Annotated in this window: 50 protein-coding genes and 2 pseudogenes (2 of these 52 only partly in view); 26 read left to right on the top strand and 26 right to left on the bottom strand. The window is 71.8% G+C overall.

Annotation, left to right across the window (positions count from 1 at the left end):
- The 5 genes and pseudogenes from ACFYYB_RS04315 to ACFYYB_RS04295 form a co-directional block, all read right to left on the bottom strand.
- A protein-coding gene (locus tag ACFYYB_RS04315) for a hypothetical protein (RefSeq protein ID WP_389433123.1) crosses the window boundary here: on the bottom strand, positions 1 to 158 show its 5' portion. Its footprint begins 55 nt before the window's first position; the window shows 158 of its 213 coding nt (coding positions 1-158); it begins with the start codon at positions 156 to 158; its stop codon lies off the left edge, out of view.
- 65 nt (positions 159 to 223) lie between these two features.
- Positions 224 to 983: pseudogene (locus ACFYYB_RS04310) on the bottom strand (helix-turn-helix domain-containing protein).
- The gene (locus tag ACFYYB_RS04305) at positions 980 to 1,501 is read right to left on the bottom strand and encodes a DUF6879 family protein (protein WP_389433122.1); all 522 of its coding nucleotides are present in this window, start codon (positions 1,499 to 1,501) and stop codon (positions 980 to 982) included. Before ACFYYB_RS04305 ends, ACFYYB_RS04310 begins: the two are co-directional and overlap by 4 nt.
- Complete coding sequence (locus ACFYYB_RS04300) at positions 1,488 to 1,679, bottom strand: hypothetical protein (RefSeq protein WP_389433121.1); 192 nt, start codon at positions 1,677 to 1,679, stop codon at positions 1,488 to 1,490. The genes ACFYYB_RS04305 and ACFYYB_RS04300 overlap by 14 nt, the downstream gene beginning before the upstream one ends.
- Positions 1,680 to 1,789: 110 nt before the next feature.
- Positions 1,790 to 2,890: an ATP-dependent DNA ligase gene (locus ACFYYB_RS04295; protein ID WP_389433120.1), complete on the bottom strand. Its 1,101-nt coding sequence runs from the start codon at positions 2,888 to 2,890 to the stop codon at positions 1,790 to 1,792.
- 75 nt (positions 2,891 to 2,965) lie between these two features.
- Between ACFYYB_RS04295 and ligD the strand changes: the two genes are divergently transcribed.
- A complete protein-coding gene (ligD, locus tag ACFYYB_RS04290; protein ID WP_389433119.1) occupies positions 2,966 to 3,985 on the top strand; it encodes a non-homologous end-joining DNA ligase in 1,020 nt (339 codons plus the stop codon).
- Between the two features lie 13 nt (positions 3,986 to 3,998).
- Here ligD and ACFYYB_RS04285 read toward each other — a convergent pair whose 3' ends face one another.
- A complete protein-coding gene (locus tag ACFYYB_RS04285) occupies positions 3,999 to 5,375 on the bottom strand; it encodes a S41 family peptidase (RefSeq protein WP_389433118.1) in 1,377 nt (458 codons plus the stop codon).
- A gap of 427 nt (positions 5,376 to 5,802) precedes the next feature.
- Here ACFYYB_RS04285 and ACFYYB_RS04280 point away from each other — a divergent pair, with 427 nt between their 5' ends.
- Both ACFYYB_RS04280 and ACFYYB_RS04275 read left to right on the top strand, forming a co-directional pair.
- Positions 5,803 to 6,729: an alpha/beta hydrolase gene (locus tag ACFYYB_RS04280; RefSeq protein WP_389433117.1), complete on the top strand. Its 927-nt coding sequence runs from the start codon at positions 5,803 to 5,805 to the stop codon at positions 6,727 to 6,729.
- Positions 6,726 to 8,204 (top strand): DHA2 family efflux MFS transporter permease subunit, encoded by a 1,479-nt coding sequence (locus ACFYYB_RS04275; protein ID WP_389433116.1) that lies wholly within the window; start codon positions 6,726 to 6,728, stop codon positions 8,202 to 8,204. Before ACFYYB_RS04280 ends, ACFYYB_RS04275 begins: the two co-directional genes overlap by 4 nt.
- On the opposite strand, the gene ACFYYB_RS04270 is transcribed toward ACFYYB_RS04275, so the two are convergent.
- Entirely contained in the window at positions 8,158 to 8,925 is a 768-nt protein-coding gene (locus ACFYYB_RS04270) for a TetR/AcrR family transcriptional regulator (RefSeq protein WP_389433115.1), read from the bottom strand. The two genes, ACFYYB_RS04275 and ACFYYB_RS04270, sit on opposite strands and share 47 nt — an antisense overlap.
- 100 nt (positions 8,926 to 9,025) lie before the next feature.
- Between ACFYYB_RS04270 and ACFYYB_RS04265 the strand changes: the two genes are divergently transcribed.
- Positions 9,026 to 9,274 carry a WhiB family transcriptional regulator gene (locus ACFYYB_RS04265; protein ID WP_389433114.1) on the top strand — a complete coding sequence of 83 codons (249 nt, stop codon included), beginning with the start codon at positions 9,026 to 9,028 and terminating at the stop codon, positions 9,272 to 9,274.
- Between the two features lie 19 nt (positions 9,275 to 9,293).
- On the opposite strand, the gene ACFYYB_RS04260 is transcribed toward ACFYYB_RS04265, so the two are convergent.
- The 6 genes from ACFYYB_RS04260 to ACFYYB_RS04235 all read right to left on the bottom strand — a co-directional run bounded on the left by ACFYYB_RS04260 (position 9,294) and on the right by ACFYYB_RS04235 (position 13,810).
- A complete protein-coding gene (locus tag ACFYYB_RS04260) occupies positions 9,294 to 9,977 on the bottom strand; it encodes a hypothetical protein (RefSeq protein ID WP_389433113.1) in 684 nt (227 codons plus the stop codon).
- Positions 9,974 to 11,125 carry a hypothetical protein gene (locus ACFYYB_RS04255; RefSeq protein WP_389433112.1) on the bottom strand — a complete coding sequence of 384 codons (1,152 nt, stop codon included), beginning with the start codon at positions 11,123 to 11,125 and terminating at the stop codon, positions 9,974 to 9,976. The genes ACFYYB_RS04260 and ACFYYB_RS04255 overlap by 4 nt, the downstream gene beginning before the upstream one ends.
- On the bottom strand, positions 11,118 to 11,429 hold the full coding sequence (locus ACFYYB_RS04250) for a hypothetical protein (protein ID WP_389433111.1): 312 nt from the start codon (positions 11,427 to 11,429) through the stop codon (positions 11,118 to 11,120). Before ACFYYB_RS04250 ends, ACFYYB_RS04255 begins: the two co-directional genes overlap by 8 nt.
- Positions 11,430 to 11,501: 72 nt before the next feature.
- Positions 11,502 to 12,473 (bottom strand): acyl-ACP desaturase, encoded by a 972-nt coding sequence (locus ACFYYB_RS04245; protein ID WP_250740814.1) that lies wholly within the window; start codon positions 12,471 to 12,473, stop codon positions 11,502 to 11,504.
- A 166-nt stretch (positions 12,474 to 12,639) separates the two neighbouring features.
- Positions 12,640 to 12,888, bottom strand: a complete 249-nt coding sequence (locus ACFYYB_RS04240; RefSeq protein ID WP_389433110.1) for a hypothetical protein — start codon at positions 12,886 to 12,888, stop codon at positions 12,640 to 12,642.
- 70 nt (positions 12,889 to 12,958) lie between these two features.
- The gene (locus tag ACFYYB_RS04235; protein WP_389433109.1) at positions 12,959 to 13,810 is read right to left on the bottom strand and encodes a helix-turn-helix domain-containing protein; all 852 of its coding nucleotides are present in this window, start codon (positions 13,808 to 13,810) and stop codon (positions 12,959 to 12,961) included.
- A 211-nt stretch (positions 13,811 to 14,021) separates the two neighbouring features.
- On the opposite strand from ACFYYB_RS04235, the gene ACFYYB_RS04230 reads away from it, so the two are divergent.
- Positions 14,022 to 14,489 carry an ATP-binding protein gene (locus ACFYYB_RS04230; RefSeq protein ID WP_274550398.1) on the top strand — a complete coding sequence of 156 codons (468 nt, stop codon included), beginning with the start codon at positions 14,022 to 14,024 and terminating at the stop codon, positions 14,487 to 14,489.
- A gap of 73 nt (positions 14,490 to 14,562) precedes the next feature.
- Here the strand turns inward: ACFYYB_RS04230 and ACFYYB_RS04225 are convergent, their stop codons facing one another.
- The 3 genes from ACFYYB_RS04225 to ACFYYB_RS04215 form a co-directional block, all read right to left on the bottom strand.
- Positions 14,563 to 16,203 carry an ABC-F family ATP-binding cassette domain-containing protein gene (locus ACFYYB_RS04225; RefSeq protein WP_389433108.1) on the bottom strand — a complete coding sequence of 547 codons (1,641 nt, stop codon included), beginning with the start codon at positions 16,201 to 16,203 and terminating at the stop codon, positions 14,563 to 14,565.
- Positions 16,204 to 16,397: 194 nt separating this feature from the next.
- Positions 16,398 to 16,814: an SsgA family sporulation/cell division regulator gene (locus ACFYYB_RS04220; protein WP_389433107.1), complete on the bottom strand. Its 417-nt coding sequence runs from the start codon at positions 16,812 to 16,814 to the stop codon at positions 16,398 to 16,400.
- 294 nt (positions 16,815 to 17,108) lie between these two features.
- Complete coding sequence (locus tag ACFYYB_RS04215; RefSeq protein ID WP_389433106.1) at positions 17,109 to 17,408, bottom strand: YciI family protein; 300 nt, start codon at positions 17,406 to 17,408, stop codon at positions 17,109 to 17,111.
- 26 nt (positions 17,409 to 17,434) lie between these two features.
- Between ACFYYB_RS04215 and ACFYYB_RS04210 the strand changes: the two genes are divergently transcribed.
- The gene (locus ACFYYB_RS04210; protein WP_389433105.1) at positions 17,435 to 18,115 is read left to right on the top strand and encodes an endonuclease V; all 681 of its coding nucleotides are present in this window, start codon (positions 17,435 to 17,437) and stop codon (positions 18,113 to 18,115) included.
- A gap of 31 nt (positions 18,116 to 18,146) precedes the next feature.
- Here the strand turns inward: ACFYYB_RS04210 and ACFYYB_RS04205 are convergent, their stop codons facing one another.
- Positions 18,147 to 19,352 (bottom strand): saccharopine dehydrogenase family protein, encoded by a 1,206-nt coding sequence (locus ACFYYB_RS04205; RefSeq protein ID WP_389433104.1) that lies wholly within the window; start codon positions 19,350 to 19,352, stop codon positions 18,147 to 18,149.
- Positions 19,353 to 19,502: 150 nt separating this feature from the next.
- Here ACFYYB_RS04205 and ACFYYB_RS04200 point away from each other — a divergent pair.
- The 6 genes and pseudogenes from ACFYYB_RS04200 to ACFYYB_RS04175 all read left to right on the top strand — a co-directional run.
- A pseudogene (locus tag ACFYYB_RS04200) lies at positions 19,503 to 19,886 on the top strand (MmcQ/YjbR family DNA-binding protein); the annotation flags it as partial.
- Positions 19,887 to 20,080: 194 nt separating this feature from the next.
- Entirely contained in the window at positions 20,081 to 21,241 is a 1,161-nt protein-coding gene (locus tag ACFYYB_RS04195; RefSeq protein ID WP_389433103.1) for a CaiB/BaiF CoA transferase family protein, read from the top strand.
- Entirely contained in the window at positions 21,241 to 22,266 is a 1,026-nt protein-coding gene (locus ACFYYB_RS04190; RefSeq protein ID WP_389433102.1) for an LLM class F420-dependent oxidoreductase, read from the top strand. The genes ACFYYB_RS04195 and ACFYYB_RS04190 overlap by 1 nt, the downstream gene beginning before the upstream one ends.
- A 12-nt stretch (positions 22,267 to 22,278) precedes the next feature.
- Positions 22,279 to 23,421 (top strand): acyl-CoA dehydrogenase family protein, encoded by a 1,143-nt coding sequence (locus ACFYYB_RS04185; RefSeq protein ID WP_389433101.1) that lies wholly within the window; start codon positions 22,279 to 22,281, stop codon positions 23,419 to 23,421.
- Positions 23,422 to 23,521: 100 nt separating this feature from the next.
- Positions 23,522 to 24,736, top strand: a complete 1,215-nt coding sequence (locus ACFYYB_RS04180; protein ID WP_389433100.1) for an acetyl-CoA C-acetyltransferase — start codon at positions 23,522 to 23,524, stop codon at positions 24,734 to 24,736.
- Positions 24,737 to 24,791: 55 nt separating this feature from the next.
- Entirely contained in the window at positions 24,792 to 26,963 is a 2,172-nt protein-coding gene (locus ACFYYB_RS04175) for a 3-hydroxyacyl-CoA dehydrogenase NAD-binding domain-containing protein (RefSeq protein ID WP_389433099.1), read from the top strand.
- Between the two features lie 27 nt (positions 26,964 to 26,990).
- Here the strand turns inward: ACFYYB_RS04175 and ACFYYB_RS04170 are convergent, their stop codons facing one another.
- Both ACFYYB_RS04170 and ACFYYB_RS04165 read right to left on the bottom strand, forming a co-directional pair.
- On the bottom strand, positions 26,991 to 27,662 hold the full coding sequence (locus tag ACFYYB_RS04170) for a 1,4-alpha-glucan branching protein (RefSeq protein WP_389433098.1): 672 nt from the start codon (positions 27,660 to 27,662) through the stop codon (positions 26,991 to 26,993).
- Positions 27,625 to 28,401, bottom strand: coding sequence for a MerR family transcriptional regulator (locus ACFYYB_RS04165; protein WP_389433097.1), 777 nt, complete (start codon positions 28,399 to 28,401; stop codon positions 27,625 to 27,627). The genes ACFYYB_RS04170 and ACFYYB_RS04165 overlap by 38 nt, the downstream gene beginning before the upstream one ends.
- 97 nt (positions 28,402 to 28,498) lie before the next feature.
- Between ACFYYB_RS04165 and ACFYYB_RS04160 the strand changes: the two genes are divergently transcribed.
- From ACFYYB_RS04160 to ACFYYB_RS04140, 5 genes are all read left to right on the top strand, one after another.
- Positions 28,499 to 30,358 carry an AMP-dependent synthetase/ligase gene (locus ACFYYB_RS04160; protein ID WP_389433096.1) on the top strand — a complete coding sequence of 620 codons (1,860 nt, stop codon included), beginning with the start codon at positions 28,499 to 28,501 and terminating at the stop codon, positions 30,356 to 30,358.
- 121 nt (positions 30,359 to 30,479) lie between these two features.
- Positions 30,480 to 32,162: an aspartate-alanine antiporter gene (gene aspT / locus ACFYYB_RS04155; protein WP_389433095.1), complete on the top strand. Its 1,683-nt coding sequence runs from the start codon at positions 30,480 to 30,482 to the stop codon at positions 32,160 to 32,162.
- A gap of 24 nt (positions 32,163 to 32,186) precedes the next feature.
- Entirely contained in the window at positions 32,187 to 33,890 is a 1,704-nt protein-coding gene (aspT, locus tag ACFYYB_RS04150) for an aspartate-alanine antiporter (protein WP_389433094.1), read from the top strand.
- 79 nt (positions 33,891 to 33,969) lie between these two features.
- Positions 33,970 to 35,628, top strand: coding sequence for a bifunctional aspartate transaminase/aspartate 4-decarboxylase (locus ACFYYB_RS04145; protein WP_389433093.1), 1,659 nt, complete (start codon positions 33,970 to 33,972; stop codon positions 35,626 to 35,628).
- 44 nt (positions 35,629 to 35,672) lie between these two features.
- Positions 35,673 to 37,439 (top strand): ankyrin repeat domain-containing protein, encoded by a 1,767-nt coding sequence (locus ACFYYB_RS04140; RefSeq protein ID WP_389433092.1) that lies wholly within the window; start codon positions 35,673 to 35,675, stop codon positions 37,437 to 37,439.
- Between the two features lie 69 nt (positions 37,440 to 37,508).
- Here the strand turns inward: ACFYYB_RS04140 and sph are convergent, their stop codons facing one another.
- Complete coding sequence (gene sph / locus ACFYYB_RS04135; RefSeq protein ID WP_389433091.1) at positions 37,509 to 38,498, bottom strand: sphingomyelin phosphodiesterase; 990 nt, start codon at positions 38,496 to 38,498, stop codon at positions 37,509 to 37,511.
- A gap of 153 nt (positions 38,499 to 38,651) precedes the next feature.
- Positions 38,652 to 38,900: a hypothetical protein gene (locus ACFYYB_RS04130; protein WP_389433090.1), complete on the bottom strand. Its 249-nt coding sequence runs from the start codon at positions 38,898 to 38,900 to the stop codon at positions 38,652 to 38,654.
- A gap of 94 nt (positions 38,901 to 38,994) precedes the next feature.
- Here ACFYYB_RS04130 and ACFYYB_RS04125 point away from each other — a divergent pair, with 94 nt between their 5' ends.
- Positions 38,995 to 39,861, top strand: coding sequence for an oxygenase MpaB family protein (locus ACFYYB_RS04125; protein WP_389433089.1), 867 nt, complete (start codon positions 38,995 to 38,997; stop codon positions 39,859 to 39,861).
- Positions 39,862 to 39,895: 34 nt separating this feature from the next.
- Here ACFYYB_RS04125 and ACFYYB_RS04120 read toward each other — a convergent pair whose 3' ends face one another.
- Complete coding sequence (locus tag ACFYYB_RS04120; protein WP_389433088.1) at positions 39,896 to 41,419, bottom strand: M1 family metallopeptidase; 1,524 nt, start codon at positions 41,417 to 41,419, stop codon at positions 39,896 to 39,898.
- 297 nt (positions 41,420 to 41,716) lie between these two features.
- On the opposite strand from ACFYYB_RS04120, the gene ACFYYB_RS04115 reads away from it, so the two are divergent.
- From ACFYYB_RS04115 to ACFYYB_RS04090, 6 genes are all read left to right on the top strand, one after another.
- Entirely contained in the window at positions 41,717 to 42,292 is a 576-nt protein-coding gene (locus ACFYYB_RS04115; protein ID WP_389433087.1) for an isochorismatase family protein, read from the top strand.
- Positions 42,293 to 42,344: 52 nt separating this feature from the next.
- Positions 42,345 to 43,208, top strand: coding sequence for a hypothetical protein (locus ACFYYB_RS04110; RefSeq protein ID WP_389433086.1), 864 nt, complete (start codon positions 42,345 to 42,347; stop codon positions 43,206 to 43,208).
- Positions 43,209 to 43,359: 151 nt separating this feature from the next.
- A complete protein-coding gene (locus tag ACFYYB_RS04105) occupies positions 43,360 to 45,867 on the top strand; it encodes a Tex family protein (protein ID WP_389433085.1) in 2,508 nt (835 codons plus the stop codon).
- A gap of 241 nt (positions 45,868 to 46,108) precedes the next feature.
- Positions 46,109 to 46,654, top strand: coding sequence for a hypothetical protein (locus ACFYYB_RS04100; RefSeq protein ID WP_389433084.1), 546 nt, complete (start codon positions 46,109 to 46,111; stop codon positions 46,652 to 46,654).
- Positions 46,644 to 47,825, top strand: coding sequence for an MAB_1171c family putative transporter (locus ACFYYB_RS04095; RefSeq protein ID WP_389433083.1), 1,182 nt, complete (start codon positions 46,644 to 46,646; stop codon positions 47,823 to 47,825). Before ACFYYB_RS04100 ends, ACFYYB_RS04095 begins: the two co-directional genes overlap by 11 nt.
- A 39-nt stretch (positions 47,826 to 47,864) precedes the next feature.
- The gene (locus tag ACFYYB_RS04090; RefSeq protein ID WP_389433082.1) at positions 47,865 to 48,653 is read left to right on the top strand and encodes an SDR family NAD(P)-dependent oxidoreductase; all 789 of its coding nucleotides are present in this window, start codon (positions 47,865 to 47,867) and stop codon (positions 48,651 to 48,653) included.
- A gap of 69 nt (positions 48,654 to 48,722) precedes the next feature.
- Here the strand turns inward: ACFYYB_RS04090 and ACFYYB_RS04085 are convergent, their stop codons facing one another.
- The 3 genes from ACFYYB_RS04085 to ACFYYB_RS04075 form a co-directional block, all read right to left on the bottom strand.
- Positions 48,723 to 48,959, bottom strand: a complete 237-nt coding sequence (locus tag ACFYYB_RS04085; RefSeq protein ID WP_327303263.1) for a hypothetical protein — start codon at positions 48,957 to 48,959, stop codon at positions 48,723 to 48,725.
- 251 nt (positions 48,960 to 49,210) lie between these two features.
- Positions 49,211 to 50,848, bottom strand: coding sequence for an ABC-F family ATP-binding cassette domain-containing protein (locus ACFYYB_RS04080; protein WP_389433081.1), 1,638 nt, complete (start codon positions 50,846 to 50,848; stop codon positions 49,211 to 49,213).
- Between the two features lie 73 nt (positions 50,849 to 50,921).
- Entirely contained in the window at positions 50,922 to 52,163 is a 1,242-nt protein-coding gene (locus ACFYYB_RS04075; protein WP_389433460.1) for an ArsB/NhaD family transporter, read from the bottom strand.
- A gap of 175 nt (positions 52,164 to 52,338) precedes the next feature.
- On the opposite strand from ACFYYB_RS04075, the gene ACFYYB_RS04070 reads away from it, so the two are divergent.
- Positions 52,339 to 53,301 carry a GlxA family transcriptional regulator gene (locus tag ACFYYB_RS04070; RefSeq protein WP_389433080.1) on the top strand — a complete coding sequence of 321 codons (963 nt, stop codon included), beginning with the start codon at positions 52,339 to 52,341 and terminating at the stop codon, positions 53,299 to 53,301.
- Positions 53,302 to 53,338: 37 nt separating this feature from the next.
- The gene (locus tag ACFYYB_RS04065; RefSeq protein ID WP_389433079.1) at positions 53,339 to 54,031 is read left to right on the top strand and encodes a DJ-1/PfpI family protein; all 693 of its coding nucleotides are present in this window, start codon (positions 53,339 to 53,341) and stop codon (positions 54,029 to 54,031) included.
- Here the strand turns inward: ACFYYB_RS04065 and ACFYYB_RS04060 are convergent.
- A protein-coding gene (locus tag ACFYYB_RS04060) for an enoyl-CoA hydratase/isomerase family protein (RefSeq protein WP_389433078.1) crosses the window boundary here: on the bottom strand, positions 54,006 to 54,457 show its 3' portion. 298 nt of this gene lie beyond the right edge of the window; 452 of the gene's 750 nt are visible here — the last part of the coding sequence; the start codon falls outside the window, past its right edge; its stop codon occupies positions 54,006 to 54,008. The genes ACFYYB_RS04065 and ACFYYB_RS04060 overlap by 26 nt on opposite strands.

The raw sequence follows: 54,457 nt of genomic DNA, 5'->3' as shown, positions 1-54,457 counted from the left end.
GGCGCACCGGACGCACGGTCAACGACAGCCCGGCGGACGGGTTCCAACGGCCCGACCTTGCGCTTGCAGGCCGAGCACTCGTGTCCGGGCGCAAAGGTCAGGTACTCCCACGCGCCCCGGTCGTACTCCGGAACCTCTGCCTTCTTGGTCCTCGCCATGTCGCACCCCTCGCGGTCGCCGTCGCTGCGTCGGCAGCAATAGTGACCAGGGCAGATCAGCGTTCCTAGCCTGTTTCCTGTTCCCTCAAGAATCCGTCTCGGATGCTCTCGACGAGGTTCCGCATTCCGTCGCCCGACAGGGCCGAGCTCTCGAATCCTTCGAACTTGCGGACGTACATTTCCACGTCTCGCGGATCGGTTACGACTATCTCGGCGTGGACGGTTTCGACGGTCACCATCCGGTTGTCACGCCAAGCGGGACACGGAGACGATCCGGTCGAGCTGAGCGGCCATCATCTGCGGGGAGACGATCCGCCACCGGAGCACGGGTTCGGTAATGACGAAGCGGAGCTTCTTCGTGCTGTCGAAGAGGACGGCTTGGCGCTCAAGCCGTCCTCTGATGGTGCGGGTGAGGGCGTCTTCGCTCAGGTCGTGGCGCTGGAGGATGGCCCGGATGTACTCGGGTGTCTGAAGCAGCCCGGGTACCAGGGCGGGCTGGAACAGCCGCAGTACAGCCATCTGAGCTTCCAGGGCCTTCGCTGCCTGCTGGCCCTTGTGGATGCCGGCTCGCTTGAGGAGCCGCCAGGCTGTGGCTTCCGTGGTCGCTGCGCGGGCCGCTTCCGTGTACTCGGCCTTGATGGCCTCGGACACCCCGAGGGCCGTGAGGATGCGTTCAACGTCCGTGGCGCTCGGGAGGAGGTTGGCGTTCTCAATCTTCGAGAGCTTGGACGGGGACATGAGGGCGCTACGGGCGACCGCTTTGGCTTCCTTGCCGGATGCCTCCCGCAGTGCCCGCAGCGCGGCCCCAAGCTGTGCTTTGTTCACTCGCCGTACTTGGCCCACCAGTCGGTGAACGGCTCCGCTTGGGCGAGTGCCGCTTCCCGGTAGGCGACGTAACCGGCGGCTTCGTCCTGCGTGAGAACGTCAGCGCCGAGGTACCCCCCGGCATCGTCGTACCGCATGACCGCCGTGTCCTTGGAGTCGAAGAGCCAGAAGTCTGGTGCAGCTTCGAGAGGGTTCGGGGCGTCCGTCACATCGAGGATGAAGAACTCTTCCCCACCGGTCATGTTCGTCCGGTAACCCCAGCCCAGCTCGAAGCGGAGGTACTCCGTGAGAGGCCGCTTGAGGACGTGCACGCGGTACACCCGCTTGCCCTCGTGGGCGAGGCCCCGGAGTTCTTCGATCCATCCGTCGTTGTAGCCCTCCGGCTGCTCCTGACCAGCCTGGAAGGCTCGGTACGCATCGACGTTCCCCGAGCCGCTGTAGTCGTCCAGGGTCTCCAGGCGGAACGCCTCGTGCTGGAACCGCTCGAAGAGTTCGGCGAGGGTGCTAGATGAGGCCATCGGCAATGGCCTTCTTGATCAGCTCGACGGGGATCTCCACGAGGGTTTCGTGAGCGGGAATCTTGAGCCCGTGGTCGGTGGGCGTCTCACCCTGGACGAGGAGCGTGCCCCTGTCGGTCGCGTAGATCGTCGGGCAGTCCTTGAGGTCGCAGGTGCTGATCAGCTTGGTCACCTTCATGGCTTCCGGTTCCCCTCTCCCGTGCGGATGGAGTGCCGCGTTCGATGCTCCCGAGCCAGAGTCACCAGGGTCAAGGGATCACGGTTGAGAGAGCGGGAAACCGGGTGTGTCTATGTGTCCTTCAAGCCGAGGACTTCGTCCAGGTCGTAGCCCACTACTTCCTCAAGCTGATCGTAGGTGCAGCTCTCGGGGGTGCGGTCGGGCCGCCAGCGGCGCCACCGGGCCGTATGCCGGAACCTTCCGGGACCGCTCGCTTCTTCTCCCTCTATCCGGTTGGTAAGGGTGTCGTACGCGACCTCGCAGACCCACTCGGGGCGTAGCGGGACCCAGGACAGGTCCTTCTTTCCGGTCCAGCGGCTCTGTGCGCCGGGCAGCCGGGCGCTCTGGTGGGCGGACTCCTCGGCCCAGGCGGCCCACGGGTGGCCCTGGGGGTCGGGCATCCGGAGGGGCTCGAGTTCGTCGATCAGCTCGGCGCGGCGCTTCATCGGGAAGGCGGCGCAGACGCCCACGTGCTGGAGCGTTCCGTGGGCGTCGTACAGCCCCAGGAGCAGTGATCCGACAATCGGACCGCTCTTGTGGAAACGGAAACCCGCGATGACGGCGTCGGCCGTACGCTCGTGCTTGATCTTGAACATGAGGCGGGCATCGGGCCGGTAGGGGAGATCGAGGGGTTTGGCGACGACCCCGTCGAGCCCGGCGCCCTCGAATCGTTCGAACCACTGCCGTGCGAGCGCGGGGTCGGTGGTCGCGGGCGCGAGGTGGACGGGGGGCCGAGCGGTGGAGAGCATGTGGGTCAGGGCGGCGCGGCGGTCCGCGAGCGGTGTGTCGAGGAGCGCCTCGTCGCCCAGCGCGAGCAGATCGAAGGCCACGAACGAGGCCGGGGTCGTCTCGGCGAGCAGTTTCACCCGGGAGGCGGCGGGATGGATCCGCTCGCTCAGCCGGTCGAAATCGAGCCGCCCGCCCTGGATGACGACGATCTCGCCGTCGACCACGCAGCGGTCCGGGAGGTTGGCCTTCAGGGCCGTCACCAGCTCGGGAAAGTACCTGGTCAGGCTCTTGCCGGTGCGGCTGCCGAGCTCGATCTCGTCACCGTCCCGGTGGACGATCGCGCGGAATCCGTCCCACTTGGCCTCGTACTGCATGCCCGGTGGGATCGCGGACACGGATTTGGCGAGCATCGGCTTCACGGGTGGCATGACCGGCAGATCCATGTCTCCGATTCTGGGGCGCCGCACCCGGGCCCGCTCGGTGTGCGGGTCCGCGCGGGTCCGCCTACCGTGGCGCACATGGGTGCAGCGGGCAAGGCGATCGAGCTGGAGGTGGGCGGCCGGACCGTCCGCCTGTCCAGTCCGGGCAAGGTGTACTTCCCCGAGCGCGGTCTCACCAAGGGGGACGTGGCCGCCTACTACCTCGCGGTGGCGGACGGGATCACCCGCGCCCTGCGGGACCGCCCCACCACCCTGGAGCGCTTCCCGGACGGGGTGGAGGGGGAGTCCTTCTTCCAGAAGCGGGCTCCGAAGAACCTGCCCGACTGGATCCCCACCGCCCACATCGCCTTCCCGAGCGGACGCACCGCCGACGAGATCTGCCCGACCGAGCCGGCCGCGGTCCTGTGGGCCGCCAACCTGGGCTGCCTCACCTTCCATCCCTGGCCGGTCCGGCGGGAGGACACCGACTGCCCCGACGAGCTGCGCATCGACCTGGACCCGCAGCCGGGCACCGACTATCACCACGCGGTCGCCGTCGCCCACGAACTGCGCGTGCTCCTGGAGGAGTTGGGCCTGCGCGGCTGGCCCAAGACCTCGGGTGGCCGCGGCCTGCACGTGTTCGTGCCGATCGCGCCGCGCTGGACCTTCACCGAGGTCCGCAGGTGCGCCATCGCGATCGGCCGGGACCTGGAGCGCCGGATGCCGGGGAAGGTCACCACCGCCTGGTGGAAGGAGGAGCGCGGCGAGCGGATCTTCGTCGACTACAACCAGACGGCTCGCGACCGCACCATCGCCTCGGCCTACTCCATCCGTCCGCGCCCGCACGCCCCGGTCTCGGCGCCGCTGCGCTGGGACGAGCTGGACGAGGCGGAGCCGCGCGACTTCGACATCGTGACCATGCCGGCGCGCTTCGCGGAACTGGGCGATCTGCACGCGGACATGGACGAGCACGCCTTCGCGCTGGACGCCGCGCTGGAACTGGCCGACCGTCACGAGCACGACCACGGCCTCGGCGACATGCCGTACCCCCCGGACTACCCGAAGATGCCGGGCGAGCCCAAGAGGGTGCAGCCGAGCCGCGCGAAGCACGAGGACTGATCGGCAAGACGGCCTAGGCCCGGGGGAGGCGGCGCAGGGCGGCGGTGAAGGCGGAGTCGCGGCGGGCGTCGAACTCCTCCTGGGTGAAGACCGGGGTGCTGACGTCGACCGGGATGCCCGGGCCGTCGAAGGTCTTCCCGGTACGGGTCAGGAACTGTTCGTTGGGCAGGCCGAGTTCCCAGCCGTTGGGGAGGGCGCGGCCGAGGACGTCGGAGAAGACCCCCTGGGTCGGCTCGCCGATGCGTACCGTCCGGCCGGGGCGCTCCAGCAGGGCCTGGGTGAAGGTCTCGCCCGCGCTCATGGTGGAACCGCCGGTGAGTACGGCGACCGGTCCGGTGTAACGGGGGCCCCGCGCGGGCCGGACGTACAGGGGTTGCGGGCGGGTGAACCGGCCGGCGTCGGCGGGGTCGTTGCGCACGCGCTTGGCGTAGGCGAAGTACGGGCGGTCCGTGAGCCGGCCCGCCAGGCGCAGGCCGAGCTCGTCGGAGCCGCCGCCGTTGATGCGCAGGTCGATGACCAGTCCGCGCAGGCGGCCGGTGCGCTCGGCGGTGAAGACGGTGTTCAGGACGCGGTCGAGCTCGGCGCTCTCGGAGGCGAAGTCACCGCTCTCGGTGTAGCCGCCGAAGCCGGAGAGGCGAAGGTAGCCGCGGCCGTCGGGCAGGTCGGCGTAGGAGATGCGTCCCTGGGCGAACTCCCGCGGGGCCCGTCCACCGAGGTCCACCTCCTGGATGTACGCCTTGACGCGGGTCTCGAGTTCGAGGGTGGGGATCGTGGTGCCCGGGCGGCCCTCGCCGAAGAACCGGTCGGCGCCGTCGGAGAGGCGGACGTGTGCGTCGTGCAGCGGGGCGAGCATCTCCTCGAAGACGGCGAAGAGTTCGTCCTCGGTGGTGCCGGCGTGCACGCGGGGACGCAGACTCTCGCGTACCGCGTCCCAGTCGACGCCCTTGGCGGCGAAGAAGGGGTAGTTCTCCGCGAAGGTCTGCCAGAACGTGTCGAAAGTGGCGACCGGGTCCGCGGCGGGGCCGGGCTCCTGGGCCTCGCGGCAGCGCTCGGGCAGGGCGGTGACACGCCGGGTCGCGCGGTCGCCGACCGAGCCTTCGACGTGCACCGATCCGGAGCGCACGGTGAGCACCTCGCCGTCCTCGGTGGCGTAGCGGAAGGCCGAGGAGCCGCCGCTGTCCGGTACCCGCCGCGCGCTCGCGCCGGGCAGACAGCTGATCCCGGTGACCTGGTACTCCTGGAGGCGTCCGGACTCCACGCGGAGCACGGTGCCGTAGCCGTCGAGCCGCCAGATCCCGACCGGGCCGGCCGGCCCGGTCGGTGCGCGTCCCGAGGCGGCGGTGGCGGCCGCGGCGGGGCCCGCGGTGGTGACCGCGAGGGCGAGGAGCACCGCCGCCGCCGGCCGCGCGCCGGTGGCGCATGCCTCTCCGTGAGCGAGCGCCCGTACGTGTACCTGTACCGGTCATCGTGCTGTCCCCGTTCGCCGACGTCTTCCTTGACTCGGACCAGGATCCGGGGTGTCCGGGGGCCGGGGACATCCGGCGGTCCACCCGCCCCGGGTGGGGCTACCCCCCGGCCGCGGCCGGACCGCCCGGCGAGGACGGTCATCACATTCCTTGATGCGGGAGGAAGTTCGTCCCGGTTTGCGGATCGGCGTCGTCTACCTTCGTGGGCGGGGGCGGCCCTGCCCGGAAGCCTGCTCGTCCAATCCATCCATAACAACACGAACGATCGTGCTAATATTTTGCCCATCATCCTGACCAGCCAGCGTTCGGCTGGCCACTCTGAGGAGATCCGGAGAACCGGGCATGCACCCCATGGCTTCACTCCTGAGCACGACCCTCAACATCACCGCCCGGGTCGCCCCGGGCCCGGTCGGGCGGGTGGCGTTCGCGCTGTTCGTACGGCCGCTCGGCCGGCCGAAGGTGAAGCCGGGCGAAGCGGAGGTCATGGCCCGGGCCGTGACCGGGCGGCTCGTCGTGGACGGGATACCCGTGACCACGTACCGCTGGGGCGACGGCGACCGGCCGGTCCTCATCGTGCACGGCTGGACCTCGCGCGCCTCGCGCTTCGCCGGGTTCGTCGAGGCGCTGCTGGCCGAGGGCCGCACCGTGGTCTCCTTCGACGCGCCCGGCCACGGGGAGTCCGGCGGCCGGGCCACCACCATCCTCCGCCAGCGCGAGATCATCCGCCGACTGCACGAGCGGCACGGGGAGTTCTCGGCCGTCCTGGCCCACTCCTTCGGAGTGGTGTCCACCTTCTTCGCGCTGCGGGACGGGATCCGGGCCGACCGGATCGTCGGCATCGGCGCCATCGCCGACTTCGACTTCCTGGCCGAGCGGTTCCGCGCGATGCTGGGCGTGAACCAGGCCGTCGAGGACGCCATGCGGCGCCACGTGCAGCGTCGGCTGTTCCCGGCCGAGCCGGACATCTGGCCCCGCTTCGACGCGTGCCGCAACCCCGAGGAGATCCCCTCGGAGATCCTGCTCGTGCACGACGCGGACGACGACACCGCCGCGCCCGGCCAGTCCCGCGCCCTCGCGGCGGCCTACGGGGAGCGGGCCCGCCTGATCGAGACCAGCGGACTCGGCCACCGCCGCATCCTCCTCGACCCCGAAGTCATCGCGACCACCGTCGAGTTCCTGAGCGCGACCCCCTCCACGACCCCCTCCGCAGCCCCTTCCGCAGTCCCCTCCCGTACCCGTACGGCGAGCCCGGCCGAGACCGCGGGAGCCACCCGATGACCTCCACCCGCCCCGAGCCCACCGTGCCCGCGACCGTCCCCACCGCCGCCACCGCGGACCCGGCGGGACAGGGGCCCGGGGGCGCCCCCGATGGCGGCCCCGGCGGCGGGCGGGTGCTCGCGCTCGCCAGCGCCGTCACCTTCCTCGCCTTCCTCGACGCCACCGTCGTCAACGTGGCCTTCCCCGACCTGCGCCGGGCCTTCCCCGAGGTGTCGCTGGCCCGTCTGACCTGGGTCGTCAGCGCCTACGCCGTACTGTTCGCCGCCCTGCTCGCCGCGGCCGGCCGGCTCGCGGACACCCTGGGCCGCCGGACCCTCTTCCTCGGCTCGACCCTCGCCTTCACCCTGACCTCGCTCGCCGCCAGCGCGGCCCCCACCGCCGACCTGCTCATCGTGGCCCGCGCCCTCCAGGGAGCGGCCGCCGCCGGGATGATCCCCGCCGCGCTGGGCCTCGTACTGGCCCACACCCCGCCCGCCCGCCGGGCCGCCGCGCTCGGCGCCTGGTCGGCGGCGGGCGGACTGGCCGCGGCCGTCGGCCCGAGCATCGGCGGACTGCTCGTCGAGTGGTGGGACTGGCGCGCCATCTTCCTCATCAACGTTCCGCTCGGCCTGGCCGTCGGCTGGGCCGCCGCCCGCGTCATCCCCCGGGAGCCCCGCACCGGGCGCCGGCTCCCCGACCCCGTCGGTACGACCGCCCTCGCCCTGGGCATCGCGGGAGTGGTGGCCGGGCTCTCCCAGGGCACGGAATGGGGCTGGACCGACCCGAAGGTGCTCGCCCTGGTCATCGGCGGCGCCCTCGCGGGCATCCTCGCGCTGCGCCGCTCGCGCAGCCATCCCGCCCCGGCCGTCGACCGGGACCTGTGGCGCGAGCCGCTGTTCGCCCGCGCCAACATCGGCGCCCTGCTCTTCGGCGCAGCCATGTACGCCTGGCTGCTGACCGGCCCGTCCTACCTCATCGAGCGCTGGAACTACTCGGTCCTGCAAGCCGGCTTCGGCGTCACACCGGGCGCCGTCCTCGCCATGGCCGGCGCGCTCGTCGTCGGGCGGCGGGTGCCCGCCCGTCTCCAAGGGGCCGCCGTCACCGTCGGATCGCTGCTCTTCGCCGCCAACGCCCTGCTGCTGTGGGGCTGGGTCGGGGAGTCCTCCTCGTACGCCCAGATCTTCCTGCCCGCCGGACTCCTCGGCGGTCTCGGCATCGGGATCGTGGTGACCGCGCTGTCCACGACGGCCTCGGCGGGACTCCCGCCGCAGCGCTTCGCGGCCGGTACCGGCCTGCTGATGACGGCCCGGCAGCTCGGCGGGGCGCTCGGCGTCGCCGGTACGGCGGCCCTGCTCACCGGGGCCGGTACGGGGGACCACTGGCGCGGAGTCTTCCTGCTGATCGCGTTCAGCGCGCTGGGCGCGGCGGTCGCGGGAGCCTCGATGCGGCTCAGCGGTCCGGCGAAGCCGGCGGCACGGACGCGGCCGGGAGGCTGACGGCCGGGGCGTCGCCGGCGGAGAAGCCGGCGACCGGGAACGCGAGTACGGGCGGCCGCTCCGGGAGTTCCTCCGGGGCGGCCGTCGCCGCGCGCAGCCGGGCGAGGATGCCCCGAGCGGCCCGGTCGTAGGCCGTGGTGTCCTCGTGCAGCACGGAGTGGGCGTTGGCCAGCTCCATCATCGCCATGATCTCGAAGGCGAGCTGCTCGACGTCCACGTCCACGTCCACGTCCGCAGCCGGGTCCGCGGCCCCGGCCGGCTCGCGGAACCCGCCCGCCAGCCGGGCCTCGTCCAGCAGCCGCTCGATGTACCGGCTCCAGTCGGCGCGGATCGTGGCGATCTCGTCGTGGACGGGGCCGGGACGGGAGTCGAACTCGGCCGAGGCGGAGTAGAAGAAGCAGCCGCCGGGGAAGACCCGCCGCCCGGAGTAGCCGAGCCAGCTCTCGCACAGCCGCCAGACCTTGGCGAGTCCGGCGGGCTCGTCCCGTACGGGCCGGACGACCTGCTCGACGAAGACGGCACGGGCGGCCTGCACCGTGGCGAGCTGCAGCTCCTCCTTCGAGCCGAAGAGGGCGAACACGCCGCTCTTGCTCAGCCCCAGATCGGTGGCGATCTTCCCCAGGGACAGCCCTTCCAGGCCGTCCACCGAGGCGATGCTCATCGTCCGTTCCAGGACGGTCCGCCGCGTCTGGTTCCCGCGCTCCACGCGTCCGTCTGCCATGCGGCCATGGTACCGAAGTCATCGCACGCACGGTCGTTCACTCTGTGCTGTTGATCAGGCGTTGATCGGACGTCCATCACCGCCGGACAGGCTCTGCGGCATGTCGATGAACACCACCGATACCGATACCGCCACCCCGGCCTGGTACGAGCTCGCCCTCTGCGCCCAGACGGGCCCGGGCTTCTTCTTCCCGGAGCCCGGCTCCTCGCTGCGCGACGCCAAAAGGCTCTGCGGGGCCTGCGAGGGACGCAAGCCCTGCCTGGACTACGCGCTGAACAACGACGAGCGCTTCGGCGTCTGGGGCGGCCTGTCCGAATCCGAGCGCCAGGCCCTGCGCCGCCGTCCCTGACCGCCTGCCCTGACCGGCGTCACCCCAGCAGTTCCAGGATCCGCGAGGTCCCGCCGCCGCCCGGCTGACCGGGCGGCCGGGGGCTCGGATCGGCGAAGGCGATCGTGTGCGCGACCGCCTCCAGGATGGCGGCGTACGCGTCGGCGTGCTCGGTGGCCGCGCTGGTGAGGTCGAGCAGGAGCAGGTGGCGTCCCTCCGGATGCGCGGTGACGGCCCTGGCCTGGAACAGCCCACGGCCGCCGGTGCCGGGCACGGGGAGGACCCCGCAGACGAGGGCGCACGGGAGGCCCGAGGCCAGGTCGAGGAACCTGCGCGTGGCGCCGTTCCCGGGGGTGGCCCGGGCGAGCGCCAGGGCCGTGCGTGCCACGGCGGCCCCGGCTCCGGCGTCTTCGGCGGGCCGGGCGGCGAGGGAGAACAGCGAGGTGGACACGGTCTCGGGGCCCTCGGGGTGGAGGCCGACCGCGCTGTGGAGCAGGTGCAGGCCGGGCTGAGCGGCGAGTGCGTCGAGGCAGTCCATCAGTCGGCCGAGCTGCGACCCCGCACCGGCGGCGTTGCCGTCGCCGAAGCCGACCGCTGCCTCCAGCGCCGCGGCGACCTCCTCCAGGGCGCCCCGGTCCCCGGGGCCGATGTCGTGGAAACCGGGAGGCAGCCGGAACCAGACGGGCGGAACGGGCGGGTACGTCACGGCTGTCCTGGTGGTCACGGCTGCACCAGCGTCCACAGCCGGGCCGTCTTCGCGGCCGTCGACGGACCGTCCTCCACGACGAGACGGGTACCGTCCACCGCCGTGGAGCCGCGGTCCACGGACTCGTCGTCACCGGTGTAGTCGGCGGCGGCCGTGGCCGCTCCGGTGGCGGCCACACCCACCGCCACCCGCTCCCTGACCTCGGGTGTCGAGGACCGCAATGCCCAGGCGGCGAGCGGGCTCTCCACCTTCCGCAGCTCGTCCGCGGTGTTCCACGTCGTACGGGCGAACGCGCCCGCGCCCGGCGAGACTCCCGCCAGGGCTCCGGCCTCCGGGATCGCCATGGCCGCGCGGGCCGCGACCGTACCGGCCCGCGCGCCCGAGGCGACCGCGGCCACGCCCGGAACGGCGCCGAGACCGTCGCCGAGCAGGGTCACGCCGTTCTTCCAGAAGGCGGCGTCGAACTTGCCGCGGGTCAATCCCTCGGTCAGCGGCTTGCGGAAGCCGGGGTCCGCGAGGTGCGCGGTCAGGGCGGCCAGCGAGAGCCCGCCCGCGACCAGCATGACGGCCATGCCGGCCGGCGGGAAGAAGAGGGCGACGGCCGCACCGGCGGCTCCCAGAATGGCCGCGGCGTTGGAGAGGGCGTCCGCCGGATCGTTGACGATCTTGTTCCAGACGGACTCCAGGATCCCGGGCTCCTTCGGCGCCAGCCGCTCCGCCGTCGCGGTGAGCGTGTCCGCCACCCGGCGGGCCGCCGCCGAGTGCTCCGAGGCCAGTTCGCCGGCCAGCCGGCGGGCGTCGGTGCGGGCCTGGTCGGTGGTGGCCGAGGCGGCCCGGGCCGCGTAGTCGTCGGCCAGGGTGCGGTGGGCGGCCAGCGTGTCGTGCCAGCCGCTCAGCCGCCGCGCCGCCTCCGCCAGTGAGGTGTGGGCCGCGTGGAGGTGGCGGGGCAGGTCCCGTGACAGCGTGGCGCGGAAGGCGGTGGCGGCCTCGCCCTGCCAGGACGAGCTGTGGGAGACCAGGGCGTCGACGACACGGGAGGTCTCCGCGAGGGAGCCGGCCGAGGAGCGGAGCTTCCTCGCCAGGGCCCGTACGGCCTCCGGGTTGCCCGGGGCGGGATCGAAGCCGAGCGCGGCGTAGCCGGCCGAGGCCGCGGGGGAGTCAGCCACGGGTGGCCGCCGCCTGCCGGAAGGCCGCGCGGATGGCCTCGTCGAGCTCGGCGTACTCGGCGGCGCTGCGGCGCACGCCCTCGCGGACGGTCTTGATCCGCCCGGCGAGCTCCTTGGTGCCGTGGCCCCATCTCGCCTGGAAGCCGTCGCACGCCGCGTCGAGGTCCGCGGTGCCCAACTGGTCGGCCCGTACGTGCTCCAGCTCCCGCCGGGCCTCGCGCAGGGCGGCCAGGGAGGTGTCCAGGGCGTTGCTGAGGCGGGCCAGCTGGTCGATCTCGACCTGGAGCGGCGTCATGACGGTCATGACGAGAAACCCTGGCAGAGCGGGGCTCTGCCAGGGCAATCGTCGTCACCCGCCCGAGCGAGCGGAAACCGGTCAGGCCTTGCGGGCCGCGATGCGCGCCGCGCGGGCGGCGAGCCGCTCGTCGAACTTGCGGGCCTCGGAGTCCAGGCCGTCCATGAAGAGGCCGAGCTCTTCCTGGGCCTTCTGCCCGTCGGGGCCGAGGCCGTCGATCTCCATGATCTTCAGGAAGCGGATCACGGGGCTCAGCACGTCGTCGTGGTGGATCCGCAGGTTGTAGACCCCGCCGATCGCCATCTGCGCGGCCATCCGCTCGAAGCCGGGCATCCCGTGTCCGGGCATCCGGAAGTCGACGACGACGTCCCGCACGGCCTGCATCGTCAGGTCCGGAGCGAGCTCGAAGGCCGCGCCCAGCAGATTGCGGTAGAAGACCATGTGCAGGTTCTCGTCCTGCGCGATGCGGGCCAGCATGCGGTCGCAGACCGGGTCACCGGACTGGTGGCCGGTGTTGCGGTGCGAGATGCGGGTCGCGAGTTCCTGGAAGGCCACGTACGCCACGGAGTGGAGCATCGAGTGGCGGTTGTCGGACTCGAACCCCTCCGACATGTGCTGCATCCGGAATGCTTCGAGCTTGTCCGGGTCCACGGCGCGCGAGGCCAGCAGGTAGTCGCGCATCACAATGCCGTGACGGCCCTCCTCGGCGGTCCAGCGGTGCACCCAGGTGCCCCAGGCGCCGTTGCGGCCGAAAAGCGAGGCGATCTCGTGGTGGTAGCTGGGGAGGTTGTCCTCCGTCAGCAGGTTGACGACGAGCGCGATCTTGCCGATCTCGGTCACCTTGGACTGCTGCGGGTCCCAGGCTTCGCCGTCCTCGAAGAAACCGGGGAAGTTCCGGCCGTCGCTCCACGGGACGTACTCGTGGGGCATCCAGTCCTTGGTGACCTTCAGATGGCGGTTGAGTTCCTTCTCGACCACCTCTTCCAGCGCGAACAGCAGCTTGGCGTCCGTCCACGCCTCCGAGCTGCCGAGGTGGGGAGAGGTGATCGTCACGGGTACTCCTGAGTGCAAAGAGACTTACCTACGGTTCCGTAGCCTACGGAGTCGTAGGTTAAGCGCGACATCAAGACCAGCCAAGCCCCATGGGGACCTCTGTCCGGTTACATCCCGTTATCCGCGCAGTTTGAGGGGGGTGTGGAGTGGCCTGAAGGGACTAAAGTCACGCCAGCAGGTGGTCCGCGGCTCCCGCCTTGACGGCCGAGATCAGCGCACGGAGCGCGTCGATCGAGTCGGTGACGTAAGTCCCGGACCCGGTGGTTCCAATGTACGCCTGCCCCTCGGCGTCGCGCCCGAAGCGGAAGCAGTTGGCCCCTTCGCTGCAGAATGCCTCGTCCCAGGCGATGCCCGCCGTCGCGGACGGAGTCGCCAGGGTGGTCGTGTCGGTCGGGGTGGCGGTCGTCGTGCCCATGTCGTTCTCTCGTCTCCTCGTCGGATCCGGCTCGGTGGTCAGTCGGCCGGCCGGTCGGCGGTCGGCCCGGTCAGAGGGGCTGTGCGATGGCGCGGATGAAATCGCGGGAGTCGCGGGCCGGCAGCGCCAGGGAGCGCAGCCGCTCCAGCAGGCCCCGGTAGCGGAGCAGCTTCATCTGCGAATCCAGCAACATCGAGCCGTGTGAACTGTCCAGCTGCACCGTGTCCAGCTCGCTGATCGTGGCGGCCGCGTATGTGAAGGACTGGCCGGCGCCGGGGAACCCGCCGGCGGTGAACGGAATCACGCGCACGGTCGTACGCGCCCGCTCCGACTGCTCCAGTATGTGGTCGAGCTGCGCCCGCGCCACCTTCGGACCGCCGAACTGCATGCGCAGCGCCGCCTCGTGCACGACCGCCTCGTACAGCGGTGGTGCCTCGCGCGCGAACACCTGCTGGCGGTGCATCCGCAGGGCGAGCCGCGCCTGCAGGTCGGGCTCGGGCAGCGGTGGGTCGGCGGTGTCGAAGACGGCCCGCGCGTGCGCCTCGGTCTGCAGCAGGCCGGGTATGTGCGTGGTCACGGCGGTGTGCAACGCGACGGAGTGGTGCTCCAGTTCGCAGATGTCCAGGAGGGCGGGCGGCAGCATCCCCCGGTGCTGCTCCCACCACCCCTTGTCGCGCTCCTGGGCCATCGAGGCGAGCAGGTCGACCAACCCCGTGTCGGGGCAGTCGTAGTTGAACGCGAGAGTGCGGACACGCTCGGCGCCGATCGCGATCCGTCCGGATTCGATGTTGGGGATCCTGGTGCGGTCCACCCCCATGAGCGCCGCGGCCTGCTGCACCGACATGCCCGACTGCTCGCGGAGTTTGCGCAGCTCGGAGCCCAGGCGCTGCTGGCGTGCGGTCGGCGTACTCCTCGGTGGCACGGGTCCCCCTCCTCCGGCCGGGGCATGCGGGAGTGCCCTCATGAGTCCGGAAATGACATGAGAAAACATCAAGTCGTCGTACAAGTAGTAGCACTGTGCACCACGTTGCGCTACGGTCGGTAGCGCAAGTCTCACACGGGGCGACGTCCAGCTCTTGTATGACCACACGGCGATCAGCGCTTTCGGCACCTCAGAACCTTGGAGCAGCACGATGACGGGCACTCTCCGTGGCCTGCGGTCGGTCCACGAGTTCCGGCAGGCCCCGCCAGGGGCGGAGAAACTGAGCTATTCCATAGGCCTGCCGGGCGGTGCCCACTGCGCCGGCAGCGCCCGGGGCGCCCTGCGCTCGCTGCTCGACCGGCACGGACTGCCCGACCTGTGCGACAACGCGGCTCTGGCCGCCTCCGAACTCGTGGCCTGTGCCTACCGGTTCACGCCCGACAAGGAGATGGTGCTCAAGGTCCGCTGGCAGTTCGACGCGCTGCGGATCGTCGTCTTCGACCAGCACCCCGCGCACTCCTCGCCCGAGGCGAGCGAGGAGTGCCGGCGGCGCCGCAGCCGCGGGATGTGGCTGCTGTCGGCGGTGGTCGAGGCCTGCGGCGGGGACTGGGGGCTCACCCCCGTACTCACCCCGATGGGCGGCACCAAGTCCTGGGCGTTACTGCCCTTGCCGCGCTAGCGCGGGACATCCGTCGTCCCGGTTCACCCGTGCGCAAACCGTCCCGGTTCACCGGTGCGGAAACGGTCCCGGTTCACCCGTGCCACAGCGACCGGTGGACCTCCTCGGCCGTCGTCGGTCGCAGCCCGTCGTCGAGCAGCAGCCACCGCGTGATGCCGATCGACTCCAGGAACGGCACGTCATGGCTCGCGACCACGAGCGCCCCCTCGTAGGAATCCAGGGCGTCGGTCAACTGCCGTACGGATCCCAGGTCCAGGTTGTTCGTCGGCTCGTCCAGCATGAGCAGCTGCGGGGCGGGTTCGGCGAGCAGCAGCGCCGCCAGCGTCGCCCGGAACCGCTCGCCGCCCGACAGCGTGCCCGCGGGCTGGTCCGCCCGCGCGCCCCGGAACAGGAAGTGCGCGAGCCGCGCCCGGATGAGGTTGTTCGTCGCGTGCGGGGCGAACCGTGCGACGTTCTCCGCGACCGAGCGGTCGTCGTCCAGTACGTCGAGCCGCTGCGGCAGGTACCGGGCCGGGACATGGGTCACCGACTCGCCCGACAGCGGGGCCAGTTGGCCCGCGATCGTGCGCAGCAGCGTGGTCTTGCCCGAGCCGTTGGCCCCCACCAGTGCGATCCGCTCCGGACCGCGCAGCTCCCACTCGCCCTCGATCGCGGCCCCGTGCACCGGGTGCAGCCCGCTCAGGGTGAGCACGCGGCGGCCCGGCGGGACCTGGGTGGCGGGCAGTTTGATCCGGATCTCGGCGTCGTCGCGCACCGCCAGTTCCGCCTGGTCGAGGCGTTCCTCGGCCTCGGCCAGCTTCTCGGTGTGCATGATGCGGTGCTTGCCCGCCGACTCCTGCGCCGACCGCTTGCGCGCACCCATGACGATCTTCGGCTCGCGCTTGTTGTCGTACATCTTCTGGCCGTACCGCTTGCGCCGGGCCAGCTTGGCGTGGGCCTGCGCCAGTTCGCGCTTCTGGCGCTGTACGTCGCCCTCCGCGACCCGGACCATCCGCTCGGCCGCCTCCTGCTCGGCCTCGAGCATCTCCTCGTACTGCGTGAAGTTGCCGCCGTACCAGCGGACTTCGCCGTCACGGAGGTCGGCGATCTGGTCGACCCGGTCCAGGAGTTCCCGGTCGTGGCTGACCAGGAGCATCACCCCGGACCAGGATTCGACGGCCGCGTACAGCCGGCGCCGGGCCCGCAGGTCGAGGTTGTTGGTGGGCTCGTCCAGCAGCAGGACGTCCGGACGACTCAGCAGCAGGGAGGCCAGCCGGAGCAGTACGCACTCCCCGCCCGACAGTTCGCCGGTGGTGCGGTCCAGCCCGATCCCGCCGAGCCCGAGCTGGTCGAGCGTGGCCAGGGCCCGTTCCTCCACGTCCCAGTCGTCGCCGACCGCGGTGAAGTTCGCCTCGCTCGCCTCGCCCGCCTCGATGGCGTGCAGGGCGGCCCTGGCGGTGTGGATGCCGAGCGCCTCGTCCACCCTCAGGGCGGTGTCGAAGGTGACGGTCTGCGGCAGCGTGCCGACGGTGCCGGCCACGGACAACTGGCCGTCGGTGGGTGTCAGTTGCCCGGCGACGAGTTTCAGCAGGGTGGACTTCCCGCAGCCGTTGCGCCCGATCAGGCCGGTGCGGCCGGGGCCGACGGTGAGCTGGAACCCCTCGAAGACGGGTGTTCCGTCCGGCCAGTCGAAGGACAGGTCGGAGCAGGTGACGAAGGTGGGAGCAGGACTCATGGAGGCCTCCAGGTTGCGTGAGTGGTGAGTGCAACGCGGGGGAGACACAGCGGACCGCGGCAGAAGGCGGTGGGTCGGTGTCTCGGACCTCAGAGAAGCAACGTCCTGCTCCGTTTCGACGGCGATGGGGCGTCTACGAAGCTACGGCGCGGCCGGAGCCGTGGGCAAACGAATTAAACGAAAGGGGCGGGGCGTCAGCAGGAGCCGCGCATCAGATCGGCGAGGCTCTGGTCCATGTCGAGGTACAGGTGCTCCAGGCCGGGCGGCACGATCGTCGAGGCCCGCTCCAGGAAGCGGTGCAGCTCGGCCGTCACCATCAGCACGATCGCGACCCCCTCGGGGGCGTGGAACTCCACGGTGGTCCGGTCGGCGTCGTACGGGCGCACGCGCACGTCCCCGCAGCCGGACGGGCGGTCCAGTCCGGACTCCAGCAGCTCCCGCGAGAAGGTCCAGGAGACCTCGATGCCCTCCAGCGTCGCGAGTGCGGGGAAGGCCATCCGGACGGCGAAGGGATCCGACCGGTCGTAGCAGAGCGTGACGGGTACGGTGTCGACCTTCGGCGCGGTGGCGATCAGTCGGGCCTGCACGGCCTGCTCGATGACAGTGATCAAGGCTCGCTCCCTTGCGGCGGATCTCGTGCCGGACCGCGGGGTGGGGGTCCGGCAACGGGATAGACGCGCGATGAGGCGAATCCGTGCACGCGAACCGGAGTGAGCTGTGTCACCGAATGGCCTGAACACGCCTGTGTGATCGCACAGGGAGAGGGGTGGCACGGGGCTCCGGGGCCTGCGGGCAGGCCCCGGAGGGGTTCCAGTAAGGCCGGTTCCCGCTCACTCCACAGGCCCAAAGCCGGGGAACCGGGCCCAGGTCGTCTCTTCCGGCCGACAAGATCCGAAAGAGGCGACCTAGAGCTCCGGGGTCTCCCGTACCGTCGCCAGGTCCGCCGAGGTCTTCGTCGCGATGAACTCGGTGATGCGGTAGGCGCAGACCCCGGCCACCGTGAAGGGGTCCCCGGCCGCGATCTTCTCGATCTCCTGGCGGGAGACCCCGCCGGCCAGGATCATGCCCCCGTCGCGCGGGACCTTGCGGCCCGAGGCGAGGAAGATGCCGGCCGCGTAGTAGCCGTCCAGCCAGGCGATGTGCGCGTCCATCTCCTCTTCGACGTCTTCGACGGGCGCGGTGTAGGTGAGCTCCATGACGAACATGATCACCAGGCTACTCTCGCACCACTATGACGAGTGCGAAGACTCCCGCCGACGAGGCCGAAGCCAAGGCGATACAGGACGAACTGCGCGGCAGGGTCGTCCTGACCGAAAACGGACCCCCGCCCGGAGAAGGGCTGATCGCCGGGGTGGACGTGGCCTACGACGACGAGCGCGACCTCGTGGCCGCGGCCGCCGTCGTCCTCGACGCCGCCACCCTGCGCGTCGTGGAGGAGACCACCTCCGTCGGCCGCGTCAGCTTCCCCTATGTACCCGGACTGCTCGCCTTCCGCGAGCTGCCGACCGTGCTCGCCGCGCTGGAGTCGCTGACCGTCACGCCGGACCTCGTCGTCTGCGACGGCTACGGGCTGGCCCACCCGCGCCGCTTCGGGCTCGCCTGCCACCTCGGGGTGGTCACCGGGATGCCCGCCATCGGCGTCGCGAAGAACCCGTTCACCTTCACCTACGGGGAACCGGGCGCCCGGCGCGGAGACCTCTCCCCGCTCCGCGCACCCGACGGCGAGGTCGTCGGGCGGGCGCTGCGCACGCAGGACGGGATCAAGCCCGTGTACGTATCGGTCGGCCACCGGGTGTCCCTGGACAACGCCTGCGCGCACGCCCTGGCGCTGAGCCCCCGCTTCCGGATCCCGGAGACCACCCGGCACGCCGACTCCCTGTGCCGGCGGGCCCTGCGCGAAGCCACCGGGTAGGGGCCGCGCAGGGGCCGCCCGGGCCGGTGCCTCAGTCGGAGGCCGCCACCCGGAAGCGGATGCCCGCCTTCTGGAGCCGGTCCAGCAGGGCGTCGCCCATCGCCACGGCGGTGGTCAGCTGGCCGGAGCGCTCGGGCAGGGCGTCGTAGGCGAGGCAGAGCGCGGATTCCGCGAGCATCTTCGCGGTCTCCCCGTACCCCGGGTCGCCGCCCGAGACCTCGGTGAACACCCGGCGGCCGCCGCCCTCGCCCACGAACCGCACGCTGAACCAGCTGCGCGCCCGGCGCTCCGCGTCCGGGCCCTGGCCCGGCTCCCAGCGGTCCGCGAGCCACTGGCGCACCGGCGGGATCTGCGCGAGGGCAGCCACCCCGCCGATCGCCGCCGTACCGCCCACGGCAACGGGCAGGTGCCGTACGGAGGCGTAGTGCCGGTAGCGGAAGTCCGGGCCGTACCGCTCCAGCGCCGCCGCCGACCGGGCCACGACCTGGACGTCCAGGACGGGCATCGGCACCGCCCAGGTGCCGGTCTCCCGGCTGAAGCGCGGGGCCCCCACGGGGACCCGTACCCGCCGGCCCAGCAGCCGGGGCTCGTGCATCCGGCGGGCGCGGGCGGCGGACAGGTTCTGCGGTCCGCGGCCCAGCGCGGTGAGCACGGTGGTGAAGGTGCCGCCCGAGAACAGGGCGTTGGAGCGCACGAACGCGTCCACGGTCAGCGGGACCCCGGCCGGCAGCCGGCCGACGGTGAAGTACGCCCCGAGGTCGGCCGGGATCGAGTCGAAGCCGCAGGCGTGCACGATCCGGGCACCGCTCTCGCGGGCCCGCGCGTCGTGCTCGACGTACATCCGGTCCACGAACTCCGGCTCGCCGGTCAGGTCCAGGTAGTCGGTGCCCGCCTCGGCGCAGGCGGCCACCAGCGGGGCCCCGTACCAGACGTACGGCCCCACGGTCGTGGCCAGCACCCGGGTGGAGGCGGCCAGTTCGCGCGTCGCCGCGGCGTCCTGGGCGTCGGCGCGCAGCAGCGGCAGGTCCGCGCAGCGCGGGTCGAGGGCGGTCAGCCGCTCGCGCAGCCGCTCCAGCTTCGCGAGGTCGCGCCCCGCGAGGGCCCAGCGGCAGTCCGCGGGGGCGTGCGCCGCGAGGTACTCGGCGGTCAGCGCCCCCACGAACCCGGTCGCGCCGAAGAGCACGAGGTCGTACTCCCTTTCCGCGGTGCGCGGTTCGTGCCGGCCAGCTGCGTTCATCGGGAGCCTCCCAGACGGTGTCGGTGGTCGCTGAGGCTAGCGGGTGTCCGTCGCGCGGCCGTGTCGGGGGCCTGTTCCCAGGCAGGATCCGAGAGGAACGGCCTAGCGTGGAGGGGGACGGTCCGTGCGCTCGGGTGCGGGCCGCGGTCAGTGGAGGTCCGCGTGAAGGCTGGAGTGCGCAAGTGGCAGGCGGTCCGGGAGTTCGCCCTCGGATTGCCGCATGCGCGGGAGGAGTTCCCGTGGGGTCCCGAGGACTGCGTGGTGAAGGTCAACAAGAAGATCTTCCTGTTCCTCGGGACCACCGACGGTCCGTCGCCCGGGATCTCCGTCAAGCTCAAGGACGAGGCGCTGCACGGTCACGCCATGACCGCGCCCGGCGCGGAGCCGACCGGATACGGGCTGGGGAAGGCCGGCTGGGTCCTGCTGCCGCTGGGGGAGAAGGGGGCGCCCTCCGTCGAGGTGCTGTGCGAATGGGTGGAGGAGAGCTACCGGACCGTCGCGCTCAAGCGGGACCTCAAGGAGCTCGACGCGCGGGCCACCGGACCCGGCGCGGGAGCCGCGACCGGAGCCGCGACCGGAGCCGCGACCGGACCCCGCGCCGCGGGAAACACGCCAACCGGCTAAGCGCTTGCTCTTGTGCTCCGTGGAACAGGTTCCTAGCATCACTGGTGTTACATCAGTTGTGTCACACAGTGGCCGCAGTGGTGCCACCGGATGCTGGGGGCTCGATGGCAGTGACAGGGAACGTGACGGGGAGCGTGCCCGCACGCGGCGGGGGCCCGCTCGCGGGCGTGCGCGTCGTCGAGCTGGCGGGCATCGGGCCGGGCCCGTTCGCCGCCATGGTCCTCGCCGACCTAGGGGCCGACGTGGTGCGGGTGGACCGGCCCGGCGGCGGCGGACTGGCCGTGAACCCGGCCTACGACATCACCAACCGCACCAAGCGCTCCGTCCTCGTCGACCTGAAGTCCGCCGACGGCCCGGCCCGCGTGCTGGACCTGGTCGAGCGCGCCGACGTGCTCATCGAGGGCTTCCGCCCCGGGGTCGCCGAACGGCTCGGCGTGGGACCGGCCGACTGCCACGCCCGCAACCCCCGGCTCGTCTACGGCCGGATGACCGGCTGGGGCCAGGACGGCCCGCTCGCCCACACCGCCGGGCACGACATCGCGTACATCGCGGTCACCGGCGCCCTCGGCATGATCGGCAACCCGGGCGAGCCCCCGGCCGTCCCCGCCAACCTGGTCGGCGACTACGCGGGCGGCTCGCTGTACCTCGTCATCGGCGTCCTCGCCGCCCTCCAGCACGCCCGCACCCCCGGTGGCACGGGCCAGGTCGTGGACGCGGCCATCGTCGACGGGACCGCCCACCTCACCGCCATGATCCACGGGATGATGGCCGCCGGCGGCTGGCAGGACCGGCGCGGGGCCAACCTGCTGGACGGCGGCTGCCCCTTCTACGGCAGCTACGAGACCTCCGACGGCGGGTACATGGCGGTCGGCGCGCTGGAGCAGCAGTTCTACGACACCTTCGTGGAACTCCTCGGCATCAAGGACGAGGCCCCCGCCCGCAAGGACCTGGCCCGCTGGGGCGAGCTCCGCGAGGCCGTCGCCGCGCGCTTCAAGTCCCGTACCCGCGAGGAATGGACGGCCGTCTTCGCGGGCACCGACGCCTGCGTGGCGCCCGTGCTCTCGCTGCGCGAGGCCCCGCACCACCCGCACCTGGCCGCCCGCGGCACCTTCGTCGAGGCCGCCGGGATCACCCAGCCCGCCCCCGCGCCCCGCTTCTCCGCGACCCCTGCCACCGCGGTGGGCGGACCCGCGCTGCCCGGCGCGCACACGGAGTCGGTGGCTGCCGACTGGGGCGTACCGGGGCTGCTCGGCAAGGAGGACTGATGGAACTGTCCATGATGCTGGACTACGCGGGGGACCCCCGCCGGGCCGCCGACGAAGCCGCGGCGCTGGAGGCGGCAGGGCTCGACGCCGTCTGGGTGGCCGAGGCCTGGGGCTTCGACGCCCCGACGATCATGGGGTACCTGGCCGCCCGGACCGAGCGGATGAAGATCGGCTCGGCCATCCTCAACGTCTACTCGCGCACCCCCGCCCTCATCGCCCAGACCGCGGCGGGCCTGGACGCGATGTCCGGCGGCCGGGCGATGCTCGGCCTCGGGGCGTCGGGCCCCCAGGTGGTCGAGGGCTGGCACGGAAAGCCGTACGACAAGCCGATCGGCCGGACCCGCGAGACGGTCGAACTGTGCCGGCGCATCTGGCGCCGCGAGACCATCGACCACCACGGCATCACCGACATGCCGCTGCCGCATTCGATGGGCGGCCGGCACGGCAAGCCGCTGAAGATGCTGACCCGTCCTGTCCGCGCGGACATCCCGGTCTACGTGGCCTCCCTCGGACCGGCCAACGTACGGATGACGGCCGAGATCGCGGACGGCTGGCTGCCCACCCTCTTCGTGCCGGAGAAGGCCGACGCGGTGTGGGGGAGCGCCCTCGCCGAAGGCGCCGCCCTGCGCGCGCCCGAACTCGGCCCGCTCCAGGTCGCGGCGGGCGGACTGCTCGCCATCGGTGAGGACGCGGCGGCCGCACGGGACCTCGCGCGGCCCCAGATCGCCCTGTACGTCGGCGGCATGGGCGCGGTCGGGAAGAACTTCTACAACGACCTGGCCGTCGCCTACGGGTACGGGGAGGAGGCCCGCAAGATCCAGGAGCTCTACCTCTCCGGACGCAAGCGCGACGCCGCCGCCGCCGTACCGGACGAGCTGTGCGAGCTCACCACGCTGTGCGGGCCCGAGGGGTACGTGCGCGAGCGCGTCGAGGCCTTCCGGGAAGCCGGAGTGACCATGCTCAACGTCACCCCCGTGGGAACCGATCCGGCCCGGCTGGTCGAAACCGTCAAGAACTGGCTCTAGGAGGCCCTTCACATGAAACGCCGGCTCTTCGACGCCGACCACGAGGCGTTCCGCGGGACCGTCCGCACCTTCCTCGGCAAGGAGGTGCTGCCGCACTACGAGCAGTGGGAGAAGGACGGGATCGTCAGCCGCGAGGCCTGGCGGGCCGCCGGCCGCCAGGGACTGCTGGGCCTGGCCGTCCCGGAGGAGTACGGGGGCGGCGGGAACACCGACTTCCGGTACGCGGCGGTGATCGCCGAGGAGTTCACCCGGGCGGGCGCCGCCGGGCTCGCGATCGGCCTGCACAACGACATCATCGGGCCGTACCTGACCTCGCTGGCCACCGAGGAGCAGAAGCGCCGCTGGCTGCCGGGCTTCTGCTCGGGCGAGATCATCACCGCCATCGCGATGACCGAACCGGGCGCGGGCTCCGACCTCCAGGGCATCCGGACCACCGCCGAGGACGCGGGCGACCACTGGGTGCTCAACGGCTCCAAGACCTTCATCTCCAACGGCATCCTCGCCGACCTGGTGATCGTGGTCGCGAAGACCACCCCCGAGGGCGGGGCGCACGGGATGTCCCTGCTGGTCGTGGAGCGCGGCACGGAGGGCTTCGAGCGCGGCCGCAACCTCGACAAGATCGGCCAGAAGGCGCAGGACACCGCCGAGCTGTTCTTCAACGACGTGCGCGTCCCCAAGGAGAACCTGCTCGGCGAGCTGAACGGCGCCTTCGTCCACCTGATGACCAATCTCGCGCAGGAGCGGATGGGCATCGCGATGGCGGGCATCGCCGCCGCCGAGTACCTGCTGGAGATCACCACGCAGTACGTGAAGGAGCGCGAGGCCTTCGGGCGGCCGCTCTCCAAGCTCCAGCACGTCCGCTTCGAGATCGCCGAGATGGCCACCGAGTGCGCGGTCACCCGCACCTTCCTCGACCGCTGCATCACCGACCACTCCAACGGGGAGCTGGACCACGTCCACGCCTCGATGGCGAAGTGGTGGGCCACCGAACTCCAGAAGCGGGTCGCCGACCGCTGTCTGCAACTGCACGGCGGATACGGCTACATGACCGAGTACCGGGTCGCGCGGGCCTTCACCGACGGCCGCATCCAGACCATCTACGGCGGCACGACCGAGATCATGAAGGAGATCATCGGCCGTTCCCTGCTGGCCTGACCCCTCCCCGCCTCCCCGTGATCCTCCCCTTGCTTCCCCCTCCTTCTCCCCGCTTCCCCTTGATCCTCCCCTGCCTCCGCACCCCCGAAAGGCTTGACCAGTGAGCACCGAAGCGTACGTATACGACGCGATCCGCACGCCGCGCGGACGGGGCAAGGCCAACGGCTCCCTGCACGGCACCAAGCCGATCGACCTGGTCGTCGGCCTCATCCACGCCCTGCGCGAGCGCAACCCCGGCCTGGACCCCGGCACCATCGACGACATCGTGCTCGGCGTCGTCAGCCCGGTCGGCGACCAGGGCTCCGACATCGCCCGGATCGCGGCGATCGCCGCCGGGCTGCCGGACACCGTCGCGGGCGTCCAGGAGAACCGCTTCTGTGCCTCGGGCCTCGAAGCGGTCAACATGGCCGCCGCGAAGGTCCGCTCCGGCTGGGAGGACCTGGTCCTCGCGGGCGGCGTGGAATCGATGTCCCGCGTCCCGATGGCCTCCGACGGCGGAGCCTGGTTCAACGACCCGATGACGGGCTGGGACACCGACTTCGTCCCGCAGGGCATCGGCGCCGACCTGATCGCCACCATCGAGGGATTCTCCCGGCGGGACGTGGACGAGTACGCCTCGCTGTCCCAGGAGCGGGCCGCCGCCGCCATCAAGGACAACCGCTTCGCCAAGTCGATCGTCCCGGTCACCGACCGCAACGGCCTGGTGGTCCTGGACCACGACGAGTTCGTCCGCCCCGGCACCACCGCCGACACCCTCGCCCGGCTGAAGCCCTCCTTCGCGGACATCGGCGAGCTCGGCGGCTTCGACGCCGTGGCCCTGCAGAAGTACCACTGGGTCGAGAAGATCGACCACGTCCACCACGCGGGCAACTCCTCCGGCATCGTCGACGGCGCCTCGCTCGTCGCGATCGGGTCCCGCGAGGCGGGCGAGCGAAACGGCCTGACGCCCCGCGCACGGATCGTCTCGGCGGCCGTCTCCGGCTCCGAGCCGACCATCATGCTCACCGGCCCCGCCCCGGCCACCCGCAAGGCCCTCGCCAAGGCCGGCCTGACCATCGACGACATCGACCTGATCGAGATCAACGAGGCCTTCGCCGGCGTCGTGCTCCGCTTCGTCAAGGACATGGGCGTCTCCCTGGACAAGGTCAACGTCAACGGCGGCGCCATCGCGCTCGGCCACCCGCTCGGCGCCACCGGCGCGATGATCCTCGGCACCGTCGTCGACGAACTGGAGCGCCAGGACAAGCGCTACGGCCTCGTCACCCTCTGCGTCGGCGGCGGCATGGGCGTCGCCACCATCGTCGAACGCCTCTGAATCCCGTCCTGATCCCCGATCCCTGATCCCACCCCCGACACGGAAGTTGCGAACCATGAGCGAGTCCACCACGATCCGCTGGGAACAGGACGAGACCGGCGTCGTCACCCTGGTCCTCGACGACCCGAACCAGTCCGCCAACACGATGAACCAGGCCTTCAAGGACTCCATCGCCCGGATCGCGGAGCGCGCCGAGGCCGAGAAGGACTCCATCCGCGGCATCATCTTCACCTCCGCCAAGAAGACCTTCTTCGCGGGCGGCGACCTCAAGGACATGATCCGGCTGCGCCCCGAGGACGCCCGGCTGGCCTTCGACACCGGCACCGCCATCAAGGCCTCGCTGCGCCGCATCGAGACCCTCGGCAAGCCCGTCGTCGCCGCCATCAACGGCACCGCCCTCGGCGGCGGTTACGAGATCTGCCTGGCCTCCCACCACCGGGTGGCCCTCGACGCGCCCGGCTCCCGGCTCGGCCTGCCGGAGGTCACCCTCGGCCTGCTCCCGGCCGGCGGCGGCGTCACCCGGACCGTCCGTCTGATGGGCATCGCCGACGCGCTCCTCAAGGTGCTGCTGCAGGGGACCCAGTACACCCCCCAGCGCGCCCTGGACAACGGTCTGGTGCACGAACTGGCCGCCACGCCCGAGGAGATGTTCGCCAAGGCGCACGCCTTCATCGACGCGAACCCGGAATCGAAGCAGCCGTGGGACGTCCCCGGCTACAAGATCCCGGGCGGCACGCCGTCCAACCCGCGGTTCGCCGCCAACCTCCCGGCCTTCCCGGCCAACTTGAAGAAGCAGCTGAACGGGGCCCCGTACCCGGCCCCGCGCAACATCCTGGCCTGCGCCGTCGAAGGCGCCCAGGTGGACTTCGAGACCGCGCTGACCATCGAGGCCCGCTACTTCACCGAGCTGGTCACCGGGCAGACCGCCAAGAACATGATCCAGGCGTTCTTCTTCGACCTCCAGGCCGTCAATGCCGGCCGCAGCCGCCCGCAGGGCGTGGCGCCCCGCAAGGTCTCCAAGGTCGCGGTCCTCGGCGCCGGCATGATGGGCGCGGGCATCGCCTACTCCTGCGCCCGCGCGGGCATCGAGGTCGTGCTGAAGGACGTCACCCCCGAGGCCGCCGCCAAGGGCAAGGCATACTCCGAGAAGCTGCTCGACAAGGCCCTGTCCCGGGGCCGCACCACCGAGGCCAAGCGCGCCGAACTGCTCGCCCGGATCACCCCGACCGCCGATCCGGCCGACGTGGCGGGCTGCGACGCCGTCATCGAGGCCGTCTTCGAGGACACCGCCCTCAAGCACAAGGTGTTCCAAGAGATCCAGGAGTACCTCACCCCCGACGCGCTGCTCTGCTCCAACACCTCCACGCTGCCCATCACGGGCCTCGCGGAAGGGGTTTCGCGGCCCGCCGACTTCATCGGACTGCACTTCTTCTCGCCCGTGGACAAGATGCCGCTGGTCGAGATCATCAAGGGCGAGCGCACCGGGGACGAGGCCATCGCCCGAGCCTTCGACCTCGTACGGCAGATCAACAAGACCCCGATCGTGGTCAACGACTCGCGCGGGTTCTTCACCTCGCGGGTGATCGGCCAGTTCATCAACGAGGGCGTCGCCATGGTCGGCGAGGGCATCGAGCCCGCCTCCATCGAGCAGGCCGCGGCCCAGGCCGGGTACCCGGCCAAGGTGCTCTCCCTGATGGACGAGTTGACCCTCACGCTGCCCCGCAAGATCCGCAACGAGACCCGCAAGGCCTTCGAGGCCGAGGGCCGGGCCTGGCCGGAGCACCCGGCCGACACCGTCATCGACCGGATGGTCGACGAGTTCGGGCGCCCCGGGCGCAGCGGCGGCGGCGGGTTCTACGCGTACGACGAGAGCGGCAAGCGCGCCGGGATCTGGCCGGGACTGCGGGAGCACTTCACCAAGGACGGGTACGCGATCCCGTTCGAGGACATGAAGGAGCGGATGCTCTTCTCCGAGGCGCTGGACACCGTCCGCTGCTTCGACGAGGGGGTCCTCACCTCGTACGCCGACGCCAACATCGGCTCCATCATGGGCATCGGCTTCCCGGCCTGGACCGGCGGCGTGATCCAGTACATCAACGGCTACGAGGGCGGACCGGCCGGGTTCGTGGCCCGGGCCCGCGAGCTGGCCGAGAAGTACGGCGAGCGCTTCGCCCCGCCCGCCTCCCTGGTGGAGAAGGCCGGGCGGGGAGAGACGTACGCGGACTGAACGGTCCGAGGGGAGTGAGGGGCGGGATCAGGAGGCGGCGTGGCCGGCGGTGTGCAGCTCCGCGAACACGCCCCGGTACGCGGCCCCGTCCAGCGTGGTCCAGCCGGCGGTGAGCCGGCCGACGACCGCCGAGGCGTCCTGCGGCCCCGACTCCCCGGGCCGCAGGACGCGCGTGAGGACCAGTGCCGGGGTGCCCGGCAGGCGTACCTCCGTGCCCCGCACGGTGTCGGCGACTTCCGGCCGCCCCTGGAGGGCCGCCGGGAGCCCCGGGCCCGCGCACCACGCGGTGACCGAGGGGTCGGTCGTACCGCTGTCGCACTGGTCCTGCGCCACGGCGCGGCCCTCGATCAGCGCGAGCAACTGGCCCACGAGCACCGGGTCGTGGGCGCCGTCGTAGATCCAGCGGGTGCCGAGCACCCCGTGCTCGGAGGTGCCCACGAGAGCGGCCTCGGCGCCCTCGAGCGGGGCGCCGCGGTAGGTCAGGGGCACGAGGTAGGAGGTTTCCCGGCCGCCCGAGTGGTCGGTGAGCACCATGAACTCGATGCCGACCTCGCCCTCGGGGTCGTCGAGGCGGAACCCGCCCGAGCGGTCGAGCTCGGGGGCCTGTCCGGTGGACGCGTACCACGGCCGCGTCGGAAGCCAGGCTGTCAGAAGCTCCGTCTTACCGGGCTTCATGGTGGTCTTGTAGATCATCGCCATGGCCTGAACCTACCGGCTCCGATACGAAGGCAGCCCGCAATTCCTCCTTCAGCGAGCGCTGGAACGCGGTCACCAGGGCCTGCACCACCATCGGCTGCATGTGCGCGGAGAGCGCCTTCATCGACTCCACCCGCTCCGGATCGCTCTCGCCCTCCGTGAACGGCCCCCACACCTCGTCCCGGAACAGCGCGGTCAGTTGGTGAGCCGCCGTCCGCGCGTGCCCGAGCAGCACCTCGCGCGCGGCCAGGATCGTCTCGTGGGCGATCGGCACGTCGAGCAGCGCGACCCCGAGCCGCAGCAGTCCCACGTCCACCCGGAAGCCCTCCGGGGTCGGCGTCAGCACGTTCATGGCCGCCAGCCGCCGGATGTCGGTCTCCGTCAGCGTCCGCCCGGCCCGCTTCTCCAGCTCCGCGCGCGAGGAGTCCAGCGCCGCGTCCGGGGCCCAGGTCGCCACCAGCGCGCGGTGGATGGCCAGATCGTGCGCGCTCAGGTCGTCGGGCAGGGCATCGAGGTAGCGCTCGATGGCGGAGAGGGTCATGCCCTGGTGCTGCAACTCTTCGATGAGCGCGAGGCGGGACAGGTGCTCCGGCCCGTAACGGCCCACCCGACGGGGTCCGATCACGGGAGGGGGCAAAAGGCCGCGGGTGCTGTAGAACCGTACGGTGCGGACGGTCACACCCGCCCTGGCCGCCAGTTCGTCGACGGTCAGCGACGCCGGCTCCGGTGCCTGGGTGGTCATGGGCTCTCCGCCTTGCTCTCTGATCAGCACGCCGACACGGTTCGTGTTCAACAGTATTGCTGTCGCACCAACGATGTGAAACGGCAAGGAGCTGCCCATGCCCACGAAACTGCGACTGCCCGCACCTGCTGAAGAGCTCACCCTGCCCGCCCTCCTGGCACGCAACGCCGCCGAACACGGTGATCTTCCCGCCCTCTCGTGGCGCGAGGGCCCCGACGGCACGGCCTGGACCACCCTCAGCTGGTCGGACGTCCGCCGCAAGGTGGCCGTCCTCGCCGCCGGCTACGCCTCCCTCGGCGTCGGACGCGGCGAGCACGTCCTGCTGATGATGGGCAACCGCCCCGAGCACTGGCTCACCGACCTCGCCCTGGTCCACCTCGGCGCCGTCCCCGTCACCGTGTACGGGACCTCGGCGCCCGAGCAGATCGCCCACATAGCCCGCCACAGCCGGGCCCGGCTCGCCGTGGTCGAGGGCGCCCGGGAGCTGGTCCGGTGGGAGCCGCTGCTGGCCGATCCGGCGACCCCGCTCGAACGGCTCGTCGTGGCCGAGGCCCCCGAAGCGGGCCCGCACCCGACCTACGCGTCGGTGTACGCCGGCGGCGCGCACCTGCACCGCTCCGAGGCCTTCGAGAAGGCCTGGCGGGAGACCCGCTCCGAGGACCCGCTCACCGTCGTCTACACCTCGGGCACCACCGGCGACCCCAAGGGGGTGCGCCTGACGCACCGCAACATCATGCTCCAGTCCGTGCGCCTCGACGGGCACATCGAACTGCCGGAGCACGCCGAGCACCTCTGCTACCTGCCCTTCGCGCACATCGCCGAGCGGATCCTCGGCATCTACCTCCCGCTCCTGCGGGCCGCCCACGTCCGGCTGTGCGCCGACCCGGCCGCCGTATCGGTCGCGGTGCGCGAGCTGCACCCGGTGCAGTTCTTCGGGGTGCCGCGGGTGTGGGAGAAGCTGGCCGCCTCCGTACGGGCGGTGCTCGGGCGGCTGCCCGAGGAGCAGCGGCGCGCCATCGAAGCCGCCAACGACCTGGCGCGGGAGCGGGCCGGGCACCGGGAGCGCGGGGAGGAGGTCCCGGCCGCGCTCGAAGCCTCGTACGCCCGGGCCAGGGAAGGGGTGCTGGACCCGCTGCTGACGCTGGCCGGGCTGGACCGCCTGGTCTGGACGGCCAGCGCCACCGCGCCGATGCCGATCGACGTGGTCCGCTTCTGGGCGGGCTGGGGCATCACCATCATGGACGCGTGGGGGCTGACCGAGACCTCCGGGGTGTGCACGGTCAACAGCCCGGACGGCTTCCGGCTGGGTTCCGTGGGCCGCCCGATCGAGGGGCTGGAGCTGCGGATCGCCGAGGACGGGGAGATCTTCACGCGCGGGGAGACGGTGTTCGGCGGGTACCTCCTCCCGGACGGCTCGGTGGAGAGCGCCTCCGACGACGAGGGCTGGTTCCCGACGGGGGACATCGGGCGGCTCGACGAGGCGGGGTTCCTCTGGCTGACCGACCGCAAGAAGGAACTGATCATCACCTCGAACGGGAAGAACGTCTCGCCCGCCCTGGTGGAGAACACCGTCAAGGAACACCCGCTGATCGGCCAGGCCCTGGTGCACGGCGACGGCCGCTCCTACCTCGTCGCCCTCCTCGTCCTGGACCCCGAACTCGGCCCGGCCTGGGCGCAGGCCCAGGGCATCGACGCCGCGGCCGCCACGCCCGCGGAGCTCGCCGCGCACCCGGTCGTACGGGCTGAGGTCGCCCGGGCCGTCGCCGCCGCCAACGCCCGGCTCAACCGCACCGAGCAGATCAAGCGCTACCGGCTGCTGACCGGGGAGTGGGGTCCGGAGTCGGGGGAGCTGACCCCGTCGTTGAAACTGCGCCGCCGGGTGGTCCGGGAGAAGTACGCGGAGCTGATCGAGGGGCTCTACGCGGAGCCGTACGCGGCGCCGGACGAGGCTTCGTAGAAAGGTCCGTCACACGAACGGCCCTGCCCGGTGAGCGGATCTTCGCTCACCGGGCAAGGGTGAGGGAATGTGCATATGCCCTGAATTCGCCGCGCCGCCCGGCAAGGGCGGCTGATCGCCCATGGGTGTGCTGCAAGACCACCCCGAACTCGCCCTGTTCCTCTGCCTCGCGGCCGGATACCTGCTGGGGAAGGTACGCGTAGGCCCGATCACCCTCGGCGGCATCTGCGGCACGCTGATCGTGTCGCTGCTGCTCGGCGCCTGGGCCAAGATCGAGATCGACGCCGACGTGAAGACGATCTTCTTCGCGCTCTTCATCTTCGCCCTCGGCTACATGGCCGGACCGCAGTTCTTCGCCAACCTCAACCGCAAGAGCATGCGCTTCTTCGCGCTCTGCTTCATCGAGCTCGTCAGCGTGCTCGGCCTGGCCTATCTGCTGGCCAAGGCCTTCGACCTCGACGTCGGCACCGCCTCGGGCATCCTCGCGGGCGCGGCCACCGAATCCGCCGTGGTCGGCACCGCCACCGAGGCGATCGGCAAGCTGCCCGACCTGACCGCGGAGCAGATCACCACGTACCAGGGCCACGTGGCCACCGCGTACACGGTCTGCTACCTCTTCGGCCTGGTCACCATCGTCATCTACACCAGCCAGATCATGCCGATGCTGCTCCGTACCAACCTCGCGGAAGCCTCGCGCGAGCTGTGGGAGAAGATGCGCGGCGGCGGCTCCGGCGGCCTGGAGAGCGACGAGCGCGAGGCGCTGCCCGGCCTGGTCGGGCGCACCCACCTGGTCACCCTCGCCGACGGCCGCACCGTCGGGAACCTGGAAGCGGCCTTCGGCGGCGGGGTCACCGTGGAGGCCGTCCGACGCGGCTCCAAGGACCTGACCCCCGCCCCGGATCTCGAACTGGTGCTCTCCGACCTCGTCCTCGTCGTCGGCCGGCGCTCCGAGGCCATCGCGGCGGGCCGGGCGATCGGCCCGGAGACCCCCGGCATCCCGGGCGTCGACACCCCGCTGGCCACCCGGCAGGTCGCCATGACCGATCCCTCGGTCGCCGGCAAGTCCCTGGACCAGATCCGCTCGACCCACGCGGAGTTCGGCCGCAGCGGCGTCTACGTGACGGACGTGCTCCGCGGCGAGCAGCACCTGCCCGCCAATCCCGACACCGTCGTCGAGCGCGGTGACGTCATCACCCTCGTGGGCGCCCGCTCGGGCCTGAACCGGATCGTGGCGAAGATCGGCACGGTGGCCAAGAACGACGCCACCGACTTCATCTACCTCGGTCTCGGCATCGCGGTCGGCTCGCTCATCGGGCAGATCGTGGTCCGCGCCGGCGGGGTCCCGCTCTCGCTCGGCACCGGCGGCGGCTGCCTGATCTCGGGTCTGCTCTTCGGCTGGTTCCGCTCCCGCCGGCAGACCTTCGGCGCCTTCCCGCCGCAAGCCGCCACCACCATCAAGGACATGGGGCTCGCGGTCTTCATCGCCTGCACCGGTCTGACCTCGGGCCCGCAGGCCTGGCCGCTGCTCAAGGAGTACGGGGCCCTGCTGCCGTTCGCCGGGATCGCCATGGTCCTCGTACCGGCGACGATCTCGCTGATCGTCGGGCGCAAATTCCTGAAGATCGAGAAGCCGCTGCTGATCGGCGCCATCGCCGGACAGCAGTGCTCCACCCCGGCCATCACCTCGGTCACACAGGTGGCGCAGAGCTCGGTCCCGATGCTCGGCTACACGATCACCTACGCGCTGTCCAACTTCCTGCTCCCCCTCACCGGACCGATCCTCGTCGGGATCCTCGGCGCCTGACCCCCCACCAGGACGGGTACCAGCATGATCGACTTCCTCGTAAGGAACATCTTCAAGCCCCATCCCGAACTACTCGTCTTCATCACCGTCGCCTTCGGCTTCCTCGTCGGCAAACTGCGGTGGAAGGCCATCGGGCTGGGCGCCGTCACGGGCTGTCTCATCATGGGCCTGATCTTCGGCGCCCAGTTCAAGATCACTATCGACGGGACCGTGAAGAACCTCTTCTTCACGATGTTCCTCTTCGCCCTCGGCTACAAGGTCGGCCCGCAGTTCTTCCGGGGCCTGAAGAAGGACGGCCTGCCGCAGGTCCTCAACGCGGTGATCGTCTGCGTCACCGGCCTGCTCGTCTCCTGGGGCTTCGCCGTGATGCTCGGCTACGGCCCCGGGCTCAGCGCGGGCCTGCTCGGCGGGGCGCTCACCCAGTCCGCCGTCATCGGTGTCGCCCAGGACGCGATCGGCAACCTTCCCGGACTCAGCCCGTCCGAGATCACGGATCAGCAGAACCTGGTCGCGGTCGGCTACGCCGTCACCTACCCCCTCGGCACCATCCTCTGCGCGCTGCTCCTGGCCAACGTGCTGCCCCGGCTCTACCGCCGGAACCTGGCCACCGAGAGCGCCGAGCTCGCCAAGGAGCTCGACGCGCCCAGCGACGACCCCGACCTGCACGAGGGCTACTACGAGGTCGTCCTGCGGGCCTACACCATCCAGCGGCCCGACCTCGTGGGCCGGACCATCGACGACTTCGAGAACCAGCAGAAGGCCCTGGGCCAGCGGATCTACATCACCAGGATCCGCCGGGAAGGTGCGATCGTCGACCACACCCAGCAGACCGTTCTGCGCGAGGGCGACGTCGTCGCCGTCAGCGCCCTGCGCGAGTCCCTCGTCGCGTTCGACGCCCGCACGCACATCGGGGCCGAGGCCGACGACGTCGAACTCCTCGGCTACCAGACGGAGAACCTGCACGTGGTCGCCTCCGAGAAGGCGCAGCTGGGCAAGACCATCGCGGAGCTGCGGGCCGAGCCCTTCATGGTCGGCGTCTACATCGACAAGGTCTACCGGTCCGGTTCGGAGTTCCCCTACCGGCTCTCCACCCAGCTGGAGCGCGGCGACACCCTGATCCTCTCCGGTCCCAAGCGCCTGGTGGACCCGGCCGGGCAGGCCATCGGCAAGCCGGTCCCGACCAGCTTCGCCACCGACATGATCTGGGTGGGCCTCGGCATCTTCCTCGGCGGCTGCCTCGGCATCCCGGCCCTGACCGCGGGCGGGGTCCCGATCTCGCTGTCCACCTCGGGCGGCGCGCTCATCATGGGCCTCGTCTTCGGATGGATCCGCGGCAGGTACCCGACCTACGGCAACGTCCCGCCCGGGGCGCAGTGGTTCATGGACACCCTGGGCCTGTGCCTCTTCGTCGCGGTCGTCGGGCTCAACGCCGGACCCAGCTTCACCAGCGGGCTGGCCTCGGCCGGCTGGGGGCTGTTGCTCTGGGGCGCGGTCATCACGCTGATCCCGCTGCTGGTGGGCTTCCTCGTGGGCCATCACATCCAGAAGATCCGCTTCCCGATCCTCATGGGCGTACTGGCCGGCGGTCAGACCACCACGGCGGCGATCGGAGCCGTCAACGAGGAGTCCAAATCCCAGGTCCCGACGCTCGGTTACACGATCCCCTACGCGGTCAGCAACGTGCTGCTGACGATCTGGGGCGCGGTGATCGTCCTCCTCAACCACTGAACACCGCCCTCCGCCTCGCCCGCAGGGCCAATCGCACACCGAAACGCCGAACGCCACCGACGCAAAGGAACGAACCACCGTGCCGGAGACCACTTTCAGCCGCGAGGAGATCCAGTCCTTCGCGCAGCTCAGCCCGTTCGAGCTGAAGGACAAGTTCATCCAGCTGGCCACCGCCGCCCAGGCCGACAAGCCGGGACAGAAGGACACCACCGCCCGCGCCATGCTCAACGCGGGCCGCGGCAACCCGAACTGGATCGCCACCGGTCCGCGCGAGGCCTTCTACTCGCTGGGCTACTTCGCGCTGGAGGAGTCCCGGCGGGTGTGGACCGCGGACAACCTCGGCGGAATGCCGGAGAAGAAGGGCATCGGGGAGCGGTTCGAGTCCTGGGCCCGGCGCCACCCGGACCTGCCGGGCGTGGAGATGCTGTCCGCGTGCGTCCAGTACGCCCTCTCGCGCTGGGCGTTCGACAAGGACGCCTTCGTCCACGAGCTGACCGACGCCATCACCGGTGACAACTACCCGGTACCGGACAGGATGCTGACCCACGCGGAACACGTCGTGCGCGGCTACGTCGCCGACGAGATGTTCGACAAGAGGCCGCCGGAGGGCAACAACCTGTCGCTGTTCGCGACCGAGGGCGGCACCGCCGCCATGTGCTACATCTTCGACTCGCTGATGAAGAACGGGATCCTGAAGAAGGGCGACAAGATCGCCCTGATGACCCCGGTGTTCACCCCCTACATCGAGATCCCCGAGCTCGACACCTTCGAGTTCGAGGTGGTCAACGTCCAGGCCAGCCTCTTCGCCGAGACCGGCGTGCGCCAGTGGCGCTACCCGGAGGAGGAGGTCGCCAAGCTGGCCGACCCCGCCGTGAAGCTCGTCTGCCTGGTCAATCCCTCCAACCCGCCCTCGCTCGCGCTGAGCGACCGGGTGGCGAACCAGATCAAGGACATCGTCGCCACCAGCAACCCGAACCTGCTGATCGTCACGGACGACGTGTACGGCACCTTCGTGCCCGGCTTCCGCTCGATCGCCGCCGACCTGCCGCGCAACACCCTGCTCGTGTACTCGTACTCCAAGCACTACGGCTGCACCGGCTGGCGGCTCGGCGTCATCGGCCTGCACGACGACAACGTCATCGACGACATGATCGCGAACTTCCCCCAGGACCAGAAGGACCGCCTCGCCAAGCGCTACGGCACCCTCACCCTGGAGCCGGAGAAGATCCGCTTCATCGACCGGCTCGTGGCGGACTCCCGCTCGGTGGCCCTCAACCACACGGCCGGCCTCTCGCTGCCGCAGCAGACGATGATGGTGCTCTTCTCGCTCTTCGACATGCTGGACGAGGGCCAGGCGTACAAGGAGCGGATCCGGCAGATCGTCCACCGCAGGCTCGACCTCCTCCTGGAGGGAGCCCAGATGAAGATCTCCGAGGACGACAAGCGGGCCGGGTACTACATCGAGCTCGACCTGCTGGCCGAGGCGGAACGGGTGCACGGCAAGGACTTCGCCGACTTCCTGGAGAAGAACTACGAGCCCGTCGACCCGCTGTTCCGGCTCGCCGAGCAGACCTCGGTGGTCCTCCTCAACGGCGGCGGATTCGACGGCCCCCAGTGGTCGGTGCGCGTCTCGCTGGCCAACCTCGACGACCTGGACTACCTGAAGATCGGCCACCACCTGCGGGCCATCTTCAACGACTACGCGAGCGAGTGGGAGCGGGCGAAGGCCTCCGGCTGACCGGCTCCTGACCCACTGTCAGAGGCGTTCGGCACGATCGGTCCATGAGCTTCTTCGATGGACTGATCGTGCCGGATCCGCCGAAGGCGGCCGCTCCGGCGGAGATGCGACTGGGCCCGTACGAGGCGTCGCCGTACGAGGACCATCCGCCGGCCGACTGGTTCGCCCCGGCCAGGATCCCGGAGACGCGGGAGGTCGGCGCCGGACCCGAGACGCGCGTCGTGCTCACCGGCTGGGAGGTCTGGCCCGCCTCGCTGACGATCCGGCTGGACGTGTTCCGCCGGCGCGTGGCCTACGGCGACGGCGGGCACTTCCACCACGGCCGACCGGGCGCCGATGGACTTCGATTCGGCGTGCTGCTGGCCGACGGGCGCCGTGTCACCACCCTGGACGGCGACCCGTGGTCCGCGCCGCGGACCGGCCCGGACGGCCTGCCCCGGCCGAGGCTGATGCCGTACGGCGGATCCGGGGGCGCCTTCCATGACGAGGTGAACCTCCACCTCTCGCAGCTGCCGCCCGAGGGACCCCTCGTCCTGGTCACCGAGTGGCCTGCCGAGGAGGTACCCGAGACACGCACCGAGTTCGACGCCGGGATGCTGCGCGCCGCCGCCACCGAGGTGCTGGAGATCTGGCCGGGTCCGCAGCGATCCGCCCCGGGCGGGCCGCAGCAGGCGGGGGAGTCGCGGGGGGTGGCCATCTGGAGCCGCGGCGCGAGCGACATCCTGGCGCAGCCGAAGCCGGCCTGGTACTCGGACGTGTACGTGCCGCCCGCCCCCGAGCGCGACCGTGCCGACTGGGAGGGCATGGGGTACGAGGGGTGGGCGGATCCCGAGCTCATCCGCGCCCGGCTCGCGGCGGGCGCGGATCCCGACCCCGATCCCGACGGGGGTCATTTCGGATCGCCGCTGCACCGTATCGCCGAGAGCGGCCGGCCCGAGTCGGTGGCCGAACTCGCCGGGCTCGTCGCCGACGTGGACGCCCTGGACCACCTCGACGGAAGCGGCGTGACCGCACTGTGGGAGGCCGTGGCCCACGGCCGCGCGGACAACGCGGCCGCGCTGCTGGCCGCCGGGGCCGATGCCTGGACCCCCCGGATCGCCGGGCGCTCGCCGGGCAGCCTCGCGCTGTCCACCGACATGGCCGCGCTCTTCGCGGACCTCCCCGGAGCGGTTCCCCGCAGCGCCCAGGAGGTGACGGCCCAGCGGGAGGCAGACGAACAGGCCCTGGTGTTCAGGGGGATCCACACCGAGGGGCTGTCGGTCGCCTTCGTCGCCGGGATCACGGAGGACGAGGCGGTCCGCAGGCTCGGCACGGATCCGGAGCGCTGCCGGGTGCTGGACCTGGACCGCGAGCCCGGCCCGTACGGCACGGGACCCGACGGCTTCGATCCGTCCGCCGAGGAGGCGGAGCGGTTCATCGGCGTGACGGGAGTGCCCGGCGGCTGTGTGCTGATCCAGCCCTTCTGGTACGGGGCTTCGACGCCGAAGGTGCTCCGCGCCCTGTCGCCCGGGGGCCGGGCGTACGGGGTGTACTTCAACGCGGCCGGCGGCACCTTCGGGCAGCTCTCCGTGGACGGCCGGGAGGACGAGCACGAGGAGATCGGGCTCCCGCCGTACGAGGGGTCGCCGGAGGGCCACTGGCTGCACCGCTTCTGGCAGTGGGGTCCGGAGGAGGACCTGCGGGGAGCACGCTCGCTGGCCTACGCCTGCGCGCGGGCGGGGATGCGACTCGAAGACGGGCGCGCGGTGGAGGGCCCGCCGCGCCGCTGGGTGGAACTCCCGGCCGACAGCCCCTTGCTGAGCAGGGACTGAGCAGGGACCGGGCCGGAACCGGACCGGCCGGATGCCCCGCGGTGGCGGCGGGCACCCGGCCGGCTCGGATCAGCGGCCGATCAGCGGGTAGTGGTCGCTGAGGTTGTTGTACGTATAGGAGGTGCCCCAGCTGGAGACCGTCCAGGGCGCCGACTGCTCCAGGACCACGTTGTTCTCCCAGCCCGCCGGGCGGGCGTTGCCCTTGCGGTAGAGGACGTAGTCCAGGTCCTCGCGCGGGTCGGTCGGGTAGCGGTACTTCGCTATCGAGTTCAGCGCGGTGTCGAAGGAGTACGTGTGCCCCGTGCGGGTGTCGGAGGCCGCCAGGTCGGCGTTGGCCAGCATGGTGGCCAGCTCCGGGGTGCGCGAGTCGACGTTCATGTCGCCCGCCACGATGACCTGCTCGCTCGCCGGGATGTTCTTGGCGTCCAGGAACGCGTCGATGTTCCGGAACTGGCGGGCGCGCATCTCCGCCGCCTCGCCCGCGCCGCAGCCGGGGTCGGTGGACTGGGCGTGGGTGCCGACGACGTGGACCTTGGTGCCGTTCACGTTCAGCACGACGTAGGCGAAGCCCTTGTTGGACCACCAGTCGGCGCCGCAGGCGTCCTTGTAGACCACCTGCTCCTTGCGCACGATCGGCCACTTGCTGAGGACCGTGACGCCGCCGTCCTCCGGGGTGGTGGAGGAGTAGGCGCCGCCCGTGGCGTCCCAGCCGCTCTTGCTGCGGCCCACGATCGGGGTCTGGTACGGGTACTGCGCGGCCGAGTTGGCCTTCAGCGCGTCGGAGGCCGCGTTGTCGAAGGCCTCCTGGAGGACGACCACGTCGTGGCCCTGGTACCAGGAGGCCTTGGGGATCTCGGCCGCCCGGTGGTCCTGGCCCCAGTTGGGGTAGAGGCTCTTGCTCATCAGGAACGCGTTGTACGACAGGACGCTGAGCCGCGGCGCGGCGGCGCTCTCGGCGGCGGTGGCGGCCGGAGCCGCGGTCGCCACGAGCGATCCGACGGCGATCGCGGCGACGGCCGCGGCGGCGGCGCGGGTCCTGCGGGGCTGGATCTGGGGCATGGAGGTTCCCTCGTTCCTGTGGGGGAAGATCGGCTCCGCCATCCAAGCAGCCAGGGTTACTTCGCGGTAACACCTGTGACACGGGTTTCTGGACGCAGTCCTACTTCTTCGGTGTTTCCGCGGCCGGCCCTCAGCCGGCCCTCAGCCGGACTTTCAGCCGGCCCGACGGTCTTCGTCCTGCGCGGAACTCCAGGTGAAGCCCCCGATACCGCCCGGAGCGGAGGCCTCGGCGGCGCCGGAGGCCTCGCCGGCGTCCTCCTGGTGGCGGCGGAACCGCAGGAGGAAGTACGGCACCCCGAACAGCGCCACGAGCACCGCGAGGATCAGGGCGAGCGTGACGGCCGTGCCGATCAGCATCCAGGGAGCCAGGGACTCCAGCACGGCCGAGGGGGACAGGTTCATGGCGGCAGGATGCACCGTCCACAGGGTTCGGCGGAAGCCGCCGGACCCCCTGCATACTGGGAGAACGGCAGGTCGACACCCTGGGGGAACGCGGATGGGCACGAAGCGAAGCGATCGCGACCCCGAGCCCCCGCCGCCCGGGGGAGTGCTCTGGACCATCGCCGGAGACGTCCGCGCGCTGCTCATGCTGCCCGCCGCCTTCACCATGCAGGTCGCCCACCCCGCCATCGGCGCCGGCGTCGACGAGCACTCCGTCTTCCGCACCGACCCCTGGGGCCGCGGCGAGCGCTCCCTGCGCTCCGTCCAGCTGTGGGTGTACGGCGGAGCCGACGCCGCGGCCGAGGGGCGCCGGGTGCGCCGCCTGCACAAGGAGATCCAGGGCACCGACACCCGGGGGCGCCGCTACCACTCCCTCGACCCGGCCTGCTACGCCTGGGTGCACGCCACCGGCTTCCCGGTCTACCTGTACGCCGGGCGCTACCTGCTGCGCCCCTTCACCCCGGCCCAGGAACGGCAGCTCTACCGCGAGTGGCTCCAGGTCGGCCGCATCCTCGGTCTGCACGACCGGGACATGCCGCAGAGCATCGAGGAGTACTGGCCGTACTACCACCGGATGCTGGCCGAGGAGATCGAGCCCACCAAGGTCGCCCGCGAACTCCTCGCCACCGACGCGCCCCTGCCCCGCCCCGCCGGAGGCCCGCTGCCGGTCCGGATCCTGCTGCGGCTGACCTGGCCCGTCCTGCGGGCCGCCTTCCTGCACTTCCGGGCCTTCGTCACCGCCGGCTACATGCCGCCCGAGGCGCGCGCCGCCATCGGCCTGGAGTGGACCCCGGCCCAGGAACGCCGCCTGCGCCGGTTCAGCACGGCCCTGCGCCTCCTCGTACCCCTGCTGCCGGAGCGCCTGCGCTACCTCCCGATCGCCCGCGCGGCCCGGGCGCGCGTACGCGCCGCCGCCCGCTGAGGGGCGGCGGCGCGCAGCTTCGTACCGGGTTGCGTCAGTGCGCGTCGTGCACGGTGTTCGTCGCGGCGATCTTCTTCCAGGACTTCGGCTCGGCCGCCTTGCGGGTCGCCGGGGCGCGCAGGGTGCGGGCGCCCGGAGCCGTGGAGGCCTTCGCCGGGTTCAGGGCCGAGGCGTCCGGCTTGCCCGGGGTGTAGAGCCAGGTCTCGAAGAGCTGCGCGAGCGGCTGGTTCGAGATCTTCTCGGCGTAGCGGACGAAGTCGCCGACCTTGGCGTTGCCGTAGGCCCGCTCGGTCGGCCAGCCCTTCAGGATCCGGAAGAACTTCTCGTCGCCGACGTGGTTGCGCAGCGCCTGGATCGCGATCGCACCGCGGTCGTAGACGGCCCCGTGGAACTGGTTCTCCGGACCCGGGTCACCCGGCTTGACCTGCCAGAACGGGTCCTCGGCGGGCCGCTGTCCGTACGCCCAGTCGGCGAGCTCCTGCGCGGTGCCCTCGCCCTCCTTCTCCGACCACAGCCACTGGCTGTAGCGGGCGAAGCCCTCGTTGACCCAGATGTCCTTCCAGCCGTCGACCGACACGCTGTCCCCGTACCACTGGTGGGCCAGCTCGTGCACGACCACGGACACGTTCGCGCCGTTCGCGAACTGCCGGGGGCTGTAGAACGGCCGGGTCTGCGTCTCCAGTGCGAAGCTGCTGGGCACGTTCGGCACGTACCCGCCGAGCGCGTTGAAGGGGTACGGCCCGAAGACCCCCTCCAGCCACTCCGCGACCTCGCCGGTCCGCTCCACGCTCGCACGCGCCGCGCCCGCGTTGTCGCCGAGGTCCTGGCTGTAGGCGTTCAGGATCGGCAGCCCGCTCGCCGTCTTGTCGGTGGTGATGTCGAACTTTCCGACGGCCAGGGTGGCGAGGTACGTGGCCTGCGGCTTGTTCGAGCGCCAGTTGTACCGGGTCCAGCCCAGCCGTGAACTCTGCGACTGCAGCACGCCGTTGCTGATGGCCTGCGTGCCGTCGGGCACGTTCACCGACACGTCGAAGGTGGCCTTGTCGAGCGGGTGGTCGTTGCTCGGGAACCACCAGGCCGCCGCGTCGGGCTCCTGCGCGGCGACGCCGCCGTCGGGGGTGCGCTGCCAGGCGGACCAGCCGTCCACCTTGAACTCCGAAGGCTTGCCCGCATACTTGACGACCACGCTCGACTGCTTGCCGCGTGCGAGCGGGGCGGCCGGGGTGACCTCCAGCTCCGAGACGCCGGACTTGGCGAACTTCGCCTTGACCCCGTTGACCCGGATCTCGCTGACGTTCAGGCCGAAGTCGAGGTTGAAGCGGGACAGGTCCTGCTTGGCGGTGGTCAGCAGGGTGGCGGTGCCCTCCAGCAGGTCGGTCTTCGGCTGGTACTGGAGGCGCAGGTCGTAGTGCGACACCTCGTATCCGCCGTTGCCGCTGGCCGGGTAGTAGGGATCGCCGATACCCGGTGCGCCCGGAACGGAACTCGCCGCCGACGCCGGGATCACCAGCAGAAGGGAGGCGGCGAGCACGCTCGGAGCGATGACTTTGCGGTGCACCTTGAACTCCAAATGGGTAGGGGAGTGGCTTCCGTTCGACCGTATTCACGCTCGGGACCCCGCGTCATGTCCATGGCCCCTCCTGTCACATGATCGCCACGCGTCTGAAAAACGCCCGTGCGGAACACGCGGGCCGGGGTGTCGGAGAGACCCCGCGCACCGCCCGCGGCCCGCGCGGCCCGATGTCCGGATCTGCGGGCCGGCCGTCATTGCCCGCGCCTTCGCCGCGTCCTAGCGTTGCCGATGTGGCCCCGAGTCGGCCGCGACCCACCCCACCCTCGTGAGAACGGCACCCTTATGACCACGACCACCCTGCGTCAGCTCAACGGCTTCGACGAGACCCCCGCGACCTTCGAGGACGCGGTCCTGGTCCTCGTCGACTACCAGAACACCTACACCGGCGGCGTCATGGAACTCGACGGCTGGGAACCGGCGCTGGCCTCCGCCTCGCTGCTCCTCGCGCGGGCCCGCGAGGCCGGCGCCCCCGTCGTCCACGTCCGCGACGGCGGCTACGGCGTCGACACCGAACCGGGCACCCTGCACGCCTCCGTCGCCCCCCGGGCCGGCGAGGCCGTCGTCACCAAGTCCGTCCCGAACGGCTTCCACGGGACCGATCTCCACGAGATCATCGAGGCCACCGGGCGCAAGAACCTGATCATCGCCGGGTTCATGACCAACATGTGCACCCTGTTCACCACCGAGGGCGCCTTCCTGCACGGCTACGCCCCGACGGTCGTCGCCGACGCCTCGGCGACCCGGGCGCTGGAGAGCCCGGCGGGAGCCCTCACGGCGCGCCAGATCCACCAGGCGGCCCTCGCCACGGTCACCGAGCTCTACGGGGTGGTCGTCGCCACCGGAGCCGAGCTGAAGTAGGCGCGACACCTCGCCCTTCTCTCCATACCAAGCAGTCGGTAGCCTGCGCGCCATGACTCTTCCGGCGCGCGCCGCCCGTAGCTGCTGGCACGGGGCGATCAACCCGCTGCACTCGACCGTCTACTTCTCGCCCGACCTCGGCAAGGAGTTCGCGGCCCTCGGGATCACCGACCGCAACGCCGTCAACCTCGCCTCCCGCTCCGCCGCCATGGGTGCGGTCGGGGCGGGCACGGTGACGGCCACCTTCTACAACTACCGCCACGACCTCGTGGCCCGGCACCTCCCCGCCGTCTGGGACACCGCCACCCCCGCGCAGGTCCTCGCCGCCCGGCTGCGGGCCGCGGACAGCACGCTGCGCCGGCTCCTCGGCGACGAGACCGTCGCGTCCCCCGAGATGGCCGAAGCGGCCACCCTGGCGATGCGCGCGAGCGAGGCCTGCACCCGGCACGCCCGCACGCTCTACTCGGCCCACGCGGACCTCCCCGTGCCCGAGGAGCCGCACCTCAAGCTGTGGCACGCCACCACCCTGCTGCGCGAGCACCGCGGCGACGGGCACCTGGTCGCCCTGCTCACCGTCGGCCTGGACCCGGTCGAGGCCCTGGTCAGCCACACGGCGAGCGGCCACGGCATGACGCCGAAGTACCTCAAGCAGATCCGCGGCTGGGAGCAGTCCGACCTGGACGCGGCCGCGGACCGCCTGCGCGAGCGCGGACTGCTCGATTCCGGGGGCGAGCTCACCCCCGCGGGCGCGGCGCTGCGCGAGGCACTGGAGACGGAGACCGACCGCCTGGACGAGGCTCCGTACGAGCGCCTCGGCGCGGCCGGTGTCGCCCGGCTCGCGGAGATCGGCGGCGGGTTCACCGTGCAGGCCTTCGTCGCCGGAGCCTTCCCCGGGGACCTCATGGGCAAGGCCTGAGACCCCCTACGGACAGGGCTCCCGACGTCCGGGGCCGCCACCTGCCACAATTGGCAGCCTTCCGACGCAGCACGCAGCGCGCAGCGGCATCACGCAGCGCGCAGCGCGCACCAGCATCACGTACACGTACGAAGGCAGGCGGGACCGCACAGTGACGATGTCCATCGAAGGCAGGATCGCCGAGGAGCTCGGCGTACGGGAGCGGCAGGTCAAGTCCGCCGTCGAGCTGCTCGACGGCGGCTCGACCGTGCCGTTCATCGCGCGCTACCGCAAGGAAGCGACCGAGATGCTCGACGACACCCAGCTGCGCACCCTGGAGGAACGGCTGCGCTACCTGCGCGAGCTGGAGGACCGGCGCGCCTCGATCCTCGACTCCGTACGGGAGCAGGGCAAGCTCGACGCCGAGCTGGAGGCCCGGATCAACGCGGCCGACACCAAGGCCCGGCTGGAGGACATCTACCTCCCCTTCAAGACCAAGCGCCGCACCAAGGCTCAGATCGCCCGCGAAGCCGGCCTCGCGCCGCTCGCCGAGGGGCTGCTGGCCGACCCGTCGGCGGAACCGGCCGTGGCCGCCGCCGCGTTCGTGGACGCCGACAAGGGCGTGGCCGACCCGGCCGCCGCCCTGGAGGGCGCCCGCGCGATCCTCACCGAGAAGTTCGGCGAGGACGCCGACCTGATCGGCGAACTGCGCGAGCGCATGTGGGGCCACGGCCGGCTCGCCGCGAAGGTCCGCGAGGGCAAGGAGGAGGCGGGCGCCAAGTTCGCCGACTACTTCGACTTCACCGAGCCGTTCACCGCCCTCCCCTCGCACCGCGTGCTCGCCATGCTCCGCGGGGAGAAGGAGGACGTGCTCGACCTCACGCTGGAGCCGGAAGAGCCGAGCGAGACTCCCGGACCGTCCACGTACGAGGGCATGGTGGCCCGCCGCTTCGGCATCAAGGCCCCCAGCGAACACGGCCGTCCCGGCGACAAGTGGCTCGCCGACACCGTCCGCTGGGCCTGGCGCACCAAGATTCAGGTGCACCTCGGCATCGACCTGCGCTCCCGGCTGCGCGCGGCCGCCGAGGACGAGGCGGTACGGGTCTTCGCGTCCAACCTGCGCGACCTGCTGCTCGCCGCCCCCGCCGGCACCCGCGCCACGCTCGGGCTGGACCCGGGCTTCCGCACCGGCGTGAAGGTGGCCGTGGTGGACGCGACCGGCAAGGTGGTCGCCACCGAGGTGATCTACCCGCACGTACCCGCCAACAAGTGGGACGACGCGCTCGCCAAGCTGGCCCGCCTCGCCAAGGAGCACGCGGTCGAGCTCGTCGCCATCGGCAACGGCACGGCCTCCCGGGAGACCGACAAGCTCGCCGCGGACCTCATCACCCGCAATCCCGAGCTGAAGCTCACCAAGGTCATGGTCTCGGAGGCCGGGGCCTCCGTGTACTCCGCGTCCGCCTTCGCCTCGGCCGAACTCCCGGACATGGACGTGTCGTTGCGCGGCGCCGTCTCCATCGCCCGGCGTCTGCAGGACCCGCTCGCCGAGCTGGTGAAGATCGACCCGAAGTCGATCGGCGTGGGCCAGTACCAGCACGACCTGTCCGAGGTGAAGCTCTCACGGTCGCTGGACGCCGTGGTCGAGGACTGTGTGAACGGTGTCGGCGTCGACGTCAACACCGCCTCCGCGCCGCTGCTTTCGCGGGTGTCGGGCATCAGCGGCGGACTCGCCGAGAACATCGTGGCGCACCGCGACGCCAACGGCCCCTTCCGCAACCGCAAGGGGCTCAAGGACGTGGCCCGCCTCGGCCCGAAGGCGTACGAGCAGTGCGCGGGCTTCCTGCGGATCCGCGGCGGGGACGACCCGCTGGACTCCTCCAGCGTGCACCCCGAGGCCTACCCGGTGGTCCGCACCATGGGCAAGACGGCGGGCAGCGAGGTGGCGGCCCTGATCGGCAACACCGGTGTGCTGCGCTCGCTGCGGCCGGAGCAGTTCGTCACCGAGGCCTTCGGCCTGCCGACGGTCACGGACATCCTGCGCGAGCTGGAGAAGCCGGGCCGGGACCCGAGGCCCGCCTTCAAGACGGCGACCTTCAAGGAGGGAGTCGAGAAGATCGGCGACCTGGCCCCCGGGATGATCCTGGAGGGCGTGGTCACCAACGTGGCCGCCTTCGGCGCCTTCATCGACATCGGCGTCCACCAGGACGGGCTCGCGCACGTCTCGGCGCTGTCCAAGACCTTCGTCAAGGACCCGCGGGACGTGGTGAAGCCGGGCGACATCGTCCGGGTCAAGGTCATGGACGTGGACATCCCGCGCAAGCGGATCTCCCTGACGCTGCGGCTGGAGGACGAGGCGGAGCGCGGCGGCGCCGACGGCGGTGCGCCGAGGCAGCGCGAGGAGCGGGGCGAGCGGCGCGGCGGCGGCCGGCCCCCGCAGCAGCGCGGCCCGGGCGGCCAGGGTGGTCAGGGCGGCCAAGGGGGCGGCGAGCGCGGTCAGGGAGGTCAGGGCGGCTCCCGCGACGGCGGCAAGGGCCGCCGCCAGGGCGGCCAGGGCGGTCAAGGAGGCGGCGGCCCGCGACAGGGCGGCGGCGCTCCGGCCCCCGCCAACAGCGCGATGGCCGACGCCCTGCGCCGCGCCGGTCTCAGCGGCACCGACGAGCGGGGCGGCCGGGGGCGCTAGCCGTTCGTGGCAGTGCGTGCCGGATTGGCTGAATAGGTACCTGACATGGGGACATACCTTGCCAAGTCATCCGGGTGATCTGTAGGCATGACGGAACGCCCGTTCGTCTTCCGGCGAGCGGGCTTCCGTTTGTTCCCCCCGGGACCGCACTCCCGAGGTCGCCTTGAAGACCAAGGACGCCATGCCCCAGCCCACGCACGCCTACCGTCGTTGCCCGAGAAAGGGTCCGAAGAGGGAACACATGCGCCACCCTCAGCCCAGTCTGCGCAAACGGTGCGAGGCGATTCTCGGCCGTCTTGACCTGACGGACCCCTTCTCGCTCGACGGACTGTGCGAGCGGATAGCCGAGCAGCGGGGCCGCCCCATCCGGCTCCACCCGCTGCCCAAGGAGGCGGCCGAGTCCGGAGTCTGCGGACTGTGGGTCGGTACCGCCGACGTGGACTACGTCTTCTACGAGGCGCAGACCACCCCGCTGCACCGGGAGCACATCGTGCTCCACGAGCTCGGCCACATCCTCTTCGGGCACCACTCGCTGGATGCCCCCGTCGAGGACCCCCGGGGCGCCGGCGGGCCGGACGGTGCCGTCCCCACCGTGCTCGGACGTACCAACTACACCACCCGCCAGGAGCGGGAGGCGGAGATGCTCGCCAGCATGATCCGCATCCGCACGGGGTCCCGCGGCCCGCACCTCGGCCACGGCGCCGCGGGGCGGGACACGCTCGCCCGGCTGGAGTCCGCGATGGGCTACGAGCGGCGCGGGCGGGGGCAGGTCCACCGTGGCCTCTGATCTGATCTCCTTCGGCGACGCGCTCGCCGTCCCCAGCGTCGTATGCCTCTGGATCGCCGTCCTGCTCCGCGCGCCCGGCGCCCTGCGCGCCCCGCACCAGCGGGGCCTGTGGCTCGCCGTCGCCACCGCCGCGGCGGCGATGACCCTGAACCTCCCCGACGTCGTCGCCTACGCCATGGGCCGCGACCCGGCCTACGCCCACACCATCGGGCTGGTGCGCAACCTCATCGGCGTCCTCTCGGCCGGCGCCGTGCTCTACTTCGTGGCCGCCGCCACCCGTGGCCGCCGGCTCCAGATCGCCTCCGGCGCCGGCACGGTCCTCTGGCTGACCGTCCTCGTCGGCCTCGACGCGGCCGCGCCCGACCACGGCACGCACACCATCCCGCCCGCCGGCGACCCGGTGCCCTCCCTCGTGTACTGGCTGGTGCTGATCTCCGCCCACCTGATCGCCAACACCGTCTGCGTACTGGTCTGCTGGCGCTACAGCCGGCGCGCCGAGAGCCGGGGCCTCGCCGTCGGACTGATGCTGTTCGGCCTGGGCACCGCGCTCGCCGGGGCGTTCTGGTTCGTCTACCTGCTCAAAGCGCTCTTCGGCTTCACCTGGGCGATGCCCGCGAACCCGCTCCTGATGAACGCCCACGGCCTGCTCCGCGCCGCCGCGATCCTCGTCCCCACGCTGTTCACCTTCCGCCGCACGGCCGCCGACACCGCAACCGCCTGGCGGCTGTGGCCGCTCTGGCGCGACCTCGTCCACGCCGTCCCGCACGTCGCCCTCAACCAGCCGCGCGGCGGCCGCCTGCTGGAACTGCTGTGGCCGCCGGTCCCGCGCAACCTGCTGGTGTACCGCAAGGTGATCGAGACCCGCGACGCCATCCTGATCCTGGGGGAGTACGTGGCTCCGGGCGTGCCGGAACTCGCGCGCAGCCACGTGGCCGGCAGCGGAGTGCCCGAACAGCGGGCCGGCGCGGCCGCGCTGGCCTGCGTACTGAAGGAGGCGCGGCAGGCCAAGCTCGCCGGGATCCCGCAACAGCGGTCCGACGGCGACGCCTTGGAGCTGCCAGCGGCCCTCCAGACCTCGGCCGAGGGCGGCGACCTGGAAGGCGAGACCCGCTTCCTCGTGGACGTGGCCCAGGCCTACGCCTCACCGGCCACGGCCGGTTTCACCGCGTGAGACACGCGATACGCCCGACCGCCAGGAAGTGAACGTCTCTTGACCACCACCGTACTGATCACCGGGGCCAGCGCCGGACTGGGCGCGGCATTCGCCCGCGGCTTCGCCGCCAAGGGCTGCGACCTCGTCCTCGTCGCCCGCGACAAGGACCGCCTCGAAGCCGTCGCCGCCGGCCTCGCCAGGGAATTCGGCACCGTCTGCGAGGTGTTGCCCGCCGATCTGCTCGACGAGGGCGGGCTCGGAGCCGTCGCCGAGCGGCTCGCCGACCGGGCCCGGCCCGTCGACATGCTGGTCAACAACGCGGGCTTCGGCCTCCCCGCGCCCTTCCCGTACAACCCGGTCGAGGACGAGGAGCGGATGCTCGACCTGCTGGTCAAGGTGCCGCTGCGGCTCACCCACGCGGTGCTCCCGGGCCTGCGCGAGCGCCGGCGCGGCGCGGTCCTCAACGTCTCCTCGGTGGCCGGACTGCTGCCCACCGGGACCTATGGCGCCGCGAAGGCCTGGATCACGGCCTTCAGCGAATCCCTGCGCGTGGACATGGAGCCGTACGGGGTCCGCGTGCTCGCGGTGGTGCCGGGATTCACCCGCACCGAGTTCCAGGAGCGTGCCGGGATGGACGTCAGCGCCCTGCGCGACGCGGTGTGGCTGGAGCCGGGCGACGTGGTGGCCCGAGCGCTGAAGGACCTGGCCCGGCGCCGCCCGGTGAGCATCACGGGCCGGCGCTACCAGGCGTACGCACTGGCCGCCCGCCACCTCCCGCGCGGGTTCGTGGCCCGGAAGATGGCCCGCACCCGGCGGGCCCCGGCGGACCGGCCGGACGGGAGCTGACGCGGGCGTCGTCGCAGCCCGGTGCGCGGCCCTGTGACAGGGCCGCGCACGGCTGGGTTGGAGGACGGGTCAGCAGTCGCCGTGGTTGTAGCCTCCGTAGCCGTAGTCGTCATCGTCGTCCCACCAGCCGCCGTGGTGCCAGCCGTTGTCGTCATCGTCGTGGTCCCAGCCACCGGCGACGTAGCTCACGTGCTGGGCCGGGGTCGCCGCCGAGGCGGTGCCCGCCGTGCCGAGCGCGGCCCCGCCGGCCATCAGGAGACCTGCGGCGGAGACAACGAAGAGGCGCTTCGCTCTCAGTGCAAACATGAGAATTTTCCCTTTCCTTCCGCCCTCCTCGAACCTCTCCGAGGTGTGAAGGACGGAACCGCGGGCCGCGTACGCGTAGGCGCAGCCCGGGATCGGATACAGGGCCGCAGAGGTTGCGAAGCACAGGTCCGCCCACCCTGGCGACGTGAGACGTGCGACGTCCGGCCGTGGGGGCGTGCTCCGCGGTTGCGGCTCTCACCCACAAAGGCTAGTCGCGCCCGACCGGGTCGGCATCTTGGGAGGGGGCCGGTCTAGACCTCGGTGACCTTGCCCTCCGCGACGTGCAGGCGGCGGGTCACCTGGACCGCGTCGAGCATCCGGCGGTCGTGGGTGACCAGCAGCAGGGTGCCCTCGTAGGACTCCAGCGCGGACTCCAACTGCTCGATCGCCGGCAGGTCGAGGTGGTTCGTCGGCTCGTCCAGCACCAGCAGGTTCACCCCGCGCCCCTGGAGCAGCGCCAGGGCCGCCCGGGTGCGCTCGCCGGGGGAGAGAGTGGCCGCGGGACGGGTCACGTGCGCCGCCTTCAGGCCGAACTTGGCCAGCAGGGTGCGGACTTCGGCCGGCTCGGTGTCCGGGACGGCCGCGCAGAAGGCGTCGATCAGCGGCTCGTCGCCGAGGAACAGGCCGCGGGCCTGGTCCACTTCACCGACCCGCACGCCCGAGCCGAGGGTGGCGGAGCCGGAGTCCGGGGCGAGGCGGCCCAGGAGGACGGCCAACAGGGTGGACTTGCCGGCCCCGTTGGCACCGGTGATGGCGACCCGGTCCGCCCAGTCGATCTGCAGGCTCGCCGGTCCGAAGGCGAAGTCCCCGCGCTGGACCACCGCTTCGCGCAGGGTGGCCACCACCGAGCCGGAGCGCGGGGCCGCCGCGATCTCCATGCGCAGCTCCCACTCCTTGCGCGGCTCGTCGACCACTTCGAGCCGCTCGATCGCGCGCTGCGTCTGGCGGGCCTTGGAGGCCTGCTTCTCGCTCGCGTCGGCGGCGGCCTTCCTGGCGGACTTGTCGTTGTCGGTGGCCTTGCGCTTGGAGTTCTTGACGCCCTTGTCGCTCCAGCCGCGCTGCATCGCGGCCCGGTCCTCCAGGGCGGAGCGCTTGTCGGAGTACTCGTCGTACTCCTCGCGGGCGTGGTTGCGGGCCCGCTCGCGCTCTTCCAGGTAGGCGTCGTAGCCGCCGCCGTAGAGGTTGATCTGCTGCTGGGCCAGGTCGAGTTCGAGGACCTTGGTGACGGTGCGCGTGAGGAACTCGCGGTCGTGGCTGATCACGACCGTGCCGGCGCGCAGCCCCTTCACGAACTGCTCCAGACGCTCCAGACCGTCGAGGTCGAGGTCGTTGGTGGGCTCGTCGAGCAGGAAGACGTCGTAGCGGGACAGCAGCAGTGAGGCCAGTCCGGCGCGGGCGGCCTGGCCGCCGGACAGTGCGGTCATCGGCAGGTCGAGACCGACCGACAGCCCGAGGTCGTCGGCGACCTGCAGGGCCCGCTCGTCGAGGTCGGCGCCGCCGAGGTTCAGCCACCGGTCGAGGGAGTCCGCGTACGCGTCGTCCGCGCCCGGGGTGCCGTCCACGAGACCCTGCGTCGCCGCGTCCAGCTCCGTCTGCGCGGCGGCCACTCCGGTACGCCGGGCCAGGAACTCGCGGATGGACTCGCCGGGGCGCCGCTCCGGCTCCTGGGGGAGGTGACCGACGGCGGCGGCGGGCGGGGAGAGCCGCAGCTCACCGGTCTCGGGTGCGTCCAGCCCGGCGAGCATCCGCAGCAGGGTGGACTTCCCGGCGCCGTTGACGCCGACGAGGCCGATGACGTCGCCGGGCGCGACGACGAGGTCGAGATCGGCGAAGAGCGTGCGCTCACCGTGCGCGGCGGTGAGCTTCTTGGCGACGAGGGTTGCAGTCATGATGCCCCGATCCTATCCGCGCCCCGCGCGTGCGGGTCCCGGGGCCGGGACGGGGCCGCGGCCGGCCGTCGGGTCACGTGCCGAGGAGCCGGAGGCCCGCCCACAGGGCCGTCACCGCGGCGGCGAGGGCCGGCACGGTGGTCAGCAGCCCGAGCCGGGTGAAGTCCCCGAGCCGGACGCCTTCGTACCCGTCGGTGTGGAGGATCCGGCGCCACAGCAGGGTGGCCAGGGACCCCGCGTAGGTGAGGTTCGGCCCGATGTTCACCCCGATCAGCACCGCCAGCACCGGACCCGCGCCGCCCACCGCCGCCACCGGGAGCAGGGCCAGGACCGCGGGCAGGTTGTTGATCAGGTTGGCCAGTACGGCGGCCACCGCCGCGACCCCGAGCAGCGCCGGCAGGGAGTCCCCGGCCGGGGTCACCCATTCCAGCCCGTCCCCGAGCCCGTGGTCCACGACCGCCCGTACGACCACTCCGAGGGCCAGCACGAACAGGCAGAAGGCCGGCGCCGTGGAGCCCAGGATCCGCAGGGGCGTGGTCTCCCGGCGCCGCAGGGCCCGTACGGCCAGGACGAGCGTGCCCGCGAGCGCCGCCCAGGCGGGGCTCGCCCCCGCGAAGGAGGCGAGCGCGAAGCCGGCCAGGGTCAGCGCGAGCACCCCGGCCGCGAACCGGGGCAGCGGCGCGGGATCCACGGACTGCGGTACGTGCTCCGGGGCGGCCGCCAGGTCACCGCGGAAGAAGCGCCGGAACACGGCGTACTCCACGCCGATCGCCGCCAGCCAGGGCAGGGCCATGAGCCCCGCGAACCGGGTGAAGGACAGCCCGCTCGCGGCGAAGGCGAGCAGATTGGTGAGGTTGGAGACCGGCAGGAGCAGCGAGGCGGAGTTCGCCAGGTGCGCGGTGGCGTAGACGTGCGGGCGCGGCCGGGCCCCCAGCCGGGAGGCGGTCGCCAGCACCACCGGGGTCAGCAGCACCACGGTCGCGTCCAGGCTCAGAGCCGCGGTGACCACCGAGGCGACCGCGAACACCCCGCCGAGCAGCGCCACCGGTCCCCGCCCGGCCGCCCGCCGGGCCACCGCGGCGCCGGCGGCCTTGAACAGCCCCTCGTCCGCGCAGAGCCGGGCCAGCGCCAGGATCACCGCGAGGAACCCGACCACGGGCAGCAGCTCACGCGTCTGCGCCCACGCGTCGGCGGGCGGTACGACGCCCAGCACGACGAGCAGCCCGGCGGCGGGCACGGCGGCCGCGGCCTCCGGCAGCCCGCGCGGGCGCAGGACGGCGAAGGCGAGCACTCCGAGGAGGAGGGCGACGGACAGACACGCGGCGGCGACGGGGTACAGGACGGGCTCCGGGACGAGGGGGGAGTAGGCGGGACGGGACGGGCCTACGGGTGACGGCGGTGCCAGGACAGGATCGCACCGGTGCCGGCATGGCCGGATAGGTGGGGTGTGCGTCATTGCGGCCATCGGAGGGGTGCCACACGATGAGGCCATGTCGCTGCGAAACGTGCTCGTCGTCCTCTACGACGGCGTGCAGAGCCTGGACGTCACGGGGCCGCTGGAGGTGTTCTCCGGCGCCGACCACCACCCGGGACCGGCACGGTACGCGCTCCGCACCGTCTCACCCGGCGGCGCCCCGGTCCGCACGAGCAGCGGGCTGCGCATCGTCCCGGACGGGGACCTGGAGGGCGAGCGTCCGGGCGCCGGGACCACGCTGCTGGTGCCCGGCGGCCGGTACACGGGGGACTTCGCACCGGAGATCACGGACTGGCTGCGCGCGCACGGCGGGGCCGCGGAGCGGCTGGTGTCGGTCTGCACCGGCGGCCTGCTGCTCGCCGAGGCCGGGCTGCTGGACGGACGGCGCGCGACGACGCACTGGTACGTGTGCGAGCGGATGGCCCGGGACTACCCGGCCGTCACCGTGGAACCCGACCCGATCTACGTCCGCGACGGGCCGGTGGCCACCTCGGCCGGGGTCACGGCGGGCATCGACCTCGCGCTGGCCCTGGTGGAGGAGGACCACGGACGGGAACTGGCGCTGTCCGTCGCCCGGCACCTGGTGGTGTTCCTGCGCAGGCCCGGCAACCAGGCCCAGTTCAGCGCGCAGCTCGCGGCCCAGACGGCGCAGCGGGAACCGCTGCGCGACGTCCAGCACTGGATCACCGAGCACCCGGGGGAGGACCTGAGCGTGGAGGCGCTCGCCGCGCGGGCGGCGCTGTCGCCCCGGCACTTCGCGCGGGCCTTCCAGGCCGAGACCGGGGTCACGCCGGGTCGGTACGTGGAGCGGGTCCGGGTCGAGCACGCCCGGCGGCTCCTGGAGGAGGGCGGCGAGGGCATCGCCCAGATCTCCCGGTCCTGCGGCTACGGGAACCCGGAGGCGCTGCGCCGCGCCTTCGTGAAATCCCTGGGCCAGCCCCCGTCCGAATACCGCCGCCGCTTCGGCACCACCCACTGACTGCCGGCAACCGGCAACCGACCGCTCCGGAGGAGCCATGCAGATCGCCGTACTGCTTTTCGACGGGTTCACCGCCCTCGACGCCATCGGGCCCTTCGACACCCTGGGCCGGCTCCAGGGCGCCGAGACCGTGTTCGTGGCCGAGCGTCCCGGGCCCGTACGGACCGACCAGGGCTCGCTCGCCTTCGTCGCGGACAAGGGGCTCGACGAGGTGACGCGGCCGGACATCGTCCTGGTGCCCGGCGGGCAGGTCACGGACCGGGAGATGGGGAACCCCGTGGTCCTCGACTGGCTGCGGACCGTCGACGCCACCAGTACGTGGACCACCTCCGTCTGCAGCGGCTCGACGCTGCTCGCCGCGGCCGGCCTGCTCGACGGGCGCCGGGCCACCGGCCACTGGCTGTACCTGGACCGGTTGCCCCCGTTCGGGGCGGAGCCCGTCTCGGAGCGGGTGGTCTTCGACGGGAAGTACGTGACGGCCGCCGGGGTGTCGGCGGGGATCGACATGGGGCTGGCGCTCCTCGGCCGCATCGCGGGGGACTCGTACGCGCAGGCCGTGCAGCTGATGACCGAGTACGACCCGCAGCCGCCCTACGACGCGGGCTCTCCCGACAAGGCACCCGCCGAGATCGTCGCGATGCTCCGCTCGGTCACTCCCAAGGCCCCGGCCACTCTTGCGGTCCCGGTCACTGCGAAGGCCCCGGTCACTCCGACGGAGGAGTCCAGCTGAAGGCGGGCGCGCGCCGTGCCAGGAACGCGGCGACCCCCTCCGCGACGTCCCCGCTCGCCGCGGCCTGCGCCGCCCAATGGGCGTCCCGGTCCGTGCGGCCGTCCGCGAACTCCTTCGCCGAACTCTGCGTGAGCTGACTGCGCGTGGCCAGGATCCGGGTGAACTCCAGGACGCGCTTGGACAGGTGACCCGCCGGCAGCAGCTCGTCCAGCAGTCCGGTGCGCAGCGCCCGTTCCGCGTCGATCAACTCGGCTGAGAAGAGCAGGTACTTGGCGGCCGACGGGCCCACCAGCGAGGCGAGCCGCCGGGTGGACGAGGCCGGGTAGACGATGCCCAGCTTCGCCGGAGTCACCCCGAAGGAGGCGCCCTCCTCCGCGAAGCGCAGATCGCAGGCAGCGGCCAGCTGGCTGCCCCCGCCCACGCAGA

The organism is Streptomyces sp. NPDC002886 (assembly GCF_042888445.1).
In the GTDB taxonomy this organism is placed as follows: Bacteria; Actinomycetota; Actinomycetes; order Streptomycetales; family Streptomycetaceae; genus Streptomyces.
This window is presented reverse-complemented; position numbering and strand designations above follow the sequence as displayed.

What these genes read in the sequence shown, in the direction of transcription:
- ACFYYB_RS04305 (WP_389433122.1), bottom strand. Translation starts at nt 1,501, where the DNA reads ATGGCCTCATCTAGCACCCTCGCCGAACTCTTCGAGCGGTTCCAGCAC.
- ACFYYB_RS04300 (WP_389433121.1), bottom strand. Translation starts at nt 1,679, where the DNA reads ATGAAGGTGACCAAGCTGATCAGCACCTGCGACCTCAAGGACTGCCCG.
- ACFYYB_RS04295 (WP_389433120.1), bottom strand. Translation starts at nt 2,890, where the DNA reads ATGGATCTGCCGGTCATGCCACCCGTGAAGCCGATGCTCGCCAAATCC.
- ligD (WP_389433119.1), top strand. Translation starts at nt 2,966, where the DNA reads ATGGGTGCAGCGGGCAAGGCGATCGAGCTGGAGGTGGGCGGCCGGACC.
- ACFYYB_RS04280 (WP_389433117.1), top strand. Translation starts at nt 5,803, where the DNA reads ATGGCTTCACTCCTGAGCACGACCCTCAACATCACCGCCCGGGTCGCC.
- ACFYYB_RS04275 (WP_389433116.1), top strand. Translation starts at nt 6,726, where the DNA reads ATGACCTCCACCCGCCCCGAGCCCACCGTGCCCGCGACCGTCCCCACC.
- ACFYYB_RS04270 (WP_389433115.1), bottom strand. Translation starts at nt 8,925, where the DNA reads ATGGCAGACGGACGCGTGGAGCGCGGGAACCAGACGCGGCGGACCGTC.
- ACFYYB_RS04265 (WP_389433114.1), top strand. Translation starts at nt 9,026, where the DNA reads ATGTCGATGAACACCACCGATACCGATACCGCCACCCCGGCCTGGTAC.
- ACFYYB_RS04250 (WP_389433111.1), bottom strand. Translation starts at nt 11,429, where the DNA reads ATGACCGTCATGACGCCGCTCCAGGTCGAGATCGACCAGCTGGCCCGC.
- ACFYYB_RS04240 (WP_389433110.1), bottom strand. Translation starts at nt 12,888, where the DNA reads ATGGGCACGACGACCGCCACCCCGACCGACACGACCACCCTGGCGACT.
- ACFYYB_RS04230 (WP_274550398.1), top strand. Translation starts at nt 14,022, where the DNA reads ATGACGGGCACTCTCCGTGGCCTGCGGTCGGTCCACGAGTTCCGGCAG.
- ACFYYB_RS04225 (WP_389433108.1), bottom strand. Translation starts at nt 16,203, where the DNA reads ATGAGTCCTGCTCCCACCTTCGTCACCTGCTCCGACCTGTCCTTCGAC.
- ACFYYB_RS04215 (WP_389433106.1), bottom strand. Translation starts at nt 17,408, where the DNA reads ATGTTCGTCATGGAGCTCACCTACACCGCGCCCGTCGAAGACGTCGAA.
- ACFYYB_RS04210 (WP_389433105.1), top strand. Translation starts at nt 17,435, where the DNA reads ATGACGAGTGCGAAGACTCCCGCCGACGAGGCCGAAGCCAAGGCGATA.
- ACFYYB_RS04205 (WP_389433104.1), bottom strand. Translation starts at nt 19,352, where the DNA reads ATGAACGCAGCTGGCCGGCACGAACCGCGCACCGCGGAAAGGGAGTAC.
- ACFYYB_RS04195 (WP_389433103.1), top strand. Translation starts at nt 20,081, where the DNA reads ATGGCAGTGACAGGGAACGTGACGGGGAGCGTGCCCGCACGCGGCGGG.
- ACFYYB_RS04190 (WP_389433102.1), top strand. Translation starts at nt 21,241, where the DNA reads ATGGAACTGTCCATGATGCTGGACTACGCGGGGGACCCCCGCCGGGCC.
- ACFYYB_RS04185 (WP_389433101.1), top strand. Translation starts at nt 22,279, where the DNA reads ATGAAACGCCGGCTCTTCGACGCCGACCACGAGGCGTTCCGCGGGACC.
- ACFYYB_RS04175 (WP_389433099.1), top strand. Translation starts at nt 24,792, where the DNA reads ATGAGCGAGTCCACCACGATCCGCTGGGAACAGGACGAGACCGGCGTC.
- ACFYYB_RS04170 (WP_389433098.1), bottom strand. Translation starts at nt 27,662, where the DNA reads ATGGCGATGATCTACAAGACCACCATGAAGCCCGGTAAGACGGAGCTT.
- ACFYYB_RS04165 (WP_389433097.1), bottom strand. Translation starts at nt 28,401, where the DNA reads ATGACCACCCAGGCACCGGAGCCGGCGTCGCTGACCGTCGACGAACTG.
- ACFYYB_RS04160 (WP_389433096.1), top strand. Translation starts at nt 28,499, where the DNA reads ATGCCCACGAAACTGCGACTGCCCGCACCTGCTGAAGAGCTCACCCTG.
- aspT (WP_389433095.1), top strand. Translation starts at nt 30,480, where the DNA reads ATGGGTGTGCTGCAAGACCACCCCGAACTCGCCCTGTTCCTCTGCCTC.
- aspT (WP_389433094.1), top strand. Translation starts at nt 32,187, where the DNA reads ATGATCGACTTCCTCGTAAGGAACATCTTCAAGCCCCATCCCGAACTA.
- ACFYYB_RS04140 (WP_389433092.1), top strand. Translation starts at nt 35,673, where the DNA reads ATGAGCTTCTTCGATGGACTGATCGTGCCGGATCCGCCGAAGGCGGCC.
- sph (WP_389433091.1), bottom strand. Translation starts at nt 38,498, where the DNA reads ATGCCCCAGATCCAGCCCCGCAGGACCCGCGCCGCCGCCGCGGCCGTC.
- ACFYYB_RS04130 (WP_389433090.1), bottom strand. Translation starts at nt 38,900, where the DNA reads ATGAACCTGTCCCCCTCGGCCGTGCTGGAGTCCCTGGCTCCCTGGATG.
- ACFYYB_RS04125 (WP_389433089.1), top strand. Translation starts at nt 38,995, where the DNA reads ATGGGCACGAAGCGAAGCGATCGCGACCCCGAGCCCCCGCCGCCCGGG.
- ACFYYB_RS04115 (WP_389433087.1), top strand. Translation starts at nt 41,717, where the DNA reads ATGACCACGACCACCCTGCGTCAGCTCAACGGCTTCGACGAGACCCCC.
- ACFYYB_RS04110 (WP_389433086.1), top strand. Translation starts at nt 42,345, where the DNA reads ATGACTCTTCCGGCGCGCGCCGCCCGTAGCTGCTGGCACGGGGCGATC.
- ACFYYB_RS04100 (WP_389433084.1), top strand. Translation starts at nt 46,109, where the DNA reads ATGCGCCACCCTCAGCCCAGTCTGCGCAAACGGTGCGAGGCGATTCTC.
- ACFYYB_RS04085 (WP_327303263.1), bottom strand. Translation starts at nt 48,959, where the DNA reads ATGTTTGCACTGAGAGCGAAGCGCCTCTTCGTTGTCTCCGCCGCAGGT.
- ACFYYB_RS04080 (WP_389433081.1), bottom strand. Translation starts at nt 50,848, where the DNA reads ATGACTGCAACCCTCGTCGCCAAGAAGCTCACCGCCGCGCACGGTGAG.
- ACFYYB_RS04070 (WP_389433080.1), top strand. Translation starts at nt 52,339, where the DNA reads ATGTCGCTGCGAAACGTGCTCGTCGTCCTCTACGACGGCGTGCAGAGC.
- ACFYYB_RS04065 (WP_389433079.1), top strand. Translation starts at nt 53,339, where the DNA reads ATGCAGATCGCCGTACTGCTTTTCGACGGGTTCACCGCCCTCGACGCC.